52 protein-coding genes (1 of these 52 only partly in view) are annotated in these 49,834 nt (G+C 72.1%); 36 read left to right on the top strand and 16 right to left on the bottom strand.

Features of this window, described 5'->3' with window-relative positions; all coding sequences use genetic code 11:
- Positions 1 to 180: 180 nt before the first annotated feature.
- Entirely contained in the window at positions 181 to 609 is a 429-nt protein-coding gene (locus ACF09C_RS04515; RefSeq protein WP_392088568.1) for an SRPBCC family protein, read from the bottom strand.
- A 68-nt stretch (positions 610 to 677) separates the two neighbouring features.
- Complete coding sequence (locus ACF09C_RS04510) at positions 678 to 887, bottom strand: hypothetical protein (RefSeq protein WP_362009586.1); 210 nt, start codon at positions 885 to 887, stop codon at positions 678 to 680.
- A 197-nt stretch (positions 888 to 1,084) separates the two neighbouring features.
- Here ACF09C_RS04510 and ACF09C_RS04505 point away from each other — a divergent pair, with 197 nt between their 5' ends.
- The 3 genes from ACF09C_RS04505 (at position 1,085) to ACF09C_RS04495 (ending at position 3,807) form a co-directional block, all read left to right on the top strand.
- Entirely contained in the window at positions 1,085 to 1,636 is a 552-nt protein-coding gene (locus ACF09C_RS04505) for a Clp protease N-terminal domain-containing protein (RefSeq protein WP_392088565.1), read from the top strand.
- 41 nt (positions 1,637 to 1,677) lie between these two features.
- The gene (locus ACF09C_RS04500) at positions 1,678 to 2,667 is read left to right on the top strand and encodes a DMT family transporter (protein ID WP_392088563.1); all 990 of its coding nucleotides are present in this window, start codon (positions 1,678 to 1,680) and stop codon (positions 2,665 to 2,667) included.
- Positions 2,668 to 2,865: 198 nt separating this feature from the next.
- Positions 2,866 to 3,807 (top strand): DMT family transporter, encoded by a 942-nt coding sequence (locus ACF09C_RS04495; protein WP_392088702.1) that lies wholly within the window; start codon positions 2,866 to 2,868, stop codon positions 3,805 to 3,807.
- Positions 3,808 to 3,889: 82 nt separating this feature from the next.
- Here ACF09C_RS04495 and ACF09C_RS04490 read toward each other — a convergent pair whose 3' ends face one another.
- A complete protein-coding gene (locus ACF09C_RS04490) occupies positions 3,890 to 4,540 on the bottom strand; it encodes an FMN-binding negative transcriptional regulator (RefSeq protein ID WP_392088561.1) in 651 nt (216 codons plus the stop codon).
- 9 nt (positions 4,541 to 4,549) lie between these two features.
- Complete coding sequence (locus ACF09C_RS04485) at positions 4,550 to 5,224, bottom strand: pyridoxamine 5'-phosphate oxidase family protein (RefSeq protein WP_392088558.1); 675 nt, start codon at positions 5,222 to 5,224, stop codon at positions 4,550 to 4,552.
- A gap of 35 nt (positions 5,225 to 5,259) precedes the next feature.
- On the opposite strand from ACF09C_RS04485, the gene ACF09C_RS04480 reads away from it, so the two are divergent.
- Complete coding sequence (locus ACF09C_RS04480) at positions 5,260 to 6,591, top strand: aminotransferase class I/II-fold pyridoxal phosphate-dependent enzyme (RefSeq protein WP_392088555.1); 1,332 nt, start codon at positions 5,260 to 5,262, stop codon at positions 6,589 to 6,591.
- A 43-nt stretch (positions 6,592 to 6,634) separates the two neighbouring features.
- Here the strand turns inward: ACF09C_RS04480 and ACF09C_RS04475 are convergent, their stop codons facing one another.
- On the bottom strand, positions 6,635 to 7,720 hold the full coding sequence (locus tag ACF09C_RS04475) for a DMT family transporter (RefSeq protein ID WP_392088552.1): 1,086 nt from the start codon (positions 7,718 to 7,720) through the stop codon (positions 6,635 to 6,637).
- A 73-nt stretch (positions 7,721 to 7,793) separates the two neighbouring features.
- On the opposite strand from ACF09C_RS04475, the gene ACF09C_RS04470 reads away from it, so the two are divergent.
- Positions 7,794 to 8,699 carry a LysR substrate-binding domain-containing protein gene (locus ACF09C_RS04470; protein ID WP_392088550.1) on the top strand — a complete coding sequence of 302 codons (906 nt, stop codon included), beginning with the start codon at positions 7,794 to 7,796 and terminating at the stop codon, positions 8,697 to 8,699.
- Between the two features lie 29 nt (positions 8,700 to 8,728).
- Here the strand turns inward: ACF09C_RS04470 and ACF09C_RS04465 are convergent, their stop codons facing one another.
- Positions 8,729 to 9,196 carry a pyridoxamine 5'-phosphate oxidase family protein gene (locus tag ACF09C_RS04465; RefSeq protein ID WP_392088547.1) on the bottom strand — a complete coding sequence of 156 codons (468 nt, stop codon included), beginning with the start codon at positions 9,194 to 9,196 and terminating at the stop codon, positions 8,729 to 8,731.
- Between the two features lie 210 nt (positions 9,197 to 9,406).
- Here ACF09C_RS04465 and ACF09C_RS04460 point away from each other — a divergent pair, with 210 nt between their 5' ends.
- A complete protein-coding gene (locus ACF09C_RS04460; RefSeq protein WP_392088544.1) occupies positions 9,407 to 10,090 on the top strand; it encodes a cysteine hydrolase in 684 nt (227 codons plus the stop codon).
- On the opposite strand, the gene ACF09C_RS04455 is transcribed toward ACF09C_RS04460, so the two are convergent.
- From ACF09C_RS04455 to ACF09C_RS04445, 3 genes are all read right to left on the bottom strand, one after another.
- Positions 10,077 to 10,499: a Rieske (2Fe-2S) protein gene (locus ACF09C_RS04455; protein WP_362417635.1), complete on the bottom strand. Its 423-nt coding sequence runs from the start codon at positions 10,497 to 10,499 to the stop codon at positions 10,077 to 10,079. The two genes, ACF09C_RS04460 and ACF09C_RS04455, sit on opposite strands and share 14 nt — an antisense overlap.
- A 93-nt stretch (positions 10,500 to 10,592) precedes the next feature.
- Positions 10,593 to 12,866, bottom strand: coding sequence for an alpha-N-acetylglucosaminidase (locus tag ACF09C_RS04450; RefSeq protein WP_392088541.1), 2,274 nt, complete (start codon positions 12,864 to 12,866; stop codon positions 10,593 to 10,595).
- Between the two features lie 95 nt (positions 12,867 to 12,961).
- On the bottom strand, positions 12,962 to 13,435 hold the full coding sequence (locus ACF09C_RS04445; RefSeq protein ID WP_392088540.1) for an iron chaperone: 474 nt from the start codon (positions 13,433 to 13,435) through the stop codon (positions 12,962 to 12,964).
- Positions 13,436 to 13,632: 197 nt separating this feature from the next.
- On the opposite strand from ACF09C_RS04445, the gene ACF09C_RS04440 reads away from it, so the two are divergent.
- Positions 13,633 to 14,136 carry a hypothetical protein gene (locus tag ACF09C_RS04440; protein ID WP_392088537.1) on the top strand — a complete coding sequence of 168 codons (504 nt, stop codon included), beginning with the start codon at positions 13,633 to 13,635 and terminating at the stop codon, positions 14,134 to 14,136.
- Positions 14,137 to 14,165: 29 nt separating this feature from the next.
- Here the strand turns inward: ACF09C_RS04440 and ACF09C_RS04435 are convergent, their stop codons facing one another.
- Positions 14,166 to 15,506, bottom strand: a complete 1,341-nt coding sequence (locus ACF09C_RS04435) for an MFS transporter (protein ID WP_392088535.1) — start codon at positions 15,504 to 15,506, stop codon at positions 14,166 to 14,168.
- A 193-nt stretch (positions 15,507 to 15,699) separates the two neighbouring features.
- On the opposite strand from ACF09C_RS04435, the gene ACF09C_RS04430 reads away from it, so the two are divergent.
- The 8 genes from ACF09C_RS04430 to ACF09C_RS04395 all read left to right on the top strand — a co-directional run bounded on the left by ACF09C_RS04430 (position 15,700) and on the right by ACF09C_RS04395 (position 25,748).
- On the top strand, positions 15,700 to 16,533 hold the full coding sequence (locus ACF09C_RS04430) for a class I SAM-dependent methyltransferase (RefSeq protein ID WP_392088533.1): 834 nt from the start codon (positions 15,700 to 15,702) through the stop codon (positions 16,531 to 16,533).
- A gap of 651 nt (positions 16,534 to 17,184) precedes the next feature.
- Positions 17,185 to 18,330 (top strand): M48 family metalloprotease, encoded by a 1,146-nt coding sequence (locus ACF09C_RS04425; protein ID WP_392088531.1) that lies wholly within the window; start codon positions 17,185 to 17,187, stop codon positions 18,328 to 18,330.
- A 28-nt stretch (positions 18,331 to 18,358) separates the two neighbouring features.
- Positions 18,359 to 20,560: a hypothetical protein gene (locus ACF09C_RS04420; RefSeq protein WP_392088529.1), complete on the top strand. Its 2,202-nt coding sequence runs from the start codon at positions 18,359 to 18,361 to the stop codon at positions 20,558 to 20,560.
- Between the two features lie 95 nt (positions 20,561 to 20,655).
- Entirely contained in the window at positions 20,656 to 20,796 is a 141-nt protein-coding gene (locus tag ACF09C_RS04415) for a hypothetical protein (protein ID WP_392088527.1), read from the top strand.
- The gene (locus ACF09C_RS04410) at positions 20,796 to 23,618 is read left to right on the top strand and encodes an ATP-binding protein (RefSeq protein ID WP_392088524.1); all 2,823 of its coding nucleotides are present in this window, start codon (positions 20,796 to 20,798) and stop codon (positions 23,616 to 23,618) included. The genes ACF09C_RS04415 and ACF09C_RS04410 overlap by 1 nt, the downstream gene beginning before the upstream one ends.
- Before the next feature lie 64 nt (positions 23,619 to 23,682).
- Positions 23,683 to 24,273, top strand: a complete 591-nt coding sequence (locus tag ACF09C_RS04405) for an exonuclease (protein ID WP_392088522.1) — start codon at positions 23,683 to 23,685, stop codon at positions 24,271 to 24,273.
- An 84-nt stretch (positions 24,274 to 24,357) separates the two neighbouring features.
- The gene (gene rpmF, locus ACF09C_RS04400) at positions 24,358 to 24,528 is read left to right on the top strand and encodes a 50S ribosomal protein L32 (RefSeq protein WP_392088519.1); all 171 of its coding nucleotides are present in this window, start codon (positions 24,358 to 24,360) and stop codon (positions 24,526 to 24,528) included.
- A gap of 5 nt (positions 24,529 to 24,533) precedes the next feature.
- On the top strand, positions 24,534 to 25,748 hold the full coding sequence (locus tag ACF09C_RS04395) for a GTP-binding protein (protein WP_392088517.1): 1,215 nt from the start codon (positions 24,534 to 24,536) through the stop codon (positions 25,746 to 25,748).
- Positions 25,749 to 25,781: 33 nt separating this feature from the next.
- Here the strand turns inward: ACF09C_RS04395 and ACF09C_RS04390 are convergent, their stop codons facing one another.
- Complete coding sequence (locus tag ACF09C_RS04390) at positions 25,782 to 26,120, bottom strand: hypothetical protein (protein ID WP_392088515.1); 339 nt, start codon at positions 26,118 to 26,120, stop codon at positions 25,782 to 25,784.
- A 54-nt stretch (positions 26,121 to 26,174) separates the two neighbouring features.
- On the opposite strand from ACF09C_RS04390, the gene ACF09C_RS04385 reads away from it, so the two are divergent.
- Together ACF09C_RS04385 and ACF09C_RS04380 are read left to right on the top strand one after the other, a co-directional pair.
- On the top strand, positions 26,175 to 26,468 hold the full coding sequence (locus tag ACF09C_RS04385) for a hypothetical protein (RefSeq protein WP_392088513.1): 294 nt from the start codon (positions 26,175 to 26,177) through the stop codon (positions 26,466 to 26,468).
- On the top strand, positions 26,465 to 27,643 hold the full coding sequence (locus ACF09C_RS04380; RefSeq protein WP_392088510.1) for a Gfo/Idh/MocA family protein: 1,179 nt from the start codon (positions 26,465 to 26,467) through the stop codon (positions 27,641 to 27,643). The genes ACF09C_RS04385 and ACF09C_RS04380 overlap by 4 nt, the downstream gene beginning before the upstream one ends.
- 724 nt (positions 27,644 to 28,367) lie before the next feature.
- Here ACF09C_RS04380 and ACF09C_RS04375 read toward each other — a convergent pair.
- Positions 28,368 to 28,940, bottom strand: a complete 573-nt coding sequence (locus ACF09C_RS04375) for a GNAT family N-acetyltransferase (protein ID WP_392088508.1) — start codon at positions 28,938 to 28,940, stop codon at positions 28,368 to 28,370.
- Between the two features lie 124 nt (positions 28,941 to 29,064).
- Between ACF09C_RS04375 and ACF09C_RS04370 the strand changes: the two genes are divergently transcribed.
- The 10 genes from ACF09C_RS04370 to ACF09C_RS04325 are packed head-to-tail and all read left to right on the top strand — an operon-like array spanning position 29,065 to position 40,326.
- Positions 29,065 to 30,336: an ATP-grasp domain-containing protein gene (locus ACF09C_RS04370; protein WP_392088506.1), complete on the top strand. Its 1,272-nt coding sequence runs from the start codon at positions 29,065 to 29,067 to the stop codon at positions 30,334 to 30,336.
- A gap of 5 nt (positions 30,337 to 30,341) precedes the next feature.
- Positions 30,342 to 31,175, top strand: coding sequence for a Rossmann-like domain-containing protein (locus tag ACF09C_RS04365; protein WP_392088504.1), 834 nt, complete (start codon positions 30,342 to 30,344; stop codon positions 31,173 to 31,175).
- Positions 31,172 to 32,296: a PLP-dependent cysteine synthase family protein gene (locus tag ACF09C_RS04360; protein WP_392088502.1), complete on the top strand. Its 1,125-nt coding sequence runs from the start codon at positions 31,172 to 31,174 to the stop codon at positions 32,294 to 32,296. The genes ACF09C_RS04365 and ACF09C_RS04360 overlap by 4 nt, the downstream gene beginning before the upstream one ends.
- A complete protein-coding gene (locus ACF09C_RS04355; protein ID WP_392088500.1) occupies positions 32,293 to 33,342 on the top strand; it encodes a dipeptide epimerase in 1,050 nt (349 codons plus the stop codon). Before ACF09C_RS04360 ends, ACF09C_RS04355 begins: the two co-directional genes overlap by 4 nt.
- Entirely contained in the window at positions 33,339 to 34,616 is a 1,278-nt protein-coding gene (locus ACF09C_RS04350) for an MFS transporter (protein ID WP_392088498.1), read from the top strand. The genes ACF09C_RS04355 and ACF09C_RS04350 overlap by 4 nt, the downstream gene beginning before the upstream one ends.
- A complete protein-coding gene (locus ACF09C_RS04345; protein ID WP_392088496.1) occupies positions 34,613 to 35,449 on the top strand; it encodes a class I SAM-dependent methyltransferase in 837 nt (278 codons plus the stop codon). The genes ACF09C_RS04350 and ACF09C_RS04345 overlap by 4 nt, the downstream gene beginning before the upstream one ends.
- Positions 35,446 to 37,026: an ABC transporter substrate-binding protein gene (locus ACF09C_RS04340; protein ID WP_392088494.1), complete on the top strand. Its 1,581-nt coding sequence runs from the start codon at positions 35,446 to 35,448 to the stop codon at positions 37,024 to 37,026. Before ACF09C_RS04345 ends, ACF09C_RS04340 begins: the two co-directional genes overlap by 4 nt.
- Positions 37,014 to 37,970 (top strand): ABC transporter permease, encoded by a 957-nt coding sequence (locus ACF09C_RS04335; RefSeq protein ID WP_392088700.1) that lies wholly within the window; start codon positions 37,014 to 37,016, stop codon positions 37,968 to 37,970. The genes ACF09C_RS04340 and ACF09C_RS04335 overlap by 13 nt, the downstream gene beginning before the upstream one ends.
- A complete protein-coding gene (locus tag ACF09C_RS04330) occupies positions 37,967 to 38,782 on the top strand; it encodes an ABC transporter permease subunit (protein WP_392088492.1) in 816 nt (271 codons plus the stop codon). Before ACF09C_RS04335 ends, ACF09C_RS04330 begins: the two co-directional genes overlap by 4 nt.
- Positions 38,779 to 40,326 carry an ABC transporter ATP-binding protein gene (locus ACF09C_RS04325; protein WP_392088489.1) on the top strand — a complete coding sequence of 516 codons (1,548 nt, stop codon included), beginning with the start codon at positions 38,779 to 38,781 and terminating at the stop codon, positions 40,324 to 40,326. Before ACF09C_RS04330 ends, ACF09C_RS04325 begins: the two co-directional genes overlap by 4 nt.
- Positions 40,327 to 40,440: 114 nt before the next feature.
- Here ACF09C_RS04325 and ACF09C_RS04320 read toward each other — a convergent pair whose 3' ends face one another.
- The 4 genes from ACF09C_RS04320 to rpmB all read right to left on the bottom strand — a co-directional run bounded on the left by ACF09C_RS04320 (position 40,441) and on the right by rpmB (position 42,827).
- Positions 40,441 to 41,601 (bottom strand): GTP-binding protein, encoded by a 1,161-nt coding sequence (locus tag ACF09C_RS04320; protein ID WP_392088486.1) that lies wholly within the window; start codon positions 41,599 to 41,601, stop codon positions 40,441 to 40,443.
- Positions 41,602 to 41,605: 4 nt separating this feature from the next.
- Positions 41,606 to 41,776, bottom strand: a complete 171-nt coding sequence (rpmF, locus tag ACF09C_RS04315) for a 50S ribosomal protein L32 (protein ID WP_132918099.1) — start codon at positions 41,774 to 41,776, stop codon at positions 41,606 to 41,608.
- Between the two features lie 509 nt (positions 41,777 to 42,285).
- Positions 42,286 to 42,591, bottom strand: a complete 306-nt coding sequence (rpsN, locus tag ACF09C_RS04310) for a 30S ribosomal protein S14 (protein ID WP_392088483.1) — start codon at positions 42,589 to 42,591, stop codon at positions 42,286 to 42,288.
- On the bottom strand, positions 42,591 to 42,827 hold the full coding sequence (gene rpmB, locus ACF09C_RS04305) for a 50S ribosomal protein L28 (protein ID WP_392088480.1): 237 nt from the start codon (positions 42,825 to 42,827) through the stop codon (positions 42,591 to 42,593). The genes rpsN and rpmB overlap by 1 nt, the downstream gene beginning before the upstream one ends.
- A 67-nt stretch (positions 42,828 to 42,894) precedes the next feature.
- On the opposite strand from rpmB, the gene rpmG reads away from it, so the two are divergent.
- From rpmG to ACF09C_RS04260, 9 genes are all read left to right on the top strand, one after another.
- Positions 42,895 to 43,059, top strand: a complete 165-nt coding sequence (gene rpmG / locus ACF09C_RS04300; RefSeq protein WP_099198435.1) for a 50S ribosomal protein L33 — start codon at positions 42,895 to 42,897, stop codon at positions 43,057 to 43,059.
- Between the two features lie 46 nt (positions 43,060 to 43,105).
- On the top strand, positions 43,106 to 43,390 hold the full coding sequence (locus ACF09C_RS04295) for a type B 50S ribosomal protein L31 (protein ID WP_392088478.1): 285 nt from the start codon (positions 43,106 to 43,108) through the stop codon (positions 43,388 to 43,390).
- Positions 43,390 to 44,541 carry a CobW family GTP-binding protein gene (locus ACF09C_RS04290; protein ID WP_392088476.1) on the top strand — a complete coding sequence of 384 codons (1,152 nt, stop codon included), beginning with the start codon at positions 43,390 to 43,392 and terminating at the stop codon, positions 44,539 to 44,541. Before ACF09C_RS04295 ends, ACF09C_RS04290 begins: the two co-directional genes overlap by 1 nt.
- A gap of 71 nt (positions 44,542 to 44,612) precedes the next feature.
- The gene (rpsR, locus tag ACF09C_RS04285) at positions 44,613 to 44,849 is read left to right on the top strand and encodes a 30S ribosomal protein S18 (protein ID WP_392088473.1); all 237 of its coding nucleotides are present in this window, start codon (positions 44,613 to 44,615) and stop codon (positions 44,847 to 44,849) included.
- A 90-nt stretch (positions 44,850 to 44,939) separates the two neighbouring features.
- Positions 44,940 to 45,848, top strand: coding sequence for a metal ABC transporter solute-binding protein, Zn/Mn family (locus ACF09C_RS04280; protein WP_392088471.1), 909 nt, complete (start codon positions 44,940 to 44,942; stop codon positions 45,846 to 45,848).
- Positions 45,848 to 46,735 (top strand): metal ABC transporter ATP-binding protein, encoded by an 888-nt coding sequence (locus ACF09C_RS04275; protein WP_392088468.1) that lies wholly within the window; start codon positions 45,848 to 45,850, stop codon positions 46,733 to 46,735. Before ACF09C_RS04280 ends, ACF09C_RS04275 begins: the two co-directional genes overlap by 1 nt.
- On the top strand, positions 46,732 to 47,649 hold the full coding sequence (locus tag ACF09C_RS04270; protein WP_392088466.1) for a metal ABC transporter permease: 918 nt from the start codon (positions 46,732 to 46,734) through the stop codon (positions 47,647 to 47,649). The genes ACF09C_RS04275 and ACF09C_RS04270 overlap by 4 nt, the downstream gene beginning before the upstream one ends.
- Positions 47,650 to 47,739: 90 nt before the next feature.
- The gene (locus ACF09C_RS04265) at positions 47,740 to 48,039 is read left to right on the top strand and encodes a DUF1490 family protein (RefSeq protein WP_392088464.1); all 300 of its coding nucleotides are present in this window, start codon (positions 47,740 to 47,742) and stop codon (positions 48,037 to 48,039) included.
- Between the two features lie 2 nt (positions 48,040 to 48,041).
- Positions 48,042 to 49,834 carry the 5' portion of a heavy metal translocating P-type ATPase gene (locus ACF09C_RS04260; protein ID WP_392088461.1) on the top strand. It continues 394 nt past the right edge of the window, so the window shows 1,793 of its 2,187 coding nt (coding positions 1-1,793); the start codon lies at positions 48,042 to 48,044; its stop codon lies off the right edge, out of view.

Here is a 49,834-nt window from a genome sequence, read left to right as displayed (position 1 = left end):
CCGGGGGTAACGGGCCGGGCGTGGGGGCGTGCGCCCCACCGGCGCAGGACCACCCACCCCCGGCGCACGACGCACCCCCCGCGCGCGCGGGGGGCCCGCGCGGCGATCGCCGCGCGGGCCCCTCGTGCGCGCGTGGGGTGCTTCGTGCGCCGTGGGTGGTGCTTCGTGCGCGTGTGGGGCTCAGGCCACCAGGCCGGTCAGTTTCCGCAGGGACTCGTTCAGGGCCGCGGTCGCCGAGTCCTTCAGCTTGCCCGCCATCAGGGACACCGCGGCGCCCGTGAACTCGCCGTCGATCCGTACCGTCGTGGCGTCCCCGTCCGCCGCCAGTGAGTAGCGGGTCGCCACGATCACCCCCATCGGCCCCTTGCCGCGGATGGCCAGGATCCGTGCGGTCTCCAGCTCCTCCACCGTCCAGGTCACCTCGGCGGGGAAGCCCATCAGCTTCATGTTCTCCGCGAAGGTGGCGCCCGTCTCCAGGGAGGCGGGGCCGCCGTGGGGGAAGTTGGTGTGGGTGGCGTTCCACTCGCCGTACGAGGAGAAGTCCGTCAGCTGCGCCCAGACCTTCTCGGCCGGCGCATCGATCCGTGCCTCGGCGCTGACTTCGGCCATACGACCACCCCTTCGCGGGTTCCGTCCGACTCTGGTGTCGCGGAACGTAGCCGGGGGGCCGCGAACATTCAATACTGATGAACCGTCAGTTCTTCGACGTCGCCGATCCACCAGATCTGCGCCGCGTCGAACCAGTCGGAGGCGCGCGGGCCGCCGCTCTCGTCGTGGCAGTGGAACGCGGCCCAGAAGAGATCGGCGGGCAGCGCGTCCCGCGGCGCGTACACGCGGTAGACGTACTGCCGCCCGTCGAGCGCGAGCAGAGCGACCATCCAGAACATATCCAGAGGACGGAACGGGAGGGCCTGATGGTTGCATTCGGGGCGCAAAGCAAGGCGGCGCGCGCCCCTCGGTCGCGATCGGTCGCAATCTCCTCCGTAAGGAGGAGGAGCCGGTCACCTGTGCCCAACTGTGGTGGGATGCGCACATGCTTCTCGGCGGGGATGCTCCGGAGCCCCGGGGCTGATGAGGTGGGAGGGTGCACCTTCCTGTCCCCCGCGTACCGCAGCAGCCCGCGTCCCGCCGCCCCGAGATCCAGCTCGGCCGGCTCACCGCCGAACTCGCGACGGTCGTGGCCGGCGCGCGCCGCCGGGCCCTGCGCGACGGTGACCGGCAGATCGACACCGCCCATCTGCTGCACTCCCTGATCGAGTCCGACCCCGAGGTCGGCGCGGCCTTCGAGGGGGGTCCGCCGCAGCTCGCGCGCGTGCTCGGCTATCTCGTCCAGCGCTCCATCGGCTACGGCCTGCGGTGGCGGGCCTCCGTCGAGGACTCCGGCGCCCTGGAGGTCGTACGGGACGCGGTGGCGGCCGAGGCGACGGCGGCCGGCTGGTCGCCCACGGCGGCCGCCGCCATGGACGGCGCCTGGGAGCGGGCAGCGCTGCGCGGGGACCCGCGGGCCCGGGGCCTCGATCTGCTGGCCGTCATCGCCGCCGACCCGCAGAGCAGGGCCGTCGAGGTGCTGCGCCGGGCAGGGGTCGATCCGCTCGTTCTCACGGACCGGATCGGGGAGCTGTCTCAACAGGTGTGACGGGGGTGACGCTCCTGACGTAGTCCTGTCATGATGGCCGGATGCACGCGTCTCAGGGGAGAAGCGCCGGCCTGGGACTCGCCCTGGCCTCGGCCTTCGCATTCGGCGGTTCAGGTGTGGCGGCGAAGCCGCTCATCGAAGCGGGGCTCGACCCGCTCCATGTGGTGTGGCTCAGGGTCGCCGGTGCCGCCCTCGTCATGCTGCCGGTGGCCTGGCGCCACCGCGACCTCCTGCGACGCAAGCCCGCCCTGCTCGCCGGGTTCGGTCTCCTCGCCGTCGCCGGTGTCCAGGCCTTCTACTTCGCCTCGATCTCCCGGATCCCCGTCGGCGTCGCGCTGCTCATCGAGTACCTCGCCCCCGCCCTCGTCCTCGGCTGGGTGCGCTTCGTCCAGCGCCGGCCCGTCACACGCGCCGCCGCGCTCGGCGTCGTCCTCGCCGTCGGCGGCCTCGCCTGTGTCGTCCAGATCTGGTCCGGGCTCAGCTTCGACCTGATCGGACTGCTCCTCGCGCTCGGCGCCGCGTGCTGTCAGGTCGGCTACTTCGTCCTCTCCGACCAGAGCGGCGACGAGTCCGACCCGGTCGACCCGCTGGGCGTCATCGCGTACGGACTGCTCTTCGGCGCCCTCGTCCTGACCGTCGTGGCCCGCCCGTGGGGCATGGAGTGGTCGGTCCTCGCCGGTCGGGCGGACATGGATGGGACCGGCGTGCCCGCCTGGCTGCTCCTCGGCTGGATCGTGCTCATCGCCACCGTCCTCGCGTATGTCACCGGCGTCGTCTCGGTCCGCCGCCTCTCGCCGCAGGTCGCCGGTGTCGTCGCCTGTCTGGAGGCCGTGATCGCGACGGTCCTGGCCTGGGTGCTGCTCGGCGAACACCTGGAGGCGCCGCAGATCATCGGCGGCGCGGTGGTCCTCGTCGGCGCGTTCATCGCCCAGTCGTCGACGCCCAAGGCGGCGTCCGCGGAGCCCGTGGCCGGCTCGGGAAAGAACACCCGCGACGAATCCGAGTTGTCCGCCGCGCGGACCGGCGCCTAAGGTGACGATCATGCATTCGACCGTGCTTCCGCCTCCCGCCGCCTAGGCGCGGGCGGCGTTCTCCCTGACGAAGACCGGGCTCGGCCAGTCGCCGAGCGGTTCGTCGCTGCCCGCGTGCGGAGTTGAGCGACCCCCTCACCCTGTCTTCGTACGGAGAAGCACGTGTCTCAATCCTCGCTGTCCTCGTCCGCGGTGGCCATGCCCGCCGTCGGCCGGAGCCTGCTCTATCTGATCGTCGCCGGAATCGCCTGGGGCACCGCGGGCGCCGCGGCCTCGCTGATCTTCCGGGTCAGCGACATGGGGCCGCTGGCCCTCTCCTTCTGGCGGTGCGCCGGCGGCCTCGCCCTGCTGCTCGGGGCGCTCGCCCTGCGGCCGCGCCGGGCAGCCGTCGGGGTCGCGGAGCCCCGCCGGAGGCGACTGATCCGGATCCTCGGCACCGGGATCGGTCTCACCGTCTTCCAGAGCGCCTACTTCGCCGCCGTCGAGGCCACCGGACTCGCCGTCGGCACCGTCGTCACTCTCGGCGCCGGACCCGTCCTGATCGCGCTCGGCGCCCGGCTCGGCATGGGCGAGCGGCTCGGCCGCGGAGGAGCGGCGGCCGTGGCCGGCGCGCTCCTCGGGCTCGGCGTGCTCGTTCTCGGCGGCGAGGGCGGCGAGGTGAAGCCGGTCGGGGTGGGCCTCGCGGTGCTCTCGGCCGCCGGGTACGCGGCGATCACCCTGCTCACGCGGTGGCTCGGCCGGGACGGGGGCGGCTCCGACGCCCTGTCGACGACCACCTGGGCCTTCGCGATCGGCGCGGTCGGGCTGCTGCCGATGGCGTTCCTGGAGTCCCCGGGTGGGCTGCTGCCCAGGACGGGCCAGCCGCTGGAGGTGCTCGCGCTCCTCGTGTACGTGGCGGCGGTCCCGACGGCCCTCGCGTACGCCCTGTACTTCGCGGGAGCCGCGGTGGTCAGGGCGGCCACGGTGTCGGTCATCATGCTGCTCGAACCGGTGAGCGCGGCGGTCATCGCGGTGGCGGTCCTCGGCGAGGAGCTGGCCGCCGCCACGGTCGTGGGCACGCTCGTGCTGCTCACGGCGGTCACGGGCCTCGCCCTCGCCGAGGCGCGGTCGGCGGCGGTACGGCGGCGGGCGGCCGCGTAGGGCTCCCCCTGGGCCGTGTCCGGAAAGTCCGGCCCGGCAGCGACGCCCTGCCGGGCGGACCGCCGTACCTTCCGGACACGCCCTAGGCCGAGGCGGTGGGGCGGCGGCGTCGTTGGTGGGCTGCCGCCTCGGCGTCGCCACGGGCCGCCCTGGCCGTCAGGCCCGCCACGATCGCGTCCTGCACCGGTTCCGGTTTGTGGTGCGCGTACTTGAACTTCGCGCGGACGTCGGTCACGTCGAGGCGCAGGCCCCGCAGCCCCGCCAGAAGACGGCCGAACGGGGCCTCGCCCGGCGTGACCTGGGCGGTGCCGCCCTCCGGCTGGAAGTGGGCGACCTGGCGGTTGAGGAGCGCCGCCTTCTCCGCGGGGTCGTCGACCACGTGGGCCGTGCAGCGCAGTTGGACGGCCGCGTAGAAGGACGTGGGGGTCCCGTGCTCGGACGGGGCCCCCACGGGGGCCGCCCAGGGGCCCGGCACGAAGGCGTAGTCGTCGACCACGCTGAGGACGACCGCCGGGTTCTCCTCGAGCGCCCGCCACAGCGGGTTGGGGCGGGCGAGATGGGTCAGCACCCGTCCGTGGGGGCCGGGCTCGGAGTCGTACCGGAAGTGCAGCGGCTGCACCCACGGCGGCTCGCCGGGCAGGCCGTTGACGGCGAGCTGGCCGAAGTCGTGCGAGGACAACCACGTGCGCCACTCGTCGGAGTCGAGGACGGCGTCCCAGGGGTGGATCAGCATGGCGCGTCCTCAGGGGGTGGCGGTGGGGGCGAGGTAGGCCGGCAGGTCGACGGACGAGTCGAGGTCGTCCGCCGGAACGGGCGTGCCGTAGGTCCTGGCCACCGGGACCACACCGGCCCAGTGGGGGAGCGTCGCGTCCTCCGGCTCGTCGTTCGGGCCGCCCGTGCGGACCTTGGCGGAGACCTCGTCGAGCTCCAGACGCAGGACGGCCGTCGCGGCCAGCTCCTTGGCGTTGGCCCGCCGGGAGTCGTCGGCGCGCCCGGGGACGACGTGGTCGACCAGGGCGTCGAGGGCGGTGCGCAGTTCCTCGGGGTCGGTGACCTGGTGCGCGATGCCGTGGACCACGACGGAGCGGTAGTTGATCGAGTGGTGGAACGCCGACTTGGCCAGGACCAGGCCGTCGACGTGGGTCACCGTCAGACAGACCGGCAGTCCGGGGGCCTCCTCGCCCGAACCCGCCATGCGCAGCGGACGCGATCCGGTGGAGCCGTGCACGTAGAGGCGTTCGCCGATCCGGCCGTAGAGCGTCGGCAGCACGACGGGCGCGCCGTCGCGGACGAAGCCGAGGTGGCAGACGTACGCCTCGTCGAGTATCGAGTGGACCAACGCCCGGTCGTACGACGCGCGCTTGCGGGAGCGGGTCGGGACGGTCCGCGCGGTCGGCTCGTAGGTCTCCGTCGTCATTGCGCTCTCCATTGCACTAGTGCATAATTGCGTTTGTGCTAGGAGAGTATCGGATCGAAGGTCGTCGCGCATCGGAGATCGCCGCGAGCGTCGAGCGGGGGGTCGCTGACGGCGCTCTGGAGCCTGGGCAACTGCTCCCGCCCATGCGGGAGTTGGCGGGCTCGCTCGGGGTGAACCCGAACACGGTCGCCGCCGCGTACCGGACCCTGCGTGAGCGCGGGGTCATCGAGACGGACGGACGGCGGGGCAGTCGGGTCCGGGCCACGCCCGCGACGACGGCCCGCGGGTCGATCCGGGTCGAGGCGCCGCCGGGCGTGCGCGACGTCAGCCGGGGCAACCCCGACCCGGAGCTGCTGCCCCCGCTCGGGGCGGCGCTCGCCGAGGCCGCGCGCCGCGAGGCGGAACGGCCCGGGCTGTACGGGGAGGCTCCCGTGGACGCGGACTTCGCCCGGCTCGCGCGCGCCGCGCTCGACGCGGACGGGGTCCCCGACGGTCCGATCGCCGTCACCTCGGGGGCCCTCGACGCGATCGAGCGGGTCCTCGCGGTCCATCTTCGGCCCGGAGACGCGGTCGCCGTCGAGGACCCCGGCTGGGGGAGCCTTCTCGACCTCGTCCCGGCTCTCGGGCTGCGGCCCGTGCCGATCCCGGTCGACGACGAGGGGCCGCTTCCCTCTGCCCTGGCGGGGGCCCTGCGGGACGGGGCGCGGGCGGTGATCGTCACCGACCGCGCGCAGAACCCGACCGGCGCGGCCGTGGGCGCCGAGCGTGCCGAGGCGCTGCGCCGCGTGCTCGCGGACCACCCGGACGTCCTGCTCGTCGAGGACGACCACGGGCACGGCATTGTCGATCTGCCGCTGTCGCCGCTGGCCGGAGTGACCCGTCACTGGGCTTTCGTACGGTCCGTTGCCAAGGCGTACGGGCCCGATCTGCGGGTCGCGTGCCTGACCGGAGACGCCGAGACCGTCGACCGGGTGCTCGGGAGGCAGCGGCTCGGCCCCGGCTGGGTCAGCCGGCTCCTGCAGCGGGCCGTCGCGCACCTGTGGGCCACGGGGGCGGTGGATCCGGCCGCCGTCGCGGGCGCGTACGCGGAGCGGCGCGACCGGCTCGTGCGGGCCCTTGAGCGGCGCGGGGTCGAGGCGCACGGGCGGAGCGGGATGAACGTGTGGGTCCCGGTCGCCGACGAGACGGGCGCGGTGACCCGGCTCCTCGGCGCGGGGTGGGCGGTGGCCCCGGGCGCCCGCTTCCGGCTGGGCGCCGGGCCGGCCGTCCGGGTCACCGTCTCCGGCCTGCGTGCCGCGGACATCGAGCCCCTGGCCGACGCGGTCGCCCTCGCGGCGGGACCGGCGCCGGCGCGGAGCTACGGCTGAGGCTTCCGTAGAGAGCTACGGCCGAGGCTTCTGTGCGGGTCCGCTACGGGCGGGCGGCGGGGTGACGGTCCGGCGCAGGGTCCTGTGCCGGGTCCCGCGCCGGGGTCGGTGTCGACGTGGGGGCCGACACCGGTGCGGGGGTCGGCACCGGTGCGGGGGCCGCCGGTGTGGACCCTCGCGTGATGGGTTGCGCCGGGGACTTCGGGTGCCTCGCCGGGGCGCGGCGTTGCGTCAGGGCCGCGCCCGCGAGGACGATCGCCGCGCCGACCGGGGTGTTCCAGGCGAGCCGCTCGTCCAGGAGGGCCACGCCCGCCGCCGTGGCGATCACCGGGATGAAGTACGTGACCATCGACGCCGTCGTCGGGCCGACCTCGGCGACGACCCCGTACTGCAGCAGCATGGCGTACCCCGTGCCGAGCGCGCCCAGGGCGATCACGGCGAGCAGCGGAACGACCTCGACCGAAGTCGGCAGCGAGGTGAACAGTGGTGTCACGACCGCCAGTTGGAGTGTCGCGAGCCCCACCTGCGAGCCGGCGAGCGAGAGGTTCGACGCGCCCGAGCCGGCCAGCGTGCGGCGGACGTAGATCCAGCCGACCGCGTAGCTGAAGGAGGCGAGCAGGGCCATCGCCGTGCCCGTGACGTCCAGACCGGAGAAGCCTTGCCAGGCACCGAGCACGGTGAGGACCCCGATGAAGCCGATGCCGAGCCCCGCCGCCCGCACCCGCGTCGGGCGGTCCTCGGAGAGCGCCACCAGCGAGAGGGCCATGCCCCACAGGGGTGTCGTGGCGTTGCAGATGCCCGCGAGCGTCGAGGGGATGGTCAGCTCGGCGTACGAGAAGAGCGAGAACGGCAGCGCGTTGAGCAGGAACGCGGCCACCGTCAGATGGAACCAGGTGCGGCGGCCGCGCGGCAGCCGCTCCCGCTTGACCAGCATCGCGACGGCCAGCACCGCCGTACCGAACAACAGGCGGCCGAAGGTCACCTGGAACGGCGCGAACCCCTCCGTACCGACCTTGATGAAGACGAAGCTGAAGCCCCAGATCAGGGCGAGCACGCCGAAGCGGACCCGCCAGTCCAGCAGGCGGGGACGGTGGGCGGAGGGAGGGGGCGGAGAGGTCGCGGAGCTCATGTCCTCAGAGTGGAGGCTTCAACCTCGTAGAACAAGCGAGATTAAGTGAAGCTCTCCCCTTAGTATTGCTTACATGTTGAACCTGGAGCGCTTGCGGACCCTGGACGCCGTCGCACGGCACGGCTCGGTCAGCGGTGCGGCCGACGGCCTGCACGTCACCACCTCGGCCGTGTCGCAGCAGCTGTCCAAGCTGGAGCGGGAGATCGGCCAGCAGTTGCTGGCCAAGAACGGCCGGGGCGTCCGGCTCACCGACGCCGGCCTGCTGCTCGCCGAACACGCGGCGCGCATCCTGTCGCAGGTGGAGCTGGCCCAGGCGGACATCGAGGCGCAGCGCGGACAGGTCGTCGGCGAGGTCCGGATCGCGGCCTTCCCGACGGCCGCGCGCGGTCTCCTGCCCGGCGCGCTCGCCGCGCTGCGCAACGCCCATCCCGATCTCCGGGTGAGGACCACCGAGTTGGAGCCGGAGCAGGGTATCCGCGAGGTCCTGCGGGGCGACGCCGACCTCGCCATCGTCCTGGACTGGAGCAACAAGCGCGCCCCGGTGCCGGGCGGGCTCGAGCGCGCCCATCTCCTGGACGACGCGGCGGACGTCGCGGTGCCGGCCGGGCACCCGATGGCCGGCCGGGACGAGGTGGACCTGACCGACTTCGGTGACGACGACTGGGTCTCCTGGCCCGAGGGCGAGTTCTGCCACGACTGGCTCATGTTCACGCTGCGCTCGCAGGGCATGGAACCACGCATCGCCCATCTCGCGGGCGAGCACCACACCCAGCTCGCGCTGATCGCCGCCGGACTCGGCGTGTGCGTCACCCCGCGCCTCGGTCGCGGGCCGACCCCGGAGGGCATCGCGTTCGTGCCGGTGCGACAGAAGGTGAAGCGGCACATCTACGCGACCTGGCGCAGCGACGCCGACCGGCGGCCGTCCATCCGGGCGGCGGTCGAGGCGCTGCGGGGCGTCGGCGGTCCGCTGAGCCTCTGAGGTGCGGGCCGGCCGCAGGGTGGGGGAGGCTACAGGGCCGCCAGCTTGCGGAAGTCCCAGGAGGCGACGGCGTCCGGGGTCAGCTTGAGCCAGGCGTGCCGGCCGTCGTGCGGCATCGCGTCGAGGCCGAAGTTCTTCGCGGCGAACAGCCGCTCCGCAACGTCGAGTTCGGGGCACGGCTCACCCGTGCGCGGGGCCTCGCCGACGAAGACCGCCGTTCCCGACAGCTCGGCGCCCCTCAGTTCCCCGTACTCCACCCCGTCGTCGACGACCACCGCGATGCGCGGATCGGCGCGCAGCTCCGCCCAACGGCGGCTCCTCGTGATCGAGTAGAGCCAGAGCGAGGTCCCGTCCCAAGCGAACCAGAGGGCGCCGACATGAGGCCGGCCGTCCGCGGAGACGGTCGCGACCCGGCAGGTCCGCTGCTCGGTGAGGAACGCGTCCAGCTCGTCAGGAGTCATCATGATCCGGCGTCCACGGCGTTGTGCGACGGTCATCGTCCGCCCCTTCGCGTCATTCTGATGGAGTGTCAGAAATCATGGGCGCTCTTCCCTCCTGGGGCAAGGGTGGCTAGCCTCCCACGCCCGGAGGGCGTCGGTCGCGGCGTCGGAGGCAGCGTCGGGCGCGGGGCCGGACGCGACGCCGGGGGACAGGCCGGACAGGGAAGTCAGGGAAGTCAGGGAAGACAAGAGACAGGGGAGGCGATCATGGCCAATGCCGCGACCGGTCCGACGACCACCGTCAAACCGTGGGCGCAGCTGCAGGAACAGCTCGAACCCGCCGGAACGGTGCTGCTCACCGTCGAATGCCAGCAAGGAGTCGTCGGACGGGACAGCGCCCTGCCCGAACTGGCCGTCGCCGCACGCTCGTCGGGCGCGCTGGCCAACGTCGCCCGGCTGGTCGCCGCCGCGCACGAGGCCGACGTACAGGTCGTGCACGCCGTGGCCGAGCGCAGACCGGACGGGCGCGGCGCCAACACCAACGCCCGGTTGTTCCGGGCCGCCGCCCGGCTGCCCGTACAGCAGCACAGCGGCAGCACGGCGGTGCGGATCGCCGAACCCATCGAGGTCACCGAACAGGACCTGGTCGTACGGAGGTTGCACGGGCTCTCGCCGCTCGCCGGGACCGACGTCGACCCGCTGCTGCGCAACCTCGGCTGTCGCACGCTCGTCGTCACCGGGGTCTCGGCCAACGTCGCGATCCCCAACGCCGTCTTCGACGCGGTCAACCTCGGATACACCGTCGTCGTGCCCGGGGACGCCATCGCGGGGGTGCCGGCCGACTACACCCCCGCGATGATCCGTCACACGCTCGCGCTCGTCTCCACCGTCACGACCACCGAGGACGTGCTGCGCTGCTGGAAGAGCCCGCGGCGCGCTACGCGAGCGTGATCGAGTCGCCCTCCACCTTGATCGGGGTCGGCGGCAGCGGCGCGGTGGCGGGGCCACCCTTCACGCTGCCGTCCGACGCGTCGAACATGCTCTGATGGCAGGGGCAGGTGATCACGCCGTCGGCGACACCGCTGACCGCGCACCCCTGATGCGTGCACTTGGAGGAGAAGGCCTTGAACTCGCCAGCCTTCGGCTGCGTGATCACCACGCCCTGACCGTCGAGGACCTTGCCGCCGCCCACCGGGATGTCCGCCGTCTTCGCGAGCGCGGCCCCGGCCTCCTGCGGCGCGCCCGTCCCGGCGCCGCTGCCCTTGTCGTCCGTGCCACCGCCTCCGCAGGCGGTGAGCGCGGCCACCAGGCCCGCTCCACCCGCCGCCGCGACGACCGTCCGACGCGCCACACCACTCATCGCACTCCCCTTGCGTCCTGATCCTGATCCGGGTCGATCCTGATCCGTTTCGATCTCCTTGTGGAGTGTGTACGAGCCGGGGATCCGAAACGTTCAAACGGCCGAAGAGCCGGCGCGCAGTGCCGCGAGGACCTCGCCCGCGAGAGCGACCGGATCGCCGGTCGGCCGCGTCGGGTACGTCGCGTGACCGCGCGCCCAGGCGTCGTCCACCGCGAACCAGTCGGTCGCCGCCGGAGCCGTACCGTCGACCAGCGCACGGTCGAGACCCGCGAAGTACGTCCGCCAGCGCGGCCCGTACAGGTCCTGGACCAGACCCGACCACTCGCGGTTGGCGTAGTCGCGCAGCCCGCCCTCACTCGGCACGCGGTCGCCCCAGGTCGTCAGGATCGACCGCGCGTCGTATTCGAGCCGGTCGCGCTCGGCGGCGTCCGCGCCCCACGAGCGGGCGTCCGCGAGCCACGGCCCGACCAGGAAGCGCCGGTCGGAGCCGACCAGTCGGCCGAGCAGCTCCATGTCCGCGTTCCACTCGCCCACCAGCGCCCGGAAGGTCGTGAGCTGCTTGGCCTCGTACGCCGCTCTGATCCGGGGGAGGAGGGCGCGGCTGCGGTTGGTGAGCGCCTGGCGGGCCACGTCGACCAGGTCGTAGCGGTACGCGTCCGTGGTCCGCAGGGCCGGGGCGACCTGGAGCAGCTCGGCCAGCGCGCGTTCCACGGTCGCGGCGTCGTAGCGCATCGTGGACGGACTCCAGCGCGCGGCGCGGACCGCCGTCAGGCTCGGACGGGCGGTGAACAGGCTGTCCTGCGGCTCGCTCCAGCTTCCGGAGGGCATGCTGTACGGGCCGAGGCGCAGCTGCTCCCACGCGGCGGACGCGTGCGGGTCCTCGCCTCCGTAGCGGCGGGCCGCGTACCCGGCGAACCAGGCCGCCTGGTCGATCGGCTCGGGCCGCCACGCGAGTTCGGTGAACAGGTCGAAGGCCGCGGGGCTGACACCGGTCGCCTCGGGCAGGTACGCGATGCCGCGCAGCGCGCTGCCTGGCTTCGCCAGCCACGCGTGGAACCGGCTCAGCCACGCGCCGGTGTTGGCGCCCAGGCTGCTGTGACCGCCGAAGTTGGGGATGGTCCCGAAGGCGTACGGCGTACCGCCCCAGCGGGTTTCCCGGTCCAGGTTTTCGTACCGGTCCGAGAGGCCGTCGACGACGAGGACCCGGCCGCGGTCCACTCCTTCGAGGAGGGCCGCCGACGGATTGTTCTGCCAGCCGAGCATGACCCAGACGGCGCCGGGATGGGCGCTCTCCAGGGCCCGTTGGACGGCGCCGGCCGCGCTCGGGACATCGACCGCACCCGCGCTGCCGCCCTCGTGCAGCAGGTCCATCTTGAACATGTCCGTGGCGCCGAACCGCTCCTGCTGCACGCGGTAATAGGTGGCGGCCACCCGGTCGAACACCGGCCCCGTCGGATCCAGCCAGTCCGGGCGAGCGAACCCCACCCACGAGCCCTGCGGCACCGTGACCGCGCCCGGGTTGCGGTCGGCGAAGCCGGGCGGCACCGTGCCGAAGTAGCCCGGCAGGACGGGGGTCATGCCCAGCGCGCGCAGCCGGTCGGCGATCTGGCGGCCCAGTTCCGCGCGGGCGTCGACCAGTTGGCGGGAGACCGGGCCCGCGAAGCCGGACAGGTTCTGCAGCAGCCACCAGCCCTGGTGGGCCGGGCCCGGGATCCACGCGCGCAACTCGGCTTCGGTGTAGCCGAATTGCCGGAAGGTCTCCTGGTAGGTGTACTCGGCGCCGGTCGGCACGAAGACCTCGTTCACCCCGTGCAGTGCCAGCAGGTCGATGTCGCGCTGGTACGAGGCGAAGTCCCGGTACGCGCCGGAGTAGCCCTCGTCGGTGTCGTTCAGGGCGTAGCGGTGGGGCACGCTCGCCGAGCGCGTGACCTCGCCCTCGACCGCCGGGAGCGTGGCGGGCAGGCGGCCGATGCTGTCACCGGGCCAGCCGATGTCCACCCCGGCGACATGCTCCAGGTACCAGCCGACGCCGGTGAGCAGCGTGGCCGGTGACGTGCCCCGTACGACGATGGCCCCGGCCCGGCCGGAGACGGCGAACGAGTCCTCCTTCGAGCCGGGCGCCCGGGGGACCGGGACGAGCGTGAACTGCGCGGCCCGGGACGGCAGCAGACGCTCCAGGGCGTCGCGGGCGGGGGCGGTGTCGAAGGCGGCGGCTCGGGTGGGGGTGGTGGTGAAGGCCAGTGCCGGCGTGGCGGGGGTCCGGGGGGTGGCGGGGGTCGGGGTGGCGGGGAGCGCCAGCGCGGTCGTCGCGGCCAGCGCCACGACGGCGAGCGTCCTACGGCATCGAAGGACGAGGTGACTGCCCATCCAGTGTGCTCCTCGGATTGGTTGACGCATGATCAACCCACTGTCCGACGAACGACCGGCCCCGCGACGCAGGCGGAGCCGGTGTCCGGCGGCGCTCATCCGTGCGGGCGAAGCACGGCCTGCCGCACCAGCTCGCCGACGCGCGCCTCCACCTCGGGCGTCACCTCCGTGACGGCGAAGCCGGCGGACCACATGGGGCCCGAGTCCAGCCGCGCCAGGTCGCTGAAGCCGAGCGTGGCGTAGCGCGCCTTGAACTTCTCCGCGCTCTGGAAGAAGCAGAGGACCTTGCCGTCCAGCGCGTAGGCGGGCATGCCGTACCAGAGCTTCGGCGCGAGGGCGGGGGCGGCGGCGGTGATGACGGCGTGCAGGCGCTCGGCCATCGTCCGGTCCGAGTCCTGCATCTCGGCGATCTTCGCGAGTACGGCGCGCTCCGCCTCCGCCGCCTTGTCGGCGCGCGAGCCCGGCCGCGCCGCTGCCCGCAGCTCCTCCGCGTGGTCCTTCATCGCGGCGCGCTCCTCGGCGGTGAAACCCTCGTGGTTCTTGCTCGTCCGGTTCGTCGTGCTGGTCATGACCACTCCCGTCGTCGCGGGCCGGGCGGCCCGTTCGCTGTGGTCACAGCCTCGCCCGGCGGGGGTACGGGCCGCCTCCGTGCCGACCACGGAATCCACCACGGAGAGCGGGTGCGTGGACCGCCCCGAACCGTCACCCACCCGGAACCGTGGCGGCCTGTTCCCCCTCTCGTAGAGCGAGCCGGAGGGAGGCCCCGATGACGAGTGACTTCACCAGCAGAGGCATGGCAGGCGGCATGGGCAGGAGGGTGGGAGGACTCCGGTTGGCGTGCGCGGTCACGCTCGCCGCGGTGGTGGCGGAAGTCGCCGTCTGGGTCCTGGGCGCCTTCGTCGTCGCGCCCACCGGTCTTGACGAGTCGACCGCGTTCGCGGGGCGCGGGGAGGCGGTGGCGCGGCTCGCCGTCTCGGCCGGTGTGCTGGCCCTCCTGCTGGGCGCCTGGGTGGCCGTCGCACTGTGGATGCGGGCCGGACGCGGCTGGGCCCGGATGGTTCTGACCGTGCTCGGTGCGGGGCTCCTGATGTTCCGGATCGGTGACTTCAGCATGGGCGGCATGGGCGGCATGGGCGGCATGGACGGTATCGGCGGCGTGGGGCCCGGGTGGTGGGTCGCGTGCAACGCCCTGCCCGACCTCCTGGCTGCGGCCGCGGTCGTACCGATGTGGCTGCCCGGAAGCCGCCCCCACGCCCGGCCCGCCGTTTGATCCCTGCTCTCCGATGCGTGCGGGCCGCTTCAGCGGTCCAGCTCCTTGTGTGCGGTCTCCGGCAGCCGCAGGTACACCGCCGAGGAGACCAGACACAGGATCGCGACGTACCAGGGGAACAGCTCCGGCCGGTCCAGCTCCTTGAAGAGCGTGCCGACGTACGGCGCTGTTCCGCCGAAGACGGCGACCGTCAGCGAGTACGGGAAGCCGATCCCGGCCGCGCGGACGCGGGCGGGGAACAACTCGGCGTTCACGGCCGCCGAGATCGAGGTGAAGCCGGTCAGCAGCACCATCCCCGCGCACTGCACCAGCAGGAGCGAGCCGAACGAGCCGTCGAGCGCGCGCAGCAGCGGTACGCCGAGCAGCGCGAAGCCGATGCCGAAGAAGAGCAGGAGCGGCTTGCGGCCGAACCGGTCGGAGAGCAGCCCGCCGACCGGCTGCAGCAGGGCGAAGAACGCCAGCGACAGTGTCCCGGCGAGCAGCGCGTCCGCCTTGTCGATGCCGGTGTTGAGCTCCGCGTACGTCGGCAGGTAGGAGGTCCACGTGTAGTACGCGAGGGTTCCGCCGGCCGTGACGCCGCCGATCAGCAGCGAGGCGCGGGGGTGGCGCCGCAGCGCCTCGAAGAGGCCCGGTCGGGGCGCTTCCTGGCGCGCGACGTCGTGGGTCTCCTCGGCGCCGCGGCGGATCCAGAAGCCGGCGAGGCTCAGCACGGCTCCGAGGAGGAAGGGGATCCGCCAGCCCCAGCCGTTCATCCGGTCGTCCCCGAGCACGGCGACGAGCAGTGCGGCCGTACCGGAGGCGGCGAGCTGTCCGGCGGACGTCGAGACGTACTGGAAGGACGAGAAGAGTCCGCGGCGCCGGGGCCCCGCGGACTCGACGAGGAAGGTGGTGGAGGCCGCGAACTCCCCTCCCACCGACAGACCTTGGAGCAGTCGGGCGGTCACGAGCACGACGGGAGCGAGCACGCCGGCGGCGGCGTACGTCGGGGTGAGGCCCACCAGCAGGCTGCTGCCGCCCATGAGGAGGATGGTGACGGTGAGCGCGGTCCGCCGGCAGTGCCGGTCGGCCACGGCGCCCATGAGGAGGCCCCCGACGGGCCGCATGAAGAAGCCGACGGCGAAGACGGCGAACGTCGACAGGAGCGGTACGAGCGAGTTGCCGGACCCCTGAGGGAAGACCTGGGTGGCGATGTAGGCCGCGAGGAAGGTGTACGCGTACCAGTCGTACCACTCCACCGCGTTGCCGACGGAGGCCGCCAGCAACTGGCGCAGCGGGCGTGGGCGTGAGCGCGGGGGCGGGGGCGGTGGGACGACCGTGGGCCGGCCGGGGGTGGCGGGTCCGAGTCCGGCGGCGGAAGGGGTGTCTGTCATGATCGCGACCTGCCCCGGCTCCGCACTCCGTACGCCCGAGATCCAGCCGACTCCCAGGCACCGGGGCAGCGCCCCTTGGGCCGATCGGCTCAGACGCGGCGCGCCTCGGCCGGTGGCGCCCCAGCGTGTGAAGAGATCCGGCCATGACACAGTGCGAAGACCCCATGCTTCCGCTCCTGCCGGGGCGGGCGAGGTGAGCGTCCCCGAGCCCGGGGACGCGCGGGGGAGCGGGCGTTACGGCGAGGCGGTGTTCCGCCCCGAGCAGGCGGGCGAGGGCGAGCGCATCGACTTCGGCGCGCTCGCGTACGACGACATCACGATGGCCCGGCTCCGAGCCCTGGGTGCCGGCCCCGGGTGGCACTGCCTCGACGTGGGCGCCGGGACGGGCACGGTCTCCCGCAGGCTCATTGAGGAGGCCGGGGTGGCGAGCGTCCTCGCGGTCGACCGCGACGTGCGGTTCCTCCGCGAGCGGCCCCTGCCGGGGCTCGACGTACGCGAAGCCGACGTCACGGCACCGGACTTCGCCCCGGGCCGTTTTCGGCTGGTCCACGCGCGCTTCGTCCTGATGCACCTCCCCGAACACGAGCGGCTCGTCGGCCGCCTCGCCGAACTCGTCGCGCCCGGTGGCGTACTGGTCCTCAGCGACGCGGTCGACCTGACCGGCGACCGTACGCCCGACTCGCCGTACACCGAGGTGATGCGCGCGATGTGGCGGGGCCTGCGCGACACCATCGGCACGGACGTCTCCTGGGTGCCGTCCTACCCGCAACTGCTTCGTGCGGCCGGGCTCGTACCGGTCGCCGCCGACATCCACGTACCGCCACTCGAACCCGGCAGCCCCATCAGCCGCTTCTGGGCCGACACATGGGACCGCAGCCGAGCCGCGATGCGCGCCACCGGACTCGTCGACGACGCGGCCGTCGACGCGGCGATCCGCTATCTGGACTCCGAGGACTGCGCCGCGCTCTCGGCCGGCATGCTCACGGCCTGGGGCCGCAAGCCGGGCATGGACACGACGACTCCCTGAGCATGCTATGCCGAATACGCAAGTGGACAACGCCTGTTCGGTTGAGTAACGATGGCGCTTTCTTCAAAGGCCAGTGCGACTGCTGTCATTACCGGGGGATGGGGACGGGACTCGACATGTCCGTCGCCACTGGTCGCGCCACGCAGTTGTCCGAGGCCCTCGCATACGCGGCCAGGCAGCAACGCTGCCCTGTCGCGGCCTTGAAAGGGAACCTTGGTGAGTCACCCGACGGATCCGTACGCGTCGAACGAAGGGCAGCAGGAGCCACCCGCACCGCCGCAACCTCCCCTGCCGCACGGGGGATACGGTCCGCCACCGCACCAGCAGGTGCCCCAGCCGCCCGCGGCGCAGGGCCCGCCGCCTCAGGGGTACCCTCCCCAGCCCGGGTACGGAGCACAACCGCAGCCGGGGTACGGAACCCAGCAGCCGCAGCCTGAGTACGGGAACCAGCAGCCGCAGCCTGGGTACACGCAGCAGCAGCCTCAGCCTGGCTACGGAACCCAGCAGCCTCAGCCCGGGTACGGAACCCAGCCCGGTTACGCGCCTCAGCCCACCTACGGGGCGCAGCCCCAGCCGGGTTACGCACCTCAGCCCGGCCAAGCGCCGCAGCCTGGGTACGCGCCCCAGCCGCAGCAGCAGCCTCAGCCCGGCATGCCGCCTCAACAGGCCGCGCCCTACGCGCAGTACGGGCAGTACGGGCAGCCCGCGCAGGGTTTCGCCCCGCAGCAGCCGGTCGGCCAGCAGCCCGCCCCGCCCGCCCCCGCGCAACAGCCGTACCTCGCCGAGGGATACGCCGGTCAGACGCCTCCGTCGCAGGCCCCTGCCCCGGCCCCGGTCCCCGTGCCGACGCAGGGATACCCCCCTGTTCAGGCCCCCACGGGTCCTCCGCCACCCGCGTACACGCCCGGCCCCGACGTCCATGTCCAGCCGGTCCAGCGACGGGCCGACGCGACGGCCCTGACGACCCTGTTGCTGATGCTGCCGAACTTCCTCGGCAGCCTTCTGGTCGTGTGGGCGGTCTCCGCGCTGATGCCCACCGGTGTCGACGTGGCCTTCATCATCGTCTGGTTGGCCTCCGGCGCATTCGTCTTCTACCGCCCGGCCGAGAGGCTGTTCGCCAAGACGCTCCTCAGGTGGCGTGAGCCGACCGGGGCCGAACTCGCCGCGCTGCGGCCGCTCTGGGACGAGGTGATGGCCAGGGCGAACATCAAGAATCCTGCGGCGTACGAACTCTGGATCGAGGACAAGGAGGAGATCAACGCCGCTGCCGCCGCCGGCCACATGGTCGGCGTGACCCGTTGGTCCCTGCACCACCTCCCGCCGGAGAGGCTCACGGCAGTCCTGGCGCATGAGCTCGGTCACCACGTCGGAGGCCATGCATGGGCCGGTCTGCTCGGTCTGTGGTACGCCCTTCCGGGCCGGGTCGCCAGGCGCGTGGCGGGCTGGGTACTCCGCGTCGTCGCCGTTGTCGCCCAGGTCGTTCCGCTCCTCGGTTGCCTGGTCGGTCTCGTCTTCGTGGGCCTGGTGATCGCCGTCGCGGTGACATTCCCGCCGGTGCTGATCGTGTTCGTCACGCCGTACCTGCTCGCTTGGGCAGGGCGCGCGGCCGAACTGCGTGCTGACCGCACGGCTGCGGAACTGGGTTACGGCCCGCTGCTGCACGCGGTGTTGAGCGGCTGGCAGGCGTTCGATGCCGAGAGGGCGGAGGAGAAGCTCCTGGAGCGCCTCATGGCCACGCACCCCCCGATGCATCAGCGCATCCGCGAACTGGAGAAGTTCGCCGACGCAGCCCGCTGAGCGACGCGCCCGACCAGGAGTTCATGTCATGACCGTTCAACCGAACGAAGCACGCGCGGAAGTGGAGCCGCTGTCCCGGCTGTTCGACCCGGGACAGCGGATCGGCTGGGTCTACCGTGACGCCGAGGCCTTCCGCCACGCGTTCACCCAGCCGCCGCCCGCACCCGTCGACGTTCCCGAGACGCTGCTGAACCGGGCGCGCGCCGCCCGCCTGAACACCGCGGACCGGAAGGGGACCGCCCTGAAGGTCGGCGGCGGCCTCACCGCGTTCTTCCTGCTGGTCTCCCTGTTCGCCGGGGGGATCGGACTGTTGCTGGCGGCCGTGAGCGCCGCCGGCGCCGTCGTGCTGTACACACAGTCCGGCGGCGCCGCGACGACGGCCGACCAGAAGGTGGAGCAGGTCCGCCACGAGCTGGCGCAGCGGTACCAGCACGAGTCCGCCGCGTGGACCCATGCCAAGTCCCAGTTCGAGTACACCGAGGACCAGCGCATCCGCGGTCTCGACGTCTGGGGCGCTCTCCCGGTCGGCACCGGGAACGCGCGTCTCGACGTGTTCGGCGGAACGCGCCGCAGCCGGGAGGGTTTCCTCACTGTCTTCGGCGCCTCGACGCTGCGCGAACGTCCGCTGATCGTGCTGGACCTGACGCAGTCTCAGATCTGCCGGGAGCTGTCGATCCTCTCCGCGGAGATGGGTGCCCCCGTCGACGTGCAGTTGCTGCCCAGCCAGCAGCCGCAGAGCAGCATCCTCGACGGTCTGCAGCCGGCCGAACTGGTCGACGCGCTCGTCGAGGCCGTCTACGGGGACACGTCGGAGGCCACCCGAGCGGGCCGCAGCATGGACAGCCGGATCCTCAACCGACTCTGCGAGGCCCTGGGCGATGACGTCACGCCGGCCAGGATCGCCGCCGGGCTGCGGGCGCTGCTCGGCGATCTCGACGACAGCGGCACTCTGACCCGCGCCGAGCGCAACCGCATCTCGGACGACCTGCTCCCGGACAAGAGCAAGGACCAGATTCGCGAAGGGCTGATGCGTCTGGAGTCGTTCGTCCAGCCGTTGGCGGGTCTTGGCACGGAGCGGGCGGGGCGCGGCCCCGGCTACCTCACGTGCTTCAGCCTCGACCGGACGACGGGCAGCGCCAGCGTCGAACTCCTCACCGATCTGGCCATCCTGAGCGTGGCGCGTCGTCTCTCGACCCTCGTCGAGGAGCAGGCCCCGGCCGTGGTCGTGGCGCTCGGCGAGCACGAGGTGCAGCGACGTCACCTGGAGCAGCTCGCCCGTGTCTGCGAGTGGCGCGGCGCGCAGTTGACCGTCATGCACGCCCATCTGCGGGAGACCGCCCGCGACATGATCGGTGGCGGGGCCGTGGCGTTCATGCGCCTCGGCAACCACCAGGAGGCGGGCGTCGCGGCGGACTTCCTCGGGCGCGACTACAAGTTCATCCTGCACTCCCTGACGGACACCCAGGGTGAGAGCGTCAGCGACTCGGTGACCCACACGACGGGCACCTCCACCTCCACCGCGACCTCGGTCGGCTTCTCGCGTTCCTGGGGGGAGAACTGGGGCACCAGCTCCTCCAGTACCTACTCCGACGGCTTCGGCTTCCCGACCAGCACCACCAGTGGTTCGAGTTCGGGTGGCAACTACTCGGAGTCGGAGAACCGTAGTGTGACCAAGACGTTCGGCACGAACGAGTCGACGGCGCACACGAAGGGCACGACCGTCAGTACGAGCGACGGGACGACGACGCAGCGCGTGTACGAATACGTACTGGAGCCGACGCAGTTGCAGGGGCTCGCGGAGTTCAGTCTCGTCTTCGTCGAGCGCGGCCCGGACGGAGCCGTCAGGACCCATGCGGCCGTGTGCAACCCGAACATCGTGAAGCTGGAGCGCTTCAGCAACCAGCCGTTGGTCGAACTGCCGTTGCCGCAGCAGGTCGCCGTACCGCCCCAGCGGCCCGCCGCTGCCCCGGCGCAGCCCGCACAGGCCCCGCCGCCCCAGGCGCCCACCCACCCGGTGTACGAGCCGCAGCCCGCGCCGGGCGGTCAACCCCACGGCGGCGCGTACGGCGTGTACGGCGCCCAGCCGACCGGGCAGCCGCAGCAACCGGCATGGCCCTGGCCCCAGGGCGGCGCCCCGCAGCAGGCGCCCGGCTCCTGGCCGCCCCAGGCGCCGCCGGCCCAGCCGCACCAGCAGCAGTGGCCCGGCCAGGGCTGGCCGCCGCAGCAGTAGCCGCACCGTCGTGGGGTCGCCGCATCCGCGGTGGCCCCACGGCTGTCGGACAGTACAACTAGGATCGATCTCAAGATCGAATCGATGGGGGAGTCGTGCCGACCGTCCTGCGTGAACTCGAAGACGACCATCTCAGGGACGGTGCCTCGGGCGTGTCCTTCCCCGGCATGTCCTTCCCTGGCATGTCCGAGCGGATCGCGTCCGCGTTCCCGCAGCCCGGGCGGGAGCGCCTCTGATGTGGAGCACGCACGAGAACCAGGCAGCGCACTCCGTCCTGGGCATGCCGACCTACCGGCTGACCGAAGTGCCGCGCGCGAGGCAGGACTCCTCCCGCCCCGCCGACCGCGAGGACGAACTGCGCGCCCAGCGATTCGCCGCGCTCGTCTCCGCGTGCCACACCACCGGCTCCGCGGCCGACGCGGCCGCGCCACCGGCCGGACGTATCCTGCTCAGCTGGTCCCGTCCCTCGGCCGCGCGCTCCGTCGATGTCCTCCTCGGCGGCTCGTCCCTCGTCGGCAGTGCCGACGCCGCCGACCCGGAGACGGTCCTGCTGCGGCTCCCCGCAGGTGCGCGGGCCCGGCGGACGCCGCCTGGGAGCTTCAGCGAGGCCATGGCCCGCTTCCCCTACTGGACCGCCATATCCGGGGTCGCGGACGGGCTGCTGGTCGAGGACGAGCCCCGGGATCGGGGGACGACCCGCGTCCGCCCCACCCTCGAGGACAGCCTCCTCGGTGTCTGGCAGGACTCCTTCGCCTGGCTGGTGGTGGCCGACCCGGTCGCGGCGGACGAACTCGACGACATGGTCGGCGAGACGGCCGACCGGCAGCGGCGCGTGAAGTCCAAGGCCGAGAGCTCCCCCGAGTACGGCCTCGAACTCGCCCGGCTTGAGCACCGGCACAAGGAACTGTCCAGGGCGGGGGCCACCGGCCTGTGGCGGGTCCGTCTCCTTGCCGGCGCCGCCACCGTGGAAGACGCGCACAGGGTCGCGGCCCTGGTCTGCGCCTCGTCGGATCTCGAAGGGCTGCCGTACGCGCTGAAGCCGACCGGACTCGTGTCCGATCTGTCCAACCTCATCGGCGCCACCCTGCAGGAGGGTGCCGGTTTCCCCTTCCACGCGAGTTCCGACCTGCTGGCAGCCGTGGCCCGTACCCCGTCGCAGGAGATTCCCGGCGTACGGTTCGCACTCCGCCCCGAGTTCGACGTCACCCCGGAGCACGCCGCCGCGCAGTACGCGGCCCCGCAGCACGCCGCCCCGGGTGTGCGACCGGCCGCCGCGCCGATCCGCCTCGGGTCGATCCTGGACCGCAACCGCAGCCCGGTCGGCGATCTGGACCTGCCCCGCTCCACGCTCAACCGGCACACCTTCGTCTGCGGCGCGACCGGCGGAGGCAAGTCGCAGACGGTCCGCGGTCTGCTCGAAGCGGCCACGCGCGAGGGCCTGCCGTGGCTGGTCGTCGAGCCGGCGAAGGCGGAGTACCGGTTCATGTCCGCGCGGCTCGGGGACGAGGACGAGGTCATCGTCATCAAGCCCGGTGACCGCGACGCGCTCCCCGCCGGACTGAACCCGCTGGAACCCTCGTTCTTCGCGGGCGGTGAGCGCTTCCCCCTGCAGACCCACCTGGACATGGTCCGTGCGCTCTTCCTCGCCTCCTTCGACCCGCAGGAACCGTTCCCGCAGGTACTGAGCGCCGCGCTGACCCGGTGCTACGAGGACCTCGGATGGGATCTCACCCTCGGCGAACCGAAGGTCGCCGGGACGGAGCCGCGCTACCCGACGCTCGAGGACCTGGAGCACACGGCGCTCCAGATCGTGTCCGAGATCGGCTACGGCAAGGAGATCACCGACAACGTCCAGGGCTTCATCAAGATCCGGCTCGCCAGTCTCCGACTCGGCACCACGGGGCGGTTCCTGGAGGGAGGCCACCCGATCGACTTCGGTGAACTCCTCAAGCGCAACGTGGTCTTCGAGATCGAGGACGTCGGGGACGACAAGGACAAGGCGTTCCTGATGGGCACGATCCTGATCCGGCTCATCGAGTACCTGCGGATGGAGCAGCGCACGACCCGGCGGCTCTCCTTTCCCCTGCGCCACCTGACCGTCTTCGAGGAAGCCCACAGGCTCCTGCGCAGGTCGGAGGAGGGCGGTGCGAGTTCCCACGCCGTGGAGATGTTCGCCGGTCTGCTCGCCGAGATCCGGGCCTACGGCGAGGGACTGGTGATCGCCGACCAGATCCCCAGCAAGCTCGTCCCCGACGTCATCAAGAACACCGCCGCCAAGGTCGTCCACCGCCTGCCGGCGCAGGACGACCGCGAGGCCGTCGGCGCGACCATGAACATCACCGAGGCCCAGTCGGAGTACCTGGTCACGCTCAAGCCCGGCGAAGCGGCCGTGTTCACCGACGGCATGGACTATCCGCTCCTGGTCCGCATGCAGGACGGCACGGCACGCGAGGACGCGGCGGCGATCCGTCCGGCCTCCCCCGCGCCGATGATCGCGACGCGAAGCCGGGCGTGCGGCACGGACTGCGGCACGGCACCGTGCACGCTCCGGCAACTGCGCACCGCGCAGCGCCTGAACGAAGAGGACGAACTGCGGATCACGCTCTGGGCGGAGATGGCGGTGGCGGCCCATCTGCTGAGCTGGACCACGCCGCTGCCCGGTGAGGCCATGCGCCGCGCCCTCGCCCCCTACTGGTCCGCGCACCGGCGTGTGGTCGAGTGCGCCATCGGGCAGGCGGTCGACCGCGCGGTCCACAGCCGCGTCGGAGCCGCGTCCTCACCGGACGCCCTGGCGGAGCACGTGGCCTGGGTGATGCGGGCCCAACTCGACGGGTACGACCCCTGCCCGGTCGCCGAGCCGCACTGGAAGGCCCGCAAGGGCACGAGGACGCGGCAGTTCTACCACGGGCGGTACGCGCCGTCGGTGCTGGAGAAGCTGGTGGGCTGCACGGACCCGTCGGAGGAATGGGCCAAGCGTTTCGCCCGCACGCTGGCGTGTTTCGACCGCAGGCCCCGCAAGCCGGTGCCGCCGGAACAGTCCACGGGGGAGACGAAGTGAGCGAGCTCGATGAGGTTCGGGTTCCCGACAGGGGTGCGCACGTGGTCCTGAGGAGGGTGGCGTAATGGCGAAAGCCGAGTTCTACGTGTCGGCCGATGTGGAGGCCGACGGGGCCGTGCCCGGGCCGTTCTCGATGTCGAGTTTCGGGCTCGCGGTCGCGGGGGTGCACGACGGGGCAGGGTTCACGGCGTGTGACCCCGCCGAGCGGACGTTCTACGCCGAACTCAAGCCGATCAGCGACCGCTACGACCCCGAGGCCTTGGCGGTCAGCGGGCTGGATCGTGAGCGGTTGGTCCGGGAGGGGCAGGATCCCGCGCAGGCGATGAACGCTGCTGCCGGTTGGCTCGCGGGGGTGGCCGAGGAGCTGGGCGCCGTTCCCGTGTTCGTCGCGTATCCGCTGGGCTACGACTGGATGTGGATGTACTGGTACTTCATGCGCTTCGCGGAGGCCGGCTCGCCGTTCGGGCACTCCCGCTGCCTGGATGTGAAGACGCTGTACGCCGCCAAGGCTGCGGTGCCGATCCACCGGGCGACGAAGCGGTCGATGCCGCGCGACCTGCTGTCCTCGCGGCCCCACACCCACAACGCCCTGGACGACGCGATCGAGCAGGCCGAGCTGTTCCAGAACCTGATGAGGTGGGAAGTCGAGGTCTGAACGGGGGCTGGGCGCAAGACTTCGTAATGACATCCATTTTCATGTACGGTGTTGGTCGTTCCCCTGCTCCCTCGGAGGTAGATCATGGCCGTCCCCAAGCGGAAGATGTCCCGCAGCAACACGCGTCACCGTCGCGCGCAGTGGAAGGCGACGACGCCCGCGCTCGTGCCGGTGACGGTGGACGGGGCCGTGTACCTCGTGCCGCAGCGGCTGCGGAAGGCGTACGAGCGCGGTCTGCTGCGTCCCGAGGGATGATCGTGATGGGCGACACCGCAGACCGGCGACTGCCGGTGACCGTGCTGTCGGGCTTTCTCGGCGCCGGCAAGACCAGCCTGCTCAACCACGTGCTCAGCAACCGTGACGGCCTGCGAGTCGCGGTCATCGTCAACGACATGAGCGAGATCAACATCGACGCCGCGCTCGTGCGGGGTGGCGAGGCGGCGCTGTCCCGCACGGAGGAGCGGCTGGTCGAGATGACGAACGGGTGCATCTGCTGCACCCTGCGCGACGACCTGCTCGAGGAGGTCGACCGGCTCGCCCGCGAGGGCCGCTTCGACTACCTGCTCATCGAGTCCAGCGGGATCTCCGAGCCGATGCCGGTCGCCGCCACCTTCGCGTTCCCGCGCGACGACGGTGCGACCCTCGGTGAGCTGGCCCGCCTGGACACCATGGTCACCGTGGTCGACGCCGCCAACTTCCTCCCCGAGCTGGCGGGCGGCGACGGTCTCGCCGAGCGCGGCCTCGACCAGTACGAGGAGGACGAGCGGACGGTCAGCGACCTGCTGATGGACCAGATCGAGTTCGCCGATGTCATCGTCCTGAACAAGCTCGACCTCGTGGCCCCCGAGGAAGCAGCGCGCCTGCGGGCCGCCCTGGCGCGACTCAACCCGGCCGCCCGGCTGCTGACCGCCGTCCGGGGCCAGGTCGCGCCCGGGGACATCCTGGGGACCGGCCTGTTCGACCTGGAGCGCGCGCAGGAGGCGCCGGGCTGGGTCATGGAGCTCAACGGCGATCACGTGCCGGAGACCGAGGAGTACGGGATCTCCAGCATCGTGTTCCGCTCCGGGCTGCCGTTCCATCCGGGTCGCCTGTTCACCTTCGTGACCGAGGGGCTCGACAGCGGCACGTACGGCACGATCCTCCGCTCCAAGGGCTTCTTCTGGCTGGCCAGTCGGCCCCATGTCACGGGCCTCTGGTCGCAGGCCGGTTCCGTCGCCCGCTTCGAACCGTCCGGAGCCCGCGACGGCGACGGCCATGGGCAGGAACTGGTGTTCATCGGCACCGGACTGCGCGCCGATGCCCTGAGGGCGGCACTGGCGGCCTGCCTGATGGCCGAGGGCGAGCGCGTGCCCGTCGTCGATCCCTTCCCCGACTGGGCCACGCAGGGAATCGGCGACACCTGCGAGTACGAGCACGACCACGAGCATGACCATGAGCGGGAGGGGCACGCGCTCCCCGCGCTCGCGCAGTCCTGACACACTCCGGGCCGAGCGGTGGTCAGACCCCGGTCAGGGGCACTGTCCCGGGGCCGTCAACGGCCACTGGAGGATCACATAGCCGCGATGCGGGACGTCGGCCTCGACGTGTACGCGCGGTCCGACTCGCCGTACCGGCACCGGCACCGGCTCCTTGAGGGGTTCCAGGAGCACCGCTGTCGGATCGGCGGCGGTCGTCACGACAGGGCGTGCCGGGTCGGCGGACCCGTTGGCGACGGCCAGCCGCCGCATGCCGTCGACTGTGCCGTACTGCGGGATCAGGTGCGGTCCGCCCGTGATCAGGGGGAGTTCGGAGCCGAGGAAGCCGACCGCACGCTGGGCCAGGTGCTGTCCGTCGTCGCAGCGGCCCAACGAGTCGGGTGCGCACGCGGCCAGGGTGACGACCCGCCCGCCGAGGCTGTTGGTGTGGGCGACCCGGCCGTCGCCCCAGCGGTCACCCCGTGGTGTGAGGACCGGACGGAGACGGAGCTGATGAAGATCGCCCGGATCAACCCGACCACGGGCTACTTCTCCGACACCGACGCCAACAAGGGCGCCTCGGCGTCCGGCGACTTCTACACCGCTCTCGGGGACATCGTCGCCGGGCGCAAGCCCCTCTCCTCCTTCGAGAAGGAGATCCTGCCCAAGTGGCGGCGTTCCGCGGGCGACGCGATCCGCCGCGAGTACGAGAAGGCCCTCGCCCAGGGCGGTGCCAAGTGACCGACGACCTGCGCATAGGCGTCATCGGCCTCGGTCTTCGCGGCAATCTCGCCAAGTCCGCCCATCGTCCGGGCCGAGGCTCGGTCGTCGCCGCGGTCGCCGACCTCGACCCGGGAGTCCGGGCGAGGGTTCCCGAGCGCTTTCCCGGCGCGAAGGTGTTCGGCGACCACAAGGCGCTGCTGGACGACGCCACCCTTGACGCCGTCGTCGTCGCCACTCCGGACGACACCCACGAGGCGGTCGCCTGCGACGCCCTGGAAGCGGGCAAGGCGGTGTACGTGGAGAAACCCCTCGGGATCACCGTCGAGCAGTGCGACACGATTCTGCGCACCGCGTACGAGACCGGCAGTCGCCTCTACGTCGGTCACAACATGCGGCACATGGGCGTCGTGCGCCTGATGCGCGACATCATCGCCCGCGGCGACATCGGTGAGCCGAAGACCGTCTGGGTACGGCACTTCGTCTCGTACGGCGGTGACTACTACTTCAAGGACTGGCACGCCGACCGCCGCCGCACGACGGGGCTGTTGCTGCAGAAGGCGGCCCACGACATCGACGTGATCCACTGGCTGGCCGGCGGATACACGCAGCGCGTCAACGCGCTCGGAGACCTGATGGTCTACGGCGACCTGCCGCGGCGTGCGGCGGGCACACCACGGCCGGAAGGCTGGCTGCGCGCCTTCGAGTGGCCGCCGGGCGCGCGCACGGACCTGCGCCACATCGTGGACGTCGAGGACGTCTCGGTCATGAACATGCGCCTGGACAACGGGGTGGTCGCCGCCTATCAGCAGTGCCACTTCAGCCCCGACTACTGGCGCAACTACACGGTCATCGGCACCGAGGGCCGGTTGGAGAACTTCGGCGACCGGCCGGGCGACGAGGTCCGCGTGTGGAACACCGGGCCGAGCGACTACCGGCCCGACGCCGACGCGATCCACAAGGTGCCGGACGCGGAGGGCGGACACGGCGGCGCCGACGCGCGGATCATCGAGGAGTTCTGCCGCTTCGCCCGCCACGGCGGCGCCACGGACACCTCGCCGGTCGCCGCCCGGATGAGTGTGGCCGCTGGGGTCATGGCGACGCGCTCGCTGCGCGAGGACGGTGCGGCGTACGAGGTGCCGCCGCTGGACCCGCACCTGATCGCCTATTTCAGGGACGGACAGCGGCGTCGGTAAGGCGTGGGAAGCGGTTCCGTCGAAACCACGGGAGATCACCCTCGATTACCATGTGTGTTTTATGTCGAAGGCCGGCAGCACGGGCCCTGCACCATCGACGGTCTGCTTCGGGAGCGGGGAGACCGGCTTGCCGGCCGAGACTCCCCGGAAGAGATGGTGGCCTGGGAACGTGTTGGAAGAGGTCGTAGCGACCCGGTACGTCACGCCGCTGCGTGAGGGGGGATCGCTTCCCGGGATCGTCGAGGCCGACGACCTCGGTACGTACGTCATGAAGTTGTCTACCTGGTGGCGCTGACCTGCATCGATGCAGCTGTATCCACCCCTGACCTGCGCGGATAAGTCTTTCAGCGTCTTTCGGGATCGTGCTGTGTTACGCGGTCGATTCTCCCCACGCGCTCCCCAGGACCGTCGATACTCCCCAGATCCTCCCCAGGAAGTGACGTCGCGGCGGGCCTGGTGGCACGGGACGTCATGCCACCGGAGGACTGTCGAGGGCACGTTGAGTGATTGCCTGCGGGGGCAGGGCAGCAGCCTGGCGCCGAGCGATGAGCGCCAGGCGTGCGTCTGACGCTGCCTGAGTAGGCCGGCCGGGCTGCTCTCTTTTCCTCTGAGCGCCGTCAAAGGCGGACCCGGAGGCTGTGGCCCCGAAGCCGGCCGGAACTCCTCGGTCTGGCGCGGGGCGATCGTGGAGCGCTGCCGCGGGCGCCGCTGGAGTGGCGCTTGGTCAGCCGACGACAGCCGGTGCCGACAGAGGGATCTCGAAGTGCACCGTGCCGAAGCCACCGTGTTCGCCCGTCGTGCGGGCGTCGAAGACCTCCGTGGCGAGGCTGCGCCAGAAGGCTTCGGCGCCTGGGACGTCCACGTTGGTGTGCAGGTAGATGCTCTCGTACCCCGGCGCCTCGGCGATGAACGCGCACGCTGCCTTGACCATGGCTCCGGCCAGGCCGTGCCGCCGGTGTTCCGGGCGTACGTACACCCGAAGGAGCTGCGCCGTGCGGCCTGATGGGTAACGCTCGGCGAGTCGGCGGGGGTGCGGCGGGTGGGCCGGGCCGCGGGAGTTCACCGCGGTGGTGCCGACCACCTTGCCGTCGAGCACGGCGACCACGAGGGTGTGGCGCGGGTGCCCGAGGTAGGTGCCCTCGATGTCCACCACGTCGTCGTGCCACTGCGGCACGTACCCGTATCCGAACTCGGCGTAGAACGTGTCGAGCATGACGCTCCGTGCCCCCGCGACGTCCTCCGGCCGCGCGTGGCGGACCAAGTACGGACCAACCTCTGCCTGTTCCCTGCGATCCATGCGGCGCACGCTACCCGAAAAACTCCCTGTTGGAAATGAAAACGATTTCGGATAACGTCTCTCGCGGCTCGCCGGGACAGCGGGCCGTGACGGCGGTCGCCAGACCGGTCTGAGAGGGAGTGGCGTGGGACATCTGCTTGTTGTCGAGAGCTGGGTCGGGTCGATGAGCAGGCTGCTGCCGCGGGCGATCCGTGAGAGCGGACACGAGTTCACCTTCGTCACCCGGGACCTGCACCACTACCTGCGCGCGGCTCCCGCCGACGGGACGCACCCGCTGCTCGCGGCGCGCAACATCATCACCGCCGACACCAACGACGTGGACGCCCTGCTGCCCCACCTGGAGCGGCTGCACGCGGTGCTCGGCTTCGACGGTGTGCTCTCCTCCTGCGACTACTATCTGCCCGCGGTGGCCCGCATCGCGGAGCGGCTCGGCCTTCCCGGCCCGGCAGCCGGAGCCGTCGAGGGGGCGTGCCGCAAGGACCTGAGCCGGGAGATCCTGGCCGAGGCCGGTGTTCCAGGCCCCCGGTTCGCCGTCTGCGCGGACCCGGTCGAGGCCGCGGCCGCCGCCCGCGAGATCGGCTATCCGCTGGTCGTCAAGCCTGTGGATCTGTGCGCCGGAATGCTGGTGCGGGAGGTCCGGGACGATCGGGAACTGGGCGATGCGTGCCGGGCGCTGACGGAGTTCCCGGTCAACGCGCGGGGCCAGGACCGCACGCCCGTGTTCCTGCTGGAGGAGTTGCTGACCGGCCCCGAGGTCAGCGTGGAGACCGTCTCGTTCGGCGGGACGGCACACGTGGTCGGCGTCACGGACAAGAGCATCGGCGGTGCGCCTGCCTTCATCGAGACCGGGCACATGTTCCCGGCCGCCCTCGCTCCCGCCGAAGCCGCGGCCGCCTCGGACACCGCCGTGGCCGCGATCAAGGCGCTCGGCCTGGACGACGTGGTGTGCCACACCGAGATCAAGCTGACCGCGGACGGGCCCCGGGTGGTCGAGGTGAACCCCCGGCCCGCCGGGAACCGGATCACCGAACTGGTCCGCCACGTCACCGGGATCGAACTCGCGGCGGCCGCCGTCGACGTCGCTCTCGGCCGCACCCCGGAGCTCGCCTCGCGCCGGACCGGGGTGCAGAGCGCCGCCATCGCCTTCCTGCTGCCCGACACCGCCGGCACCCTCACCGCGATCGAGGGTGCCGACCAGGTGCGCGAACGCCCCGAGGTGCGCGAACTCACCCTCGCCGAGCCGGGCCGCAGCGTCCGCCCCGCCACCAGCAACAACGAGTATCTCGGCCACATCATGACGGCCGACACCGCCGGTAGCGGTGCCCGCGTCACGGCGGAAAGCCTGCTCGCCCAGCTGCGCCCCTGTTACGAGCCGTCGCAGGAGGTCACCGCATGAGTGTCATGAGCGCATCGACGCGGCATGAGCCCGCCGTCCGCACCGTCGACGGACTGATCGAGGCCGTACGGAACGGTGCCTACGGGTCCGACACCGCCGGGCAGCGCGTAGCCCTGGCCTTCACCACCTCCCAGGCCGTCAGACACCTGGGGCGAGGCAGCGGTTACCGCAACGAGGTGCTCAGCCTCCGCGTGCACGCGGCCGTCGGCTCCTGTGCCGTGGAGCCGGGGGCACTGGCCCCGTCCACCCTCGACGACTGCGTCGGCGCGACCATCGCCGAACTCCTCGGCCACCCGCTGCTGCCCGTGCGGATCGCCGCGCTCGACGCCTACCTGATGCACACCCGCCCGCACACTCCCGAGCACGGCGCCGAAGCCGTCGCCCTGCCCTCCGGCAGTTCCCTGGAGCGGTCCCGGGCCCGGGCTCGGGCGGTCGCGGACCTGCTGCCCGGGGCCGGGGTCGAGCGGGTCCTGGTGGTCGGCGTCGTCAACTCCCTGCTGGAGCGGCTGCGTGAGCGGGGCACCGGGTACGTACCGTGCGACCTCAAGGGCGGTACCACCGAGTGGGGCGAGCCGATCCGCACCGATGCGCTCGCCGAGCTGGAGCGGTGTGACGCCGTCCTCGCCTCCGGCATGACCCTCGGCAACGGCAGCTTCCAGCCGTTGCTCGACCACGCCGCGGCCACCGGCAAGCCGCTGGTCATGTTCGCGCAGACCGGCAGCGCCGTCCTGCCGCGCTTCCTGGACGACGGTGTCACCGCCGTGTCGGCGGAGCCGTATCCCTTCTTCTGGCTGGACGGCGGCCCCGGCGTCATCCACCGCTACGGAGGCTCCCGGTGACCACCGCACCCGTGCTGCACCGGTTGCCGGCCGCGGCCGCTGCCAATCCCGACCTGCTGTCCCTGATCGGCCGTACTCCGCTCGCCCGAGTCCGCACCGAGCTGCCCTTCCCGCACCCCGGTTTCTGGGCCAAGCTCGAATGCCTCGGGGCGGGGGGCATGAAGTCGAGGGCCGCGTTGTCGATGCTGTGCGGAGCCCGGCGGCGCGGGGAACTCCGCCCCGGTGCGACCGTGGTCGAGTCCACCTCCGGCACCCTCGGCATCGGCCTGGCCTTCGCCGGGCAGGCCCTCGGTCACCCCGTCGTCCTGGTCGGAGACATCGAACTGGAACCGAGCATGCGGCAGTTGCTGCGCTCGTACGGTGCCCAGCTGGAGCTCGTCGACAGACCGGCGCCCGAGGGCGGGTGGCAGGCGGCCCGGATCACCCGGCTGCGTGACGTGCTCTCCGCGATACCTGACGCCTACTGGCCCGATCAGTACAACAACCCCGACAACGCCGCCGGTTACGCCTCCATGGCGGCGGAACTCCGCGAACAGCTCGACCACCTGGACGTCCTCGTGTGCAGTGTCGGCACCGGCGGCCACAGCGCCGGACTCGTCGGCCCGCTGCGCCGCCGCTGGCCGCGGCTGAAGGTCATCGGCGTGGACTCCGTCGGCTCGGCCATCTTCGGCCAGCCCGCCCGTCCCCGGCTCATGCGCGGGCTCGGCAGCAGCATCCATCCGCGCAACGTCGCCCACCACGTCTTCGACGAGGTGCACTGGGTGGGGCCCGCCGAGGCCGTCGACGCCTGCCGCCGCCTTGCCCGCACGAGCTTTGTCAGCGGCGGCTGGAGCACCGGGGCCGTCGCCCTGGTGTCCGCCTGGGCGGCGCGGGTGGAAGCCGGCGCGGTCGTCGCGACCGTCTTCCCGGACGGTCCGCACCGCTACCTCGGCACGGTCTACGACGACGACTTCTGCCACGCCCACGGCCTCGACCGGGCCCCGCTCGCCACCCGCCCGCTGGAGCTCGCCCACCCGCAGGCGGCCGAAGCCGTCGGATGGGCCCGCTGCCGCCACGTGACCGACCCGTCGACACCCACCCGGATACCGACCGGGGCCCGCACTCCTGGAGGCTCCGCGTGAAGCTCACCTGGCACACCACGGAACTCGAACTGGCCGAGCCTCTGCGCATCTCGCGCTCGGTGATGGCCCGCCGCGACGCCGTCTGGGTCTGCCTCGAACAGGGCGGCCTCAGCGGCTGGGGCGAGGCCGTCAGCAGCGACTACCTCGGCCTTCCTGCCGAAAGGATCACCCGGCACCTCGCCGCCGTCCGCCCGCACCTCGAACGCCTCCCCGACCCCGAGACCGCGTGGGAGGAACCCGCCGCGGCCGGACTGCCCGACCTCCCGGCCGGGGTGCGCGCAGCTGTCGAGTCCGCCGTGCTCGACCTCGTCGGGAAGCAGGCCGGTCAGCCCGCCCACCGACTGCTGGGCACGCGCACCGCCCCCGCGGTGGCGACCGCCCGTACGATCGGCATCGTCGCCCCCGTCCCGGCTGCCGCCCAAGCTGCCCGCCTCGCCGTCCACGGGTTCACCGTCCTCAAGATCAAGGCCGGATCACCTGATTCGGCCGAGGACCTGGCCCGTGTCGAAGCGGTCCGTACGGGAGCCCCCGAGGCAAGCCTGCTGCTCGACCCCAACGGCGCCTGGACCGAACGCGAGTCCCACGACCTGCTGCCCCGGTTCGCCGCCCTCGGCGTCACCGCTGTGGAGCAGCCGATCGCGCCCGGCGACCCCGACGCACTCGCCCGAGTGGCGAAGGAGTCCCCCATCCCGGTCATCGCGGACGAGGACGCCGTCTCCTACGAGGACGCGGCCGCCCTCGCCGGCCTGGTCCACGGCGTGAACGTCAAACTCGCCAAGTGCGGCGGAGTACGGACCGCCCTGCGCATTCACGACGCCCTGCGCGGCAGCGGCACCGAGCTGATGCTCGGCTGCCTGACCGCCAGCTCGCTCGGCATCGCCCCCGCCGTGCACCTTGCCGACCGCGCCCGCTGGGTGGACCTCGACGGCCACCTGCTGCTCGCTGACGACCCCTGGACGGGCATCGGCGGCACGGACGGCACCGTACGGCCTTCCGGGCGGGCCGGCCTCGGCGTCAGCCGCACCGAGCGGGAGAACGCACCGTGAACACCTTCGCCACGTACCGCAGCTTCCCGCTCGCCATACGCCTGCTCCTCATCAACCAGCTCGGCGTCAACACCGGCTTCTACCTGCTCATCCCGTACCTCGCCATCCACCTCTCCGACGACCTCGGCCTCTCCGCGGCGGTCGTCGGCGTGGTCCTGGGCCTGCGCAACCTCAGCCAGCAGGGCCTCTTCCTGATCGGCGGCTCGGCCGCCGACCGGCTCGGCGCCCGAGGCGTCATCATCGCGGGCTGCGCCCTGCGCACCGTCGGATTCGCCCTGTTCGCGCTCGGCGACGCCCTGCCCCTACTGCTGGCCGCGTCCATACTCAGCGGGCTCGCGGGGGCCCTGTTCAACCCCGCCGTACGGACGTACGTCGCCCAGGAGGCCGGTGAACGCAAGGCGGAGGCGTTCGCCCTGTTCAACGTGTTCGCCACCACCGGGGCGCTGCTCGGACCACTCCTCGGCAGCCTGCTGCTGCTCGTCGACTTCCGGGCCGCCGCCGTGACAGCCGCCGCCGTGTTCGCGGTCCTCACCCTCGCCCAACTCCTTGTCCTGCCTGCCCGCCCGGTCCCCACCCCCGACACCAAAGTGCTCGGCGACTGGCGGGAAGCGGCCCGCAATCGCCGCTTCCTGGCTTTCTCCCTGGCGATGGTCGGCATGTACGGGCTGGAGAACCAGCTGTACCTGCTTCTGCCGCACGCCGCGGCCCACGCCTCCGGCTGGGACGGCTCGACCGGACTGATCTTCCTCGCAGGGACGGTCACCAGCCTGCTGTTCCAACTCCGCATCACCCGCGCATTGAAGGCCCGGGGCAGCCGGGGCCGCTGGATCGCCACCGGCCTCACCACCGCGGGCCTCGGCTTCCTGCCCCCGCTGCTCGTCGCGGGCGCCGGCGAGCCGCACCCGCTGCGGCTACTGCCCGTGCTCGCCGGGGCGCTGCTGCTGCACCTCGGCGTGATGATCGCCTCGCCGTTCGTGATGGAGCTGATCCCCGCCTTCGGGCGGGAGAACCTGACCGGTACCTACTACGGCATCTACTACATGGTCTCCGGCGTCGCGGCGGCAGCAGGCAGCGCGGCCATCGGCTGGGCCATGGACACCGCCGGCCACACCGGCCTGAGCTGGCTGCCGTACGCCTGCTGCACCGCCCTCGGCCTGGGCTCCGCGGCCGCCGTGGCCGGGCTGCGGCGGCGCGGTGCGCTGCCGGCCGGCGACCCCGCACCGGAACCCGCGGCCGCCGGCCCCGGCGCACGACCCCGAAGCGAGCTCAAGTGACCAGCGGAAACCTCCTCACCGACCACCCCGAGCTCTACGAGCAGCGCTTCCCCGACCCCGACCGCCTGGCCGCCCGTTGGGCCGAGGAGACCCTGACCCGGCACGGTGCCGGCCCGCGCGTCCTCGACGTCGGCTGTGGAACCGGCCGCGACGCTGCCTGGCTACACTGCGCCGCCGGCCGCGAGGTCACCGGCATCGACACCTCGCCGGCCATGCTCGCCCACGCACGCGACCACCACCCGGGACCGCTCTACCGCCACGCCGACATGCGGGACTTCGACCTGGACACCGCTTTCGACGCGGTCGTGTGCATGGACAGCGCCCTGCTGTACTGCCACACCAACGACGACCTGACCGCCTTCCTGGCCCGTTGCCGCGCCCACCTCGCCCCCGGCGGACTGCTCGTCGCCGAGATGCGCAACGGAGCCTTCTTCCTCGGTAACACCGAGCTGCTCGACAGCCCGCGCACCGCCTCTTTCGACTGGCAGGGCACCACCTACACGTCCCGCACCACCCTGTGGATCGACCACGGCGCGCAACTCCTGCGCCGCCGCCGCACCTGGACCGCCGACGACGGCTCGGAACCGGACGAGCAGCACTCCGCCTGGCGGCTGCTCTTTCCCCAGGAACTGCGGCACTTCCTCACCACCGCCGGGTTCGAGGTCCTCGCCCTGCACGACGGCCCCGGTCCCCGCACCGAGCCGGTGTGGAGCGAAGGCGACTCCCCGCACGGGACCACGAGTTCCGACCGCCTCCACCTCGTCGCCCGGCTCGGTTCCGAGAACAGCCCCCAGAACAACCCCCAGCACAGCAACGGAGACAGCACATCGTGAACAACCCCCGCTCCGGCCTCGCCCGCAGAGGCTTCCTGCTCGCCACCGCCACGGCGACCGCCGCCGCCCTCGCCCTCACCGCCGGCTGCGCCGGCGACACCGGAAAGAGCGCCGACACGAAGAACGCCGCCGAGGCTGGCACCCCCAAGCGCGGCGGCACCCTGCGCGCCGCCTTCGCGGGCGGCGGGGCGAACGAGACCCTCGACCCCCACGCCGCCAACCTGTTCGTGGACGCGGCCCGCGCCAAGGCCCTCTACGACAAGCTGGCCGACTTCGGCGGAGACCTCGCCCCCGTGCCGCGGCTCGCCGAGCGCTGGGAGCCCAACGACGCCCTCGACACATGGAAGGTCACCCTGCGCAAGGCGGCCTTCCACGACGGCCGTCCCGTCACCGCCGAGGACGTCCTCTACAGCTACCGCCGGATCGCCGACCCCAAGGGCACCTTCCGCGCCAAGGCATCGTTGGAGCCCATCGACCTCACCGCCAGCCGCGCCCTGGACGCCTCAACCGTCGAGTTCAGACTGAAGCGCCCGTACGCCGAATTCCCCAACGTCATGGCCGCGTTCGGCGCGTACATCATCCCGAAGGGCACCACCTCCTTCGACAAGCCGGTCGGCTCGGGCCCGTTCGCCTTCGGCTCCTTCACGCCCGGCAAGTCCCTGGTCGTCAAGCGCAACGACGCCTACTGGGAGGGCGCACCGCACCTCGACCAGGTCGAGTTCGTCGTCGCAACCGAGGAGTCGGCCCGGGCCGGCGCCCTGCTGGGGGGCCAGGTCCAGTACGCCCACGAGCTGAACCCCGCCACCGCCCGCGCCCACGAGGGCAAGGGGAAGATCCAGGTCGTCCGGCTCCCCGGCAGTGCCATGCAGGGCTTCGTGATGAAGACCGACCGGCCCCCGTTCGACGACAAGCGGGTACGGCAGGCGTTCTTCCTCATCGCCGACCGCAAGGAACTCGTCGACGGCGCCCTCTCCGGCGCAGGTGAGGTCGGCAACGACCTCTTCGGCAAGGGCTACAAGTACTACGCCTCCGAGCTGCCGCAGCGCACCCAGGACCTCGACCGGGCCCGCGCCCTCCTCAAGGAGGCCGGCGCCGAGAACCTCAAGGTCACCCTCGACACCGCCCCCGCGGCCACCGGCTTCGTCGAGGCCGCCGGCATCTTCAAGGAGCAGGCAGCCAAGGCAGGCGTCACGGTCGAGGTCAAGGTCGGCAACAAGGACACGTACTGGAAGGACATCCTGGACAACGGCACCTTCGCCTCCTACCGGTCCGGTGCCATGCCCATCGAGTCCCACATCTCGCAGCGGCTGCTCACCGGTTCCACCACCAACGCCACCAAGTGGCAGCAGAAGGACTTCGACGACCTCTACCAGCAGGCCCAGTCCACCCGCGACGAGAAGCAGCGGGCCGCGCTCTACGAGCGGATGCAGCGCCGCCTCCACGACGAAGGCGGCTTCCTGATCTGGGGCTTCGCCGACTGGATCGTCGCCACCGCGCCGTCCGTGCACGGCGTGTCGACGAAGGCCCCTGCCAACACCCTGGACTGGGCACGCTTCGACAAGATCTGGCTCAAGTGACGAGCCACCTGCCCTGGGTGGGCCGCCGTCTGCTCCTCGGTGTGGGGCAGACGGCGGCCCTCGTCCTGTTTCTCTTCGCCCTCACCGAGGCACTGCCCGGCGACGCCGCCGTCACCCTCGCCGGGGACCAGCCCGACCCGGAGCGCATCGCCCGGATCCGCGAGACCATGGGCCTGGACCAGCCGGCCACCGAACGCCTGCTGCACTGGGTCGGCGGCCTCCTCCACGGCGACCTCGGAACCTCCCTCGTTTCGGGCCGGCCGGTCACCGACTACCTGGCCGCCGGCATCGGCCCCACCCTGGTCCTCGCCGCCGGCACCCTCGCCCTCCTCGTCCCGCTCTCCGTCGGCCTCGGCGTTCTCGCCGCCCGCCGCGAGGGCGGCGCCGTCGACCGCGCCATCAGCTCGGTCACCCTTGCCGTGCACGCCGTACCGGAATTCGCCCTCGGCGTTCTGCTGGCCACGGTGTTCGGGCTGTGGCTCGGCTGGCTCCCGCCCACCGCCGTCGCCACCGACCTCACCGCCGACCCCGCCGTGCTCGTCCTGCCCGTGATCGTGCTGCTGGCCCGTCCCGTCTGCACGATCAGCCGGCTGGTGCGCGCCGGAATGATCGACGCCATGGCCTCGCCGTACGTCGCGCAGGCCCGCCGGTACGGCCTGTCCGCCGCCCGCATCCGCTGGGCGCACGCCCTGCCCAACGCCCTTGCCCCGGCCGCCCAGCAGCTGGCCCGCACCTGCGACTGGCTGCTCAGCGGGGTGATCGTGGTCGAGGCGCTGTTCGTGATCCCCGGGCTTGGCACCGTGCTCGTCGAGGCCGTTGCCGCACGCGATGTTCCCGTCATCCAGGGCATGGCCGTGGTCTTCGGAGTGGTGACCGTGCTGGTCAACATCGGGGCCGACCTGGCGGCCCGCCGACTGGCCCCCCGCTCGGAGGTGGCGGCATGACGCGTCGACTTTCGCCCTCCCGGTACGCGTTCGCCCTCGGTCTGATCGCCGTGCCGCTGCTCCTGGCCCTGCTGGGCCCGCTGTTCGCCGGGCCTCCCGGTCCCCGCTCCGTCTCCTTCGGTACCGGCGAAGGGCACTGGCTCGGCACCGACTTCAGCGGCCGGGACGTCTGGCACCAGGTGCTCCTGGGCGGTCGATCGGTGGTGTTGGTCGCCCTCGCCGCCACCGCCCTGGCGTACGCGGTGGCGGTTCCGTGGGGCCTCGCCGCCGCCCTGACCCGCCACAACGTATGGGAGGAGGCGTTGATGCGGCCTCTGGACGTGCTGATCGCCGTCCCGTCGCTGCTGCTGGTGCTGCTCGTCGCCGCCACGCTCACCCCGGGCCCGGTCGGGCTGACCGTCCTGGTCGGGCTCGCCGCAGTACCCGACGCGGCCCGCGTGGTGCACGCGGCAGCCGTGGAGGTATCCGCCCGGCCCGCCGTCGAAGCGCTGCGCATGCAAGGCGAGTCGTGGTGGCGCACGGCCGTCGGCTACGTCGGGCGCGCCATGCGACGCACCCTCGCCGCCGACGCCGGGATCCGGCTGACCGGAGCCCTGTACCTGGTCGCCACGGCCGCGTTCCTCGGCGTCGGCGTCCAGCCCGACGCAGCCGACTGGGCGGTGATGGTCGACCGCAACCGCACCGGGCTGTTCCTCCAGCCCTGGGCCGTGGTGGTGCCGGCCCTGCTCATCGCCGCGCTGTCGATGGGCACCAACCTGCTGTTCGACGCGGCCCTGCAACGACGGCCGGGCATTCGGAAGGGAACGACGTGACGAATCCGATTCCCCAGGCGGTGACCGTGGCGGAGATCGACGACCTGCGTGTCGAGATCGGCGGACGCGCCATCGTCGACGGCGTCAGCCTCGCCGCCGTCGCAGGGAAGGTGACCGCGCTCGTCGGTCCCTCCGGCAGCGGCAAAACCACCACCGGCCTCGCACTCCTCGGTGAATACCCCGAGGGCGCCCGGGTCACCGGCAGCGTCCGCACCGCTGGACACGCCGTGGGCTATGTGCCACAGCACCCCGCCGCCGCGCTCAACCCGGCCCGCCGGGTCGGCGCACTGCTCCGCGACATCGCCCGCAGGCAGGACGGCAGCCGGGCGGAGACCCGGGAGCGGGTCCGCCAGGCCCTGCGGCTGGCGCAGCTCCCCGACCCGGACGAGGTACTGCGCCGCTTCCCCCACCAGCTTTCCGGCGGACAGCAGCAGCGCGTGGTCCTGGCCCAGGCGTTCCTGCTGGGCGCCCGCGTCCTCATCGCCGACGAGCCCACCACGGGCCAGGACGCCCTCACCCGCCAGGGCATCGTGGCGGAGCTGTCCGCCGTGGCACGGCAGGGCATCGCCGTGGTCCTGCTCAGCCACGACCTCGATACCGTACGGCAGTTGGCCGACGAGGTCGTACTGCTACGCAGGGGCCGGGTGGTGGACCGGGGGACACCCGCCGCGGTGCTCGCCACCGTGCCGCACCAGGCGCCTCGCGCGGCGCGGGACGCCCTGCCGCCGGGCACCGTACGCCTGGAGACCCGCCGGCTGAGTGCGGGCCATCGCACCGCGCGCGGGCAGGTTCGCGTCCTCGGTGCCGCGGGCGCCGTCGAAGTCTCGGTCAGGGCCGGGGAGTGCCTGGCGGTGGTCGGCCGCTCCGGCAGCGGCAAGACCACCCTGGGCCGATGCCTCGCCGGGCTGCACCCGGCGTACCGCGGTGAGGTGCTGCTCGACGGACAACCGATGGCTCGCAGCCTGCGCTCCCGGCGGCGTGAGGAACTGGCCGCCGTGCAATACGTGTTCCAGGACGCGAGAGCGGCCTTCGACGAATACCGCCCGGTTCTCGACCAGGTCGCCCGGACCGCGGTACGCCTGCGGGGCGCCGCGCCGGCTGAGGCACGGGAGAGGGCCGCACAGGTCCTGGGGGAACTGGGGCTTTCGGCGGAGCTGGTCGTACGGCGGCCCGGCGGCCTGTCCGGCGGCGAGCTTCAGCGCGCCGCGCTGGCCCGTGCCCTGCTGGCGGAGCCGACGGTCCTGATCGGCGACGAGATCACCTCGGGCTTGGATGCCGTCACGCGGAACGCCATCCTCGGCATCCTGGCCGGGATGCGCGAACGGTACGGGCTCTCCGTGCTGTTCATCACGCATGACGTGGCGGCCGCGGGGGCCCTGGCCGACCGTATCGCCGTACTCGATGCCGGGCAGGTCGTGGAGGAGGGGCCCACGCGGCAGTTGTTGGAGGACCCGCGGCACCCGGTGACGAGGGCTCTGCTGAGGGCCGCGCTGCCGGACAGGGCGGAGGAGCCCGTGTCGGGGCCCGCGGGCGGGCTGCGCTGAGGCCTCGGAACGAAGGATGACCCGGTCGAACGGTGACCGGGTCGAAAGGCGTCCAGGCCGGACGGTGCCGTGGCTGCGACCACCGTCCGGCCTGGAGTGTGGGGGCCTGAGGAGTCAGGCCGCCGGCTCGTGCTCGCAGGCGTCGTCGATGCCGTACGTCTCCCAGGCGGGGAAGTCGTCATCGGCGGGCACGGGCTCGCCCGGCGCCAGCAGGCAGGAGTCCAGGGCCGCGCGCAGGGACTCGGCGCGCAGGCCGGTGCCGATGAAGACCAGTTCCTGGCCCTGCGTGGTCTCCGGGCCGCGGGCGCCGGACGGCTCGAACCGGGCCACGGCGCCCGCCTGGGACCACAGGCCGGTCACCCGGGGGCGGCTGGCGAGCCAGAAGAACCCCTTGGAGCGCAGGATGCGCCCGAAGGTGCCGCTGTCGAGGCCCTTGGTGACGAAGGTCCACAGCCGTCCGGGGTGGAACGGCAGGTCGGAGCGGAACACGAGCGAGGAGATGCCGTACTCCTCGGTCTCCGGCACGTGGTCGCCATTGAGTTCCTTCACCCAGCCGGGGGCCTGCTGTGCCCGTTCGACGTCGAACAGCCCGGTGCCCAGAACCTGTTCGAGGGGAACCTGTCCGCGTACGGCCGGCACGATCCGCGCCTCCGGGTTGAGCCGGGACAGTGCGGCGCGCAGCCGGCGGGCCTCTTCCGGCTCGACCAGGTCGAGCTTGTTGAGCACGATGACGTCCGCGAACTCGACCTGGTCCATGAGGAGATCGCTCACGGTCCGCTCGTCGTCCTCGTACTGGTCCAGGCCGCGCGCGACGAGCTCGTCGCCGCCGGCGAGCTCGGACAGGAAGTTCGCGGCGTCGACGACGGTCACCATCGTGTCCAGGCGGGCCAGGTCGCCGAGAGTGGCACCGTCGTCGCGCGGGAAGGAGAAGGTGGCGGCCACCGGCATGGGCTCGGAGATGCCGCTGGACTCGATCAGCAGGTAGTCGAAGCGGCCCTCGCGGGCCAGCCGGTCCACCTCCTCCAGCAGGTCGTCGCGCAGGGTGCAGCAGATGCACCCGTTGGTCATCTCGACCAGCCGCTCCTCGGTACGGGAGAGCGCCGCCTCTCCGCCGCGCACCAGCGCGGCGTCGATGTTGATCTCGCTCATGTCGTTGACGATGACCGCGACCCGCAGACCCTCGCGGTTGCCGAGGACGTGGTTGAGCAGGGTCGTCTTGCCCGCCCCGAGGAACCCGGAGAGGACGGTCACCGGCAGGCGGTCGTGCGATGTCACGCGCTCAGCCCTCGGGGTGGATCAGGCCGCGCTCGTACGCCTTCACCAGGCGCTGTGGGACCTGGTAGACGACGCCGTCGACGGTGACCGGCACAAGCTGGGGCGTGGTCGCCTTCCACTGGGCGCGGCGGTGACGAGTGTTGCTGCGGGACATCTTCCGCTTGGGAACGGCCATCGTGAGACTCCTCGGTCCGGTTCTGACGCGGAGAGGCTATATGAAAATGGATGCCATTATCAATCTGGCTCTGTGTGGTCGAAGGACGGGTCCGAGAGCAGTGCCGCCTCGTCGACGGAGGAGGATCCGGTAGCCGCCGGGCGCTGGACCACCGGGTACGTGCCGGTCGTGCCGGCCTGGATGGACACGTAGAGGGCGACTGCGTCCCGGGTGCAGGTGGGACATTCGTCCCGCGAGCTCGCCATGCGTCTCGGGGGTGTTGCCGATGAGGACGCTCAGCACGCCCTTTGGCTGCGCCTCGCCGCTCGGCGCGCGGCGCTTCGGTTCGGCTTTCATGTCGAGGTGTCTTGCGGAGGGGAAGGCTGCCTCGGCTTTTCGGGCGTCCGCGTGCGGCCTCCTCGGTCCCCCTCGCGGGCCCGTGGAGTGCCGCACGCGGACAGGAGCGACCCTAAATGCTCATGGCATCCATTTTCAATGGGTGGGCGCCGGATGTGCGGTGGAGCCGGCGGCTACCAGGACGACTTGGTCACTCCCGGCAGGAATCCGGCGTGCGCCTGCTGTCGCGTGCGCACCCGCGAGAGGCCGAACTTGCGCAGATAGCCCCGGGGGCGCCCGTCCACGCTGTCGCGGTTGCGCACTCGGGTGGCGCTGGCGTTGCGCGGCTGTCGGCGCAGCTCCGCCTGGGCGGCCTCGCGTTCGGTGGCGGTGGAGGACGGGCGGCGGATGATCTCCTTGAGTTCGGCCCGCCGGGCCGCGTATCGCTCGACGACCTCCTTGCGCTTCTCGTTCTGCGCGATCTTGCTCTTCTTTGCCATCAGACCTTCCCTCCCAGCGTGCGGATGCGCGCCACGGCGGCCTCGATGCCGATCGTGTCCACGGTCTTGATCGCCCTGGCGCTCAGGGTCAGCCGGACGTGTCGCCCCTCGCTGGGCAGCCAGTAGCGCTTGCGCTGGATGTTCGGGTCGAACCGGCGCGAGGTGCGCCGATGCGAGTGGGAGATGTTGTTGCCGAAGCCGGGCTTGGCACCGGTCAGTTGGCAGTGGGCCGACATGGTTGCAGCCGCCCTTCTCGCCGAGAGGCGTATTGGTAATGGAAATCGTTGCCATATAGTACGGGTCATGGCACGCAACGAGATCCGCCCGGTCATCAAGCTCCGTTCGACGGCGGGCACCGGGTTCACCTATGTCACCCGCAAGAACCGGCGCAATGACCCGGACCGGCTGGTGCTCCGCAAGTACGACCCCGTCGTCGGCCGCCACGTGGACTTCCGCGAAGAGCGCTGACCCCAGCCCCCTGAACCCCAGCCCAACTCCGTCGAAAGGCCCTGCCATGAAGCCCGGAATCCACCCCGCCTACGAGCCCGTCGTCTTCCGCGACTCCGCCTCCGGCACCGCGTTCCTCACCCTCCCCCGAGCTCTCGGCTTCGCTCGAGCAGGGGGCACCCCCACCACCATGACCAGCGACAAGACCGTCGAGTGGGAGGACGGCAACACCTACCCGGTCGTGGACGTGGAGATCTCCTCCGCGAGCCACCCCTTCTACACGGGCACGGCGCGCGTTCTCGACACCGCCGGCCGCGTCGAGAAGTTCCAGCGCCGCTACGGAGCCCGATGATGGGCCACGAGCACCAGCTCCCCGTCGTCATCGTGGCCGGCCTGCACTCCGACGCCCGGACCGAGGTCGTCGACCGCCTCCTGAAGACCGTCCCCGGGAGTGTGGCGCTGCACCACGACCTGGCGGGAGCACCCGACGGCAGCGTCCTGCGGCTGATCCGCGACGCCGCCGGAATCGTCTCCCGCGGCGAGACGCCCCTGGTCAACGACTGCGCATGCTGCGCGCTGCGCGAGGACCTCGTTCCGGAACTGGAGCGGATGGCCGACAGCGGACTGACCCGGCTCGCGGTGGTCGAGTTGTGGGACTCGGTCGAACCGAAGGCCATGGCCGAGGTCATCGCCGGACACGGCGGAGACCGCCTCGCCCTGACGAACGTGATCACCGCCGTGGACCCCTCACTGGTCCTGCCCTACCTCGCCAACGGCGACGACCTGTCGGAAGCCGGCCTCGCGGCGGCCGCCACCGACCAGCGGACGGTCGGGGACACCTGGGCCAGGCAGCTGGAGTACGCGCCCGTCCTCGCCGTCGTCGACAACGACGAGGCCGACGACGAAGACCGAGCCCTCCTCGCGCAGCTGCACCCCACCGCGCGGCGCGTACCGGCAGGCTCCGTCGAACTCGCCCGGGCCGCCCTCGCCGGCTTCGACGTCGAAGCCGCGGCGGCCGCCCAGCACCCCGCGTGCGCGCTGCTGCCCCAGGAGGCCGACGAGGCCGGCGTCACCACCTTCGTCTGGCGCCGCCACCGGCCGTTCCATCCCGAGCGCCTCTACCAGGCCCTCGAGGACCTGTGCTGCGCCGCCGCCCGCAGTCGCGGCCGGTTCTGGCTCGCCGACCGGCCCGACACGCTGCTCGCATGGGACGCAGCGGGCGGAGCGTTGTGCGTGGAGAACGCCGGCCCCTGGCTGGCCTCGCTGCCGGACGCGGCCTGGGAGATGGTCCCGCCGATGCGCCAGGCGGCGGCCGCGCTCGACTGGCACCCGGACCACGGCGACTGCTGCCAGCACCTCGTCTTCACCTCGCCCGGCCTCGACCGGGACGGCCTCGAACGGCTCCTGGACTCCTGCCTCCTGACGGATGCGGAGTACGCGTCGGGGCGTGAGGCATGGAAGCACCTGCCCGCCGCCTTCGACGCCCTCCTCGACGCCGCCTGACACCCACCCGAACGCGACCCGTCCACGGCTGCTGCCGCCGGGACGGAACCTTTCTGCAAGGAGACGCCGCCATGGCCCGACGTACCGACCCCCGCAAGCCCGTCAAGTCCCGCCCCAACCCGCTCGACGCGGCCGGCATCACGTACATCGACTACAAGGACACCGACCTGCTGCGGAAGTTCATCTCCGACCGCGGCAAGATCCGCAGCCGCCGCGTCACCCGCGTGACCGCCCAGCAGCAGCGCGCCCTCGCCACCGCGATCAAGAACGCCCGCGAGATGGCCCTGCTGCCGTACGCGAGCCGCTGACCGGCGTACGCGAGGTCCGGTGGAAGAACGCCTCGGCCCGGGGGATAATCGATGTGATTGCCATTTCACTTCCCTTCCTAGGGAGGGCGTATGCATGGCGCGCCGATCCGTGTACGCGGAGTACTTCTGCTGGCGGCGCCCCTGACGCTGATGTGCACGGGTGTCGGCCCCGTGGGGGCGGCCCCCGCCCCCGTACCCGTGGTCGCCTCCACGAACGTGTACGGAGACGTCGTCGAGCAGATCGGCGGCGGGCGGGTGAGCGTGGTGTCGGTCATCAGCGACCCGGCCCAGGACCCGCACTCCTATGAGGCGAGCACACGTACCCAGCTGGAGCTCTCCCGGGCGGCGGTCGTCGTCGAGAACGGCGGTGGCTACGACGACTTCGTCGGCAGGATGCTGCGAAGTGCCGACAACCCCTCGGCCCAGGTGATCTCCGCCGTCCAGGTCTCCGGCAAAGAACCCGACGAGGACGGGGAGTTCAACGAACACGTCTGGTACGACCTGCCGACGATGAGCCGTCTCGCCGACCGGATCGCCCAAGCTCTCGGCAAGGCATCGCCCGCCGACGCCGACGCCTTCACGAAGAACGCCGAGAACTTCAAGGAAGAACTGACCAGCCTCGAAGCGCTGACGAACCGCATCGATGAACGGCAGGCAGGCACCCCGGTGGCGGTCACCGAACCCGTTCCGCTCTACCTGACCGAGGCATGCGGCCTGGTCGACAAGACGCCTCCCGCCTTCAGCGAGGCCGTCGAGGAGGGCGACGAGGTCCCGCCCAGGGCGCTCCAGGAGACGCTGGCACTGTTCACCGGCCGAGACGTGCGGGTTCTGGTGTACAACGAGCAGACCAGCGGAGCGCAGACGGAGAAGGTCAAGGACGTCGCCGAGGACCACGGGATTCCCGTGGTGTCGGTGACGGAGACGCTTCCGCAGGGCAAGGACTACCAGGGCTGGATGGCGGACAACATCACTGCCCTCGAGCGCGCCCTGGATCGCTGATGCAGCGCGCCGACCGCCTCGCGCCCCAGCCGCTTCCCCTGCGAACGGACGTGGGGGAGCGCGGAGACAGCGGCCCGCCGGCGGTGAGCCTGCGCGGAGCAGCGCTCGCATACGGCGACCGCGTGCTGTGGCGGGACCTGGATCTCGACGTGCGGCCGGGTGAGTTCCTCGCCGTGCTCGGCCCGAACGGGTCGGGAAAGACGAGCCTCCTGCGTGTCCTCCTCGGCCGGCTGCCGCTCACCGCCGGATCGGTCGCGGTCCTCGGCCGTCCCCCGCACCGGGCGGGCGGGCTCATCGGCTACGTCCCGCAGCAGACGGCGCTGCCCGCGCACACTCTGCTTCGTGCCCGGGATCTCGTACGACTCGGCCTGGAGGGGCACCGCTGGGGGTTTCCGCTCACCGGGAGGACGGCCCGCCGCAGGGTGGACGAGCTCCTGGACTCCGTCGGGGCGCTTCCGTACGCCGACGTCCCGGTCGGCCGGTTGTCGGGTGGTGAGCAGCAGCGGGTGCGGATCGCGCAGGCGCTGGCCACGGACCCGGAGATCCTGCTGTGCGACGAACCCCTGCTCTCCCTGGACCTCCAGCACCAGCGCACGGTCACCGATCTCGTGGACGGGCGGCGCCGGGCCGCCGGCACCGCCGTGGTGTTCGTGACCCACGAGATCAACCCGGTCCTCGGACCGGCGGACCGGGTGCTCTACCTCGCTGGGGGAGGGTTCCGGATCGGCCCGCCGGAGGAGGTGATGACCTCGGCCGTTCTCTCGCGGCTGTACGGCACCCAGGTGGACGTCATGCATGTGCGAGGCCGCATCGTGGTCGTCGGGGCGCCCGACGCGGCCCCCGCCCACCACCGAACAGCCCGATCCAACGGGGCCGGACCGTCATGAGCGAGCGGACCGTACTCGGCGCCGAGGATCCCGGCATCTGGCAGCAGATCTTCAACTTCACCGACTATGGCGATCTGCTCGCACTTGTCCCCCATACGTTGCTGGCAGGGGCCCTGCTCGGCATCGTAGGGGGCTTCGTAGGGGTCTTCGTGATCATGCGCGACCTGCCGTTCGCGGTGCACGGCATCAGCGAGCTGTCCTTCGCGGGTGCGGCGGGCGCCCTCCTGGCCGGGTTCAACGTCGTCGCCGGGTCCATCGTCGGCTCGCTGCTCGCCGCCGCCGCTATCGGTCTGCTCGGGGTCCGCGCGCGCGACCGTAACTCGGTGATCGGGATCATCATGCCGTTCGGGCTGGGGCTCGGCGTGCTGTTCCTCGCGCTCTACCAAGGCCGGGCCGCCAACAAGTTCGGCCTTCTCACCGGGCAGATCATCGCCGTCGACACCCCGCAGACAGCCTGGCTGGTGGCCACGTCCGCCGTCGTCCTCGCCGCCCTCGCGGTGCTCTGGCGACCCCTGACCTTCGCCAGCGCCGATCCGGACGTGGCCGAAGCCCGAGGCATCCCCGTCCGGGCTCTGTCCCTGGGATTCATGCTGATCCTTGGTCTCGCAGTCGCCCTGTGCGTCCAGATCGTCGGGGCACTGCTGGTGCTGGCCCTGCTCGTCACCCCGGCGGCGGCCGCGGCCCGGATCACCTCCTCCCCGGTACTGCTGCCCCTCCTGAGCGTCGTCTTCGCGCTCGCCGCCATGCAGGGAGGCATCCTGCTCGCCCTGGGCAGCAGCATCCCCATCAGCCCGTACGTGACGACCCTCGCGTTCCTGATCTACCTCGGCTGTCGCCTCGTGGGCTCCCGGCGGGCCGCCCGAACCGCTCGGGCCGTACCGGTCGCCGAGTCCCCGCATGTGACCCGCGTCTGAGGGGCCCGGCTCGACCTCGCGTGCGCCCGGGGTCCAGACTGGAAGAGAGGTCCGTCGCACTCTTCCGGGTGTGTGCGGAAGGAGGCGTTCATGCATCCCCTCGCCATAGTCGGCGCGACCGCCGGCAAGCTGGCCCACTACGCGGTGTCCGGCGTCGTAGGCGCCTTGATCCTGCAGAAACTGCCCGATGCGAAGCCGGCCGCGCGCAAGGCGCTGGTGGGCGGGCTCGCGGGCGGCATCGTGGCGGGCCGGTGGCTGTCGGAGGCCGCCGAGGAGGCCCGGCTCAAGGCCGGGGACATGCTCGCGGAGGCCCGTACCTCGCTCGGCGAGGAGGTTCCGCCGCCCTCGGCCGTCAAGGTCGACCACGACGACCACGACCACGAGCACTGATCATGTCGACGGTACTCGTCCGCTCGGTCGCGACGGGGCGGGCCCGGCTGACCGTGCCCTGGCTGCGGGACCGTCCCGGCTGCGCCGGCCTCGTCGACGACCGGCTCACCGGCCTCAGCGGCTTCCGGGCCCTGCGGATCTTCCCCCGCACGGGCAGCGTCGTGATCTGGATGGAGCCCGCCGACCTGGACGTGAAGGCCCTGGTCGACGCCCTCGGAGAAGCCCCGCCCCCTTCCGCCCCCGCCAAGGCCACCCGGTCCCTGCCCGACTCCTCCACCGGTGAGGTCGCCCGCCTCGTCGTCGGCGGGGCCGTCCTCGCCTTCGTCGCGCTGCGCCGGCTCCTCGCCCGCCCCCGGATCGGCATCGGCTCCTCCGGCTTCCTCGGCGTCGTCACCGTCTTCACCGGCCTGCCGTTCTTCCGCGGTGCCCTGCGCACCCTGCGCGGCCGAAGTCATCCGGGCACCGACACCCTGGTCACCGCGGCGACGGTCATCTCCCTGGTCCTGCGGGAGAACGTCGTCGCCCTCACCGTCCTGTGGCTGCTCAACATCGGCGAGTTCCTCCAGACCCTCACCCTGCGCCGCACCCGCCGCGCCATCGAGGACCTGCTCACCATCGGCGACGAGCGGGTCTGGCTGGTCCGCGAGGAAGGCGTGGAAGTCGAGGTCGCGCTGGAGCAGCTGGAGCCCGGGGACACCGTCGCCGTGTACGAGCACCACCGCATCCCCGTCGACGGCCACGTCGTCGGAGGCGAGGCCCTGGTCGACCAGGCCGCCGTCACCGGAGAGGCCCTGCCCGTCTACGCCCGCGACGGCGCCCACGTCTACGCCGGCACCATCGTCACCTCCGGCTCCCTCACCGTCCGCGCCGACTCCGTCGGCCGCGACACCACCGTCGGACGCATCATCACCCGCGTCGAGGAGGCCCAGACCGACCGCGCCCCCATCCAGACCGTCGCCGCCCGCTTCACCCAGCGCTTCGTCCCCGTCTCCTTCGCCCTGGCCGCCCTCACGTACGCGGTGACCCGTGACGCGCGCCGGGCGATGACGATGCTCCTGATCGCCTGCCCCTGCGCCGCCGGCCTGGCCACCCCGACCGCCATCAGCGCCGCCATCGGCAACGGCGCCCGACGCGGCACGCTCATCAAGGGCGGCACCCACCTCGAAGGCATCGGCCGGGTCACCGCCGTGGTCTTCGACAAGACCGGCACCCTGACCTTCGGCAAGCCGCTGGTCACCAGCGTCGTCACCCTCGGCGAACGCTTCGGCGCCGACGAGGTGCTGAGCCTGGCCGCCTCCGGCGAGCTCCACGCCCGCCACCCGCTGGCGCAGGCCATCGTCGCCCACACCGAGGAACAGCACCTGCACGTCCCCCTCCACCAGGCGTGCGAGGTCGTCCTCGGCATGGGCATGCGCGCCGAACTCGACGGCACCCGGCTCCTGGTGGGCAGCCCCGCCCTGCTGCGCCGGCACGGCATCGAGCTCACCGACGCCGCACAGGGCTGGACCGACCACCTCCGCCGCGGCGGCGAGACCGTCATCTGCCTGGCCCACGACGCCGACCTCATCGGCCTCCTCGGTGTCTCCGACGCCGTCCGCGCGGGCGCCGACACCGTCATACGACAGTTGCGCGACCTCGGCGTCTCGCGGCTCGTCCTGCTCACCGGCGATGCCCCGGAGACCGCGCAGGTCGTGGCCGACGCACTCGGTATCACCGAGGTTCACGCCCACGCCCTGCCCGAGGCCAAACTCCAGCTGATCCGCGACCTCCAGGCCGAGGGCCACACCGTCGCGAT

This window comes from Streptomyces sp. NPDC014870 (assembly GCF_043081505.1).
Taxonomy (GTDB): domain Bacteria; phylum Actinomycetota; class Actinomycetes; order Streptomycetales; family Streptomycetaceae; genus Streptomyces.
This window is presented reverse-complemented; position numbering and strand designations above follow the sequence as displayed.

Coding starts and splice junctions, on each gene's coding strand:
- ACF09C_RS04515 (WP_392088568.1), bottom strand. CDS start 609: ATGGCCGAAGTCAGCGCCGAGGCACGGATCGATGCGCCGGCCGAGAAG.
- ACF09C_RS04510 (WP_362009586.1), bottom strand. CDS start 887: ATGTTCTGGATGGTCGCTCTGCTCGCGCTCGACGGGCGGCAGTACGTC.
- ACF09C_RS04500 (WP_392088563.1), top strand. CDS start 1,678: ATGCACGCGTCTCAGGGGAGAAGCGCCGGCCTGGGACTCGCCCTGGCC.
- ACF09C_RS04495 (WP_392088702.1), top strand. CDS start 2,866: ATGCCCGCCGTCGGCCGGAGCCTGCTCTATCTGATCGTCGCCGGAATC.
- ACF09C_RS04490 (WP_392088561.1), bottom strand. CDS start 4,540: ATGCTGATCCACCCCTGGGACGCCGTCCTCGACTCCGACGAGTGGCGC.
- ACF09C_RS04485 (WP_392088558.1), bottom strand. CDS start 5,224: ATGACGACGGAGACCTACGAGCCGACCGCGCGGACCGTCCCGACCCGC.
- ACF09C_RS04475 (WP_392088552.1), bottom strand. CDS start 7,720: ATGAGCTCCGCGACCTCTCCGCCCCCTCCCTCCGCCCACCGTCCCCGC.
- ACF09C_RS04470 (WP_392088550.1), top strand. CDS start 7,794: ATGTTGAACCTGGAGCGCTTGCGGACCCTGGACGCCGTCGCACGGCAC.
- ACF09C_RS04465 (WP_392088547.1), bottom strand. CDS start 9,196: ATGACCGTCGCACAACGCCGTGGACGCCGGATCATGATGACTCCTGAC.
- ACF09C_RS04460 (WP_392088544.1), top strand. CDS start 9,407: ATGGCCAATGCCGCGACCGGTCCGACGACCACCGTCAAACCGTGGGCG.
- ACF09C_RS04455 (WP_362417635.1), bottom strand. CDS start 10,499: ATGAGTGGTGTGGCGCGTCGGACGGTCGTCGCGGCGGCGGGTGGAGCG.
- ACF09C_RS04450 (WP_392088541.1), bottom strand. CDS start 12,866: ATGGGCAGTCACCTCGTCCTTCGATGCCGTAGGACGCTCGCCGTCGTG.
- ACF09C_RS04445 (WP_392088540.1), bottom strand. CDS start 13,435: ATGACCAGCACGACGAACCGGACGAGCAAGAACCACGAGGGTTTCACC.
- ACF09C_RS04440 (WP_392088537.1), top strand. CDS start 13,633: ATGACGAGTGACTTCACCAGCAGAGGCATGGCAGGCGGCATGGGCAGG.
- ACF09C_RS04435 (WP_392088535.1), bottom strand. CDS start 15,506: ATGACAGACACCCCTTCCGCCGCCGGACTCGGACCCGCCACCCCCGGC.
- ACF09C_RS04425 (WP_392088531.1), top strand. CDS start 17,185: ATGCCGCCTCAACAGGCCGCGCCCTACGCGCAGTACGGGCAGTACGGG.
- ACF09C_RS04420 (WP_392088529.1), top strand. CDS start 18,359: ATGACCGTTCAACCGAACGAAGCACGCGCGGAAGTGGAGCCGCTGTCC.
- ACF09C_RS04410 (WP_392088524.1), top strand. CDS start 20,796: ATGTGGAGCACGCACGAGAACCAGGCAGCGCACTCCGTCCTGGGCATG.
- ACF09C_RS04405 (WP_392088522.1), top strand. CDS start 23,683: ATGGCGAAAGCCGAGTTCTACGTGTCGGCCGATGTGGAGGCCGACGGG.
- rpmF (WP_392088519.1), top strand. CDS start 24,358: ATGGCCGTCCCCAAGCGGAAGATGTCCCGCAGCAACACGCGTCACCGT.
- ACF09C_RS04395 (WP_392088517.1), top strand. CDS start 24,534: ATGGGCGACACCGCAGACCGGCGACTGCCGGTGACCGTGCTGTCGGGC.
- ACF09C_RS04375 (WP_392088508.1), bottom strand. CDS start 28,940: ATGGATCGCAGGGAACAGGCAGAGGTTGGTCCGTACTTGGTCCGCCAC.
- ACF09C_RS04365 (WP_392088504.1), top strand. CDS start 30,342: ATGAGCGCATCGACGCGGCATGAGCCCGCCGTCCGCACCGTCGACGGA.
- ACF09C_RS04330 (WP_392088492.1), top strand. CDS start 37,967: ATGACGCGTCGACTTTCGCCCTCCCGGTACGCGTTCGCCCTCGGTCTG.
- rpmF (WP_132918099.1), bottom strand. CDS start 41,776: ATGGCCGTTCCCAAGCGGAAGATGTCCCGCAGCAACACTCGTCACCGC.
- rpsN (WP_392088483.1), bottom strand. CDS start 42,591: ATGGCAAAGAAGAGCAAGATCGCGCAGAACGAGAAGCGCAAGGAGGTC.
- rpmB (WP_392088480.1), bottom strand. CDS start 42,827: ATGTCGGCCCACTGCCAACTGACCGGTGCCAAGCCCGGCTTCGGCAAC.
- rpmG (WP_099198435.1), top strand. CDS start 42,895: ATGGCACGCAACGAGATCCGCCCGGTCATCAAGCTCCGTTCGACGGCG.
- ACF09C_RS04295 (WP_392088478.1), top strand. CDS start 43,106: ATGAAGCCCGGAATCCACCCCGCCTACGAGCCCGTCGTCTTCCGCGAC.
- ACF09C_RS04290 (WP_392088476.1), top strand. CDS start 43,390: ATGGGCCACGAGCACCAGCTCCCCGTCGTCATCGTGGCCGGCCTGCAC.
- rpsR (WP_392088473.1), top strand. CDS start 44,613: ATGGCCCGACGTACCGACCCCCGCAAGCCCGTCAAGTCCCGCCCCAAC.
- ACF09C_RS04280 (WP_392088471.1), top strand. CDS start 44,940: ATGCATGGCGCGCCGATCCGTGTACGCGGAGTACTTCTGCTGGCGGCG.
- ACF09C_RS04275 (WP_392088468.1), top strand. CDS start 45,848: ATGCAGCGCGCCGACCGCCTCGCGCCCCAGCCGCTTCCCCTGCGAACG.
- ACF09C_RS04270 (WP_392088466.1), top strand. CDS start 46,732: ATGAGCGAGCGGACCGTACTCGGCGCCGAGGATCCCGGCATCTGGCAG.
- ACF09C_RS04265 (WP_392088464.1), top strand. CDS start 47,740: ATGCATCCCCTCGCCATAGTCGGCGCGACCGCCGGCAAGCTGGCCCAC.